This is a genomic window from Methanofollis sp. UBA420, from assembly GCF_002498315.1.
Taxonomy (GTDB): domain Archaea; phylum Halobacteriota; class Methanomicrobia; order Methanomicrobiales; family Methanofollaceae; genus Methanofollis.
On record NZ_DAGX01000002.1, the window covers coordinates 116,701 to 172,760 of the forward strand.

Consider the following 56,060-nt stretch of genomic DNA (forward strand, 5'->3'; position numbering starts at 1 on the left):
TAATCATGAGGTATGATGATATGATGTACAGAAGGGCGCGTTAAGCAGAGGCCTTTCTACCAAGGGCCAGAAGATGGAATCGAAAATATCTGACTGCCAAAAAAAACTTGCTGAATTCCTGGAATTCTCCGGGTATGATCCCGACAATCTGACTTTCTTGGGATATGGTTCAGAAGGTGCCGTGTTTTCAACTCATTCTTACATCTTTAAGTATTTTTTTAAGGGTGCCATGACATTTCCCGATGGCAGACTTGAATTCATATTGCAAAAGTTTCTTGGAAACAAAAAAATCTCGGGCGTAAGGCAATTGTCAGATATTATTTGCGATGGTAAAACGGTAGTATTTGTAACTCCTTATGAAGAATACGGTCCCTATACCGGGGGGGACGCAGAAAATATCTTGGATATCCTTGTGGATTCTAAAATAAACAATTATATCTTTACAAATTTCCATCCTAAAAATCTGATGTATGACAGTGACCATAATCTCAGGATCATAGATGTAGGACGATCTCTGGCACCCTATACCGACAAAGGCTATCAGAACATGGTGTATCGGGCATACCTTACAACCTATTTCTACCAGAGACCTGATCTGTCAGAACTCATGTCCTCCCTACATCGACCAGGATTCATAAAGGAACTGGACGAAATCGGCATATATATGACACCTTTAGATAATAGATTCAAATTGCATATTAGATGTTAATCTGGCGAATCTAAGGGGTTAATTTGGATGGGATCGAAAACTTTTGGAGTAATTGGTCTTGGTTCTGTAGGGTGGGCTGTCATTCACGGCCTCTCACCATGGTATCCCTATGCCGGTTATGACATCATGGGGACATATTCGTGGGGCAATATTCTGGCAACCGATATTGTCTTTATCTGTGTCTCCACCCCATCACATAAAAATGGGAGATTGGACTGCTCTGCTGTTTATGAGGTGTTGGTGCGTCTGAATAATGACCATTATACAGGCCGTATCGTTATCAAAAGCACGCTTTTAGTTGGTTTTATGGATCGCATGGTTGCCCGATTCCCTGCACTACATTTGCTTTATATGCCTGAATTTTTACGGGAGAGATCCTCATTTACATGGTTTACAAATCCGGACCGCCTTGTAGTGAGCGGCACCGATGACGATGTGAGAGAAGTCCTCTCATATTTTACATGGGTGGATCCACATGTCCCGATATTGCATATGAGTTATATCTCCGCAGAGATCGGAAAGCTCGCTCACAATGCCTATATTGCAACAAAGGTGAGTTTCACAAATGAAATGGAGGCGATTTGTTCCGAGTACGGAGCAGACGCCTATGATGTGATGAGTACGATCTGGGCGGACAGACGGGTACATTCTCAGGAGCACTTGACACCCTATCTCGGCCCCTATGGGGGGAAATGCGTACCAAAAGATACTCAGGAACTGTTACATTCAGGGAAAAAAAGAACCCTGCTTACCGCAGTGGAGGCTGTAAATGCCCAATCAACTGCAAAAAAAGCGGAACATAAGCAACCTGCTCTCATCACTATCATCCCAACACATAACCGGCCCAAATGCCTTGACCGTGCCCTTGCCTCAATACGGGAACAAAAAAAGGTTCCTGATAGAGTCTACATCGTAATTGACAAAGATGACCCCTCATACCATGCCGTAGAGACCATTGTTGCAAGATCTGATCGCTGTCTCCCCAGTACATTGCTAAAAAATATCAGATCGCATAATCTCTCTGGAGCTGTAAACACTGCACTTGAACAGGCATCTGATGATTTTCACGATGCCAATATGGTATTTGTCTCAATTCTGGATGATGACGACTGGTGGGACAGATCGTATCTGGCAAATGTCTATAAATTTGCACAGGAAACGAAAGCGGATTGGATTATCTCAGGGTTGATACGGCACAGTGATCCGCTTCGGCCAGGAATTATGCAGCCGATACCGGTGCAAATCACGCAGAATATGTTTTATGTCACCAATCCGAACATCCAGGGATCAAATTTATTTGTGCGATTATCGGATCTTATCAATATCGGTGGATTCGATGAAGAACTTATATCGACAACAGATCGGGATGTCTGCATTCGTCTGTTAGACGCAGGGACTGTTCCTGCAACACTCTATAACCACTTGGTTCATCATGATGCAGATAATACCCGTTCCCGTTTGTCATCTGCGGGTTCAGAAAAAAAGAGTGCAGGTCTACGCTATTTTTATAGAAAATATTCTTCGAGAATGAATCTATCAGAAAGGGATGCCTTTAAAATGCGTTCTCTGGACCTCTTCCATGTATCTATTTCGGAGGAGATATGACCGAATTCTGTCCTCATCTCTGGCATACGATAACCATCGATCATAAAGGGGATGTATACAGTTGCTGTCTCATTCAACCAACAAAAATGGGCAGCATTTACAAAGAGAATCTCTCTGACATTGTCAATGAACCCGGAATTACCCGTCTTCGCCGTGCATCACTTGAGGGGACCCTTCCCTGCTATGCGAGTTGCAATCTTATTGACAAGACTGGCACGGGCGGTGGGAAATATTCTTATCTCCACCCATATTGCGATTATGCCGATTTCAAGACTATATATATCGATTTTGGAATGAAGTGCAATATTTCCTGTATCATGTGCAGACAGAGGGCACGATACAAGACCGATCAGTCCACTTTGCGTGCGGAAATGCTCATCTGCCATATTGACATCAGGCCATTTTCCACTATTTTTCTTCAGGGAGGAGAACCCCTATGCATCGATGAATGCCTGAAATACATGACATACCTTGCAAAGAACCGAAAAAAATATTCTCTCCTGACAAATGGCACTCTTATCGATGAGAGCATGGCCGCAAGACTTGCTAGGGAAGCAAAATTAATTAGCATTTCTTTGAATGCATCAACGAAAGCGACACATGAGAAAATAAACCACGGCTCGTCATGGGAACAGGTTCTGGGAAATATTCAGTCTCTGAGGGATCAGCGGGAGCGTTTCAATACTGATCTGTCAATAAACGGGCGCATGACATTAACTGTTGATGCATTGCCTGAAATCCCCTCATTCTTGAGATCATATAAAATGTTTGGATTTGACACCGTCAACTTTGGTTATGACCGTGACACTGTTCCGCTCTATCTCCAGCAAAATCCCGAGTTTGCTTCGACTCTTTCCCACGACATCGCAAAGGTCATGTCTACCGCAGATCTTTCAACGATCGACTCGCTCCGGTTGTCGCAATTAGGTCTTTTCTAGTCAGCGAAATAATATCCGGCATAATACCAGAGATCCCAGAGTATCTGGTACATCAGAACTCTCACCCCTTTTTTCTTCAGCATATCAGGGTAATATACGAATTTTACACCTTTGAGAGATTTTCCAATGTCCCTTTTTGTTATCTGAGGGTACAGCACATGCAGGTTCTCCCTGCTTTCTCTGCATCCCACCCCAATGCGTCGTGCTGCATGAAGGTCATGATGAACATCCTCTGCAAGATGTTCAATCCAGACGTCCTGCAAATATAAAACTGGCAGTGCTTCTTTTTGTATTCTAAAGTTGAGGTTTGCATCAACTGCAAAAGGTATGCCATTGTCAAATAGAAATCCTTTGACCCGGGACGGAAGACGCTTTGTTACCCCGATTCCCGGCGTATAGACTACGGGCAGGGCATTTACATAATCTCTTGCCTCTGCAATTTCGCGTGAGAGGAACGCCTGGCCCTTTTGGAAACGCAACGGAGACCGGACAATGTCATAGGTGTCTAAGCCGACTATCATTTTTCGGATGCAATTTTTACTGAATAACGTGTCTGAATCTGTAATTATTACTTTGTCAGTTGTTGTGGATTCAAATCCAATATTGGAAACAATGGATAAATTTCCCGGTGGAGAGGTTCGACAGATAACATCCTGCCTTTCCAACCGCCGCTTGAGGTTAGGATTCTCATTTAACACAACGATTATTTCGACATCTGCATCGATACTGGAGATACAGTTGAAGACGCGTTCATCATTGTTGCATCTGATAACTACAGAAGCCTCTTTTTTCATGTCGTCTTCCTCTGGTGTTAATATTTTGTGAGCTTAGGTTTTTCGCTTTCAAATACAGCATATGCATGGACCCATGATGGAGACATCGGACTCCCTACGATTTTCTCTCTTTCTTCTTTCGGAATGAAATGGCGGCTGCAAAAATGCCCACAATGCCGACAGAGTTGATCCATTTGCGGAAAAATCTCATTCCGAGAACGTGGGAGATGTTTCAGTCCAATATCAAATCCCATTACCCGATCGATTGAACCGCCGGGTCCGCAAGGATAATATCCATATGTGTTTAAGCCCAGGCCGCAATCTGTGGTTGTACTACAACCGTTTCTGTACTCGGAGAGGCAAAATATCCGTTGATCAACAGGTGCCAGATTAAATGGTTCAAACTTTTCCTGATATGCCTGAATTTTATGGGTGTTGTTGACGATGACCCCTTCGGGAACAGCTGCAATTACATCCTGAACCTCTTTGCCATAGCCACTCGTCGTAATTTGAATGAATGTTTCTGGCGAGTAGGTCTCTTTGTAACTCAGCAAGGCCTCAAGGATCTCTAGAAGGTCGGGATGGAGCATCGGTTCGCCACCCAGCACTCCTATTTTCTCCCATTTTACGCTGTGTGAGATCGATTCGGTGACAAACTTTTCAATCTGTGAGACGGTCATTGCAGCGATGTCCGGTGCCTGAGAGCAGGAACGTGCACAATTGAGGCACCTGAGATGGCATTCATACGTGATGTCGATCTCAATACGATTCAGGTTCGGGAGAAATTCGTAGCCATGGAGTTTGCTTCCGATCTTTGATGCACGGTAGATGTGCCAGAGGTTATGAAGTGTCAAAGTGATTTCATCTCAGATGGTGTCAGGCCCCATTCAACCTCTGTGCCTACGAGATCAACATGTTCAAACTGGATCTCGGGGATATGATTTTGTTCTACTCTTTTCATGACCCAGAATAAGAATTCAGGGTCTTTTTTTACGGTGTTTGGAGGATGAATATAGAATGTTCTCCCATCACCCCCACGGAGTGATACCAATCCTTTTTCTTTTTGCAGTTGTTGCAGAGAACGATACCAGGTGAGCTTGAACTTCCCGTTAATAAGTTCGTTTGGGAATGGACGCAGTGAGAAGAAGCGTTCTTTTCTGAAGAGGCATATCCGTACTTCAGGTACATATTCTCCGGCCATGGGAGATGAATACGGACGGAAGTCATTGTTTTTATGGGCGATATTGAATCCTACCGAGACGACATTCTCTGCAGATTCGGCTGCATGTATCATGTCTCTCAGATAATCATGATTCCAGTCCCTGCGACAGATAATGACATCAGCGTCTGCCTGAAGGGTGTACGTCCCGTGAGTACTTTCGAAGGCGTACAGTTGCTGGTACATGGGTGCATCTGTAATTGAATGTGTTTCGGTTGTTTTGAAACCGAACCATCTCTCATATACTGCTTCGATACGGTGGGGATCATCGGTAGGTACGACGAACCATGTGTCTATGATCCCCTCATCGCGAAGCGATTCTGCAATATGGAACGCCGTATCTTTCGATGGTTCTGAGTATTGGCGTATAAAACAGGTCTCCGTTGCATCAAAGGCCAGGATGACTTCGCAGAACCGCTTTTTTTCCAGCATTCTTACAATGTGGCGGATCTGCCGGTCCAGTAATTCTCCTCCCTGAAAACTGGCTTTGATTACCAGTGAGACCGAATCTCCCATTCTTTTAAATCAGGCTGTATCCGGGAATTAATTTTGCCATTCCTTTTTTATTGGAGGAGTGTTCTTTCAAATTTCTGGAGAGGAATGCCATGATCACCACCCCGGGGGGTGATAGAGTCATGATGGCTCCCCTATAGGGCGCGTTGTTCATCTCCTCCGAGTCCCGTGGCACGCCCACTTCCTTTCACACCCCTCGCACCCGGCAAATGAGAACTTTCCCACCTCGATTGCCCACATAGTCTTTTCACGCACCTCCTTCCTGTCGTCCTTCACAGGCACGCAGAGGTCGAGGGGAGTTGAGTGACGTAGAGGAGGTCGCACGAGCATCACACCACTTCCTCCTCGACCGTCCCCACGAGATCGGCGAGCGTCGCCGCGTCGGTCGTCCTCATCCGCACCTTTGCCGAGGCGAGGACATATTCCGGCGACTTCCCCGTAAGGGAGTGGCGGGAGACGCCGACGTCGGGTTTGTGCAGAAGGAGCATCTCCGCCGCCCTGAGACCCTTCTGTTTCTCCATCCCGACGGTCGGGTTCGCGAGGATCTCCTTCCTCTGCAGCCGCCCCTCCTTCACGCCGACGTCGAGGAGGGCGAAGTAGGGCGCTTCCCCGAAGTGAGGGCTGATTGTGCCCTCGAGGTCGTCGAGAGGGACAGCATAGCGCACCCATGCCCGCTCCCCGGGTTCCGGGTGGATGACCACCCTCTCCACATTGGGGACGAGGTCCCGGATCCTGGCCTCGATGCGGTCGCTCACCAGCGTCGCCTCTGCAAGATCGGTCTGCTTCATCGCCACATTCGCCTCGACGAAGATGTACCTCCCCGAGTTCCGGCCTGTCAGGTCCCTGACGCCGACCACCATGGGGTCGGCGAGGATCGCGGACTTGATGGTGTCCCGCGTCTCGTGGTCGACCGAGGCGTCAAGGAGCGTGCGCATGCTGTCTTTCAGGATCCCCCATCCCGAATAGGCAATGAAGGCGGTGACGACGAGGGCCGCCAGGTTGTCGAGGGGAAGCCCGACGTTTTGGCCGAGGAGGGCAAAAAAGACTACAGAGGTCGCGAGCACGTCCACCCTGTGCTGTCTCCCGTCCGCGACGAGACTCGGCGAACGATAGGCGGGCCCACCCGCACCTCGTAGGTGCCGAGGAGATAGGGCACCGAGACCAGGGCCGCAAAGGCGACGAGGACCCATCCGCTGACAGGCAGGACAGTCGACTCGCCGGTGAGGGCCTCGGCCGCGATCTCGCCTGCCGTCAGGAAGACAAGGAGGGAGATAACGACGGCGACGATGTTCTCCACCTTGTAGAGGCCGTAGGGGAACTCCCTGCTCTTCCGGGATGAGAGCCAGATGCCAGCAAGGAGGGCGAGAGACGCGAGCATGTCCAGGGACGAGTGGACCGCGTCGGCCCCGAGGGCCAGGCTCCCGGAGACCTCCGCGAGGACGAGTTTCACCGCGACGAGACCGGCATTCACGGCCAGGGAGAGCCCGGCGACCCTCCGGATAAGAGTCACGGCGGCCTGCCTTTCTGCATGCATGTACCCGACCCCCCTCTCGGCACGCGGAGGGGAAAAAGGTGCATGCCGACGGTGAGTCCCACGGCGGTTTCGTCCTCCGCGGCAAAAATCGCCATGAGAATAGGGTGCCCGACCCGTTCAGGACGGGAATATTCATGCCCCGAAGCAGCACCTCCGGATGGACCTGCCGGGTCAGTTCTCGGGCGACTCGTCGGCGACCGCCGATCCCTCCAGCAGACCCGAGCAGATCCCGCAGAGGTGGACCGTGATCTGGCCTCCATTGCCCGGGTGCAGCACTCTGCTCCTGATCTTCAGGGCGTCGGCGATCGCCTGCTTTTCATGTTCGAGGGCCCGGATCCCGTCACAGGCCTCCTGGATCTCAGGGTGGTCCTGGCTGATGTCGTACGCCGGGTCCATGGAGATCTGCTGTATCGACTCTTTCAACCTCTCCATGACGGCCGAGACGGTTTCGGAGTCGGAGCGGCTTTTCTGAATGATCTCATTGACGTTCGGGATCTTTTTGCCGAACTGCGGGATGTCCGTTTTTATTGTCTCGATCTTAAATTCGAGATATTCGTTCCCGGCGAGTTGATCGACCATCGATTGATAATACTGGACGACCTCGTCCTTTTTCGATTCTATTTTATTGTGGAGGAGACGGATCTTCACGTCGACCCCTTCCGTCATCGTAGCCGTCAGTCCGGCGATGTCCTCCTCCGACCGCCTGCAGATATAACACTCAGGTTTCGAAGACTCAACAGAAACAGGTTCTGCTTTCTGGTTCCTGTTCTTCAGCATGTCGAGTAGAGCCATACTATATCAGATGAATTCTTGAATTATAGATGTTGCTATTTTAATTTCGCGTAATTTACTGTTTAACGCATTGAATGCCAGATTTAATCGGGATGATGGGCGCGACATCTGATAGGTGTGCCCGGGAAAAAGTCTCTCCTTCCCGTGTCCGGGGGTTGCAGGAAGGGGTTGCAGGGTCGAAGAAAAGGGGGATGGGAGGAGTTGTTGGCATTCTGGTCTTTCACATTATCTGCTGGCCCTATGAAAACCCCCCTGACTTATCTCCCGGCACCCGGCAGGAGGCCCCGGTAGTGCCAGAAGACGAGGGCCAGGACGACGTAGATCGCCGGGGAGGCCCAGCCGAACTCGCCGAGGATCATCTCCGTCCCGGCCGTCTGCACGGTGAGGGCCGGGTAGAACTGCTGGATGAAGTAGTTCCAGAAACCGTGGAAGAGGATGGCCGGGACGACGCTCCCCGACTTCAGGGTGAGCCAGGCAAGGACGAGGCCGGCACCCATGACCGAGGGGATGAAGACGGCGATCGAGAACCAGAGGGGGCCGGCGCCGTGGTAGGTGGAGAAGAGGATCATGGGGAAGTGCCATGCCGTCCAGATGCCGCCGGAGAGGAGGGCGAGTTCGGTGAAGCCCATGAACTTCGCCATCTCCGGGACAAGGAGGCCCCGCCACCCGATCTCCTCGCCGGCGGCGGCGAAGAGGTTGAGGAGGATGGCGACGAGGAAGGCGGGGACGAAGGCGAGGCTGAAGACCGTCGCGGCGCTCCCGGTGTCGAACGCACCGATGCCGGTCGCCCAGACGGCGCCGAACATCAGGAGGCCGATGGCGATGGGGAGGAATATCCCGACCAGCGACCAGCGGATGTCGCCGACGCGAAAGCCAAAACCCTTCAGGTCCCGCTGGACGTACAGGCGCGTGAGGACCGCGGCGATGCCGGGGCACCACATGGTGACGAGGGTGAAGAGGATGATGCTCTCCCGGGTCGTGCTTCCGGTCGTGAGGGCCCACCCGACGCTGCTCAGGGCGAAGGTGAGGAGGAGAAAGAGGAGCACCTCTCTCCGTGCTGTCGACGGGGAGGCTGGGTCGTACGGTGTCATCGATAGCGTTTCTCCGGCGATGTATTAAGGATTTTTTCCGGTTTGTGACGGCGTCCGGGCGCCGCGGGAGAGACCTTCGTGGAAGGTTTATGGGGGATGAAATCCCACTCGAAGTCCGTATGCGCTGCGAAACCCCCTCGTCTGTCCTCCGCGACTGGGCCCCTGAGGACGCCCCAGCCCTCGCCCGCCATGCCGACAACCCCGCGGTCGCCTGCCATATGCGGGACGCGTTCCCCCACCCCTACACCCGCAGGGACGCGGAGACCTTCATCGCCATGGCGGCGCACAATCCCTCGGCCCTCATGCTGGCTATCGAGGTGGACGGCGAGGCCGTGGGGGGCATCGGCATCCACCCGCTCCTCGATGTCTATCGCGGGACCGCCGAGATCGGGTACTGGCTTTCTGAGGAGTACTGGGGCAGGGGGATTGCGACCGATGCGGTGCGGGCGGTCGTCCCTCTGGCCTTCGACCTCTACCCAATCGTCCGCCTGCAGGCCGGGATCTTCGAGAACAACCCGGCGTCGATGCGGGTGCTGGAGAAGTGCGGTTTCGTGCGGGAGGCGGTCCACAGGTCGGCGGTCACGAAGGACGGCGTCGTCATGGACGAGTACCTCTATGCCCTCGTGACGTGAGAAGGGGAAAGGATCGGCACGGTGACATGAAAAAATCAGGGTGAGGGGCGGACAAATGTCCCGTTCCGCCCTGGCAGGTCGAACTGCGCGAACCAGACACTGGTGGCGGTCCCGTCGCTGCCGACGGTGAAGATCACGGGGGTATCTGTCTCCGTATCACGGAAGGTGTCGCCGTCATGCGGGACAAGGAAAAACGGACACGTGCTGTGGCCGGGGTACACCAGGAGCCCGGTCGCATTCGTATCGACACGGATGGTGCCGTAATAGTCCTGTGCATATGAACCGCTATATGCCGCATTCGGGCGGGCAGGTCTTGGGTCTGCCTGTTCGGGCGCGAGGTGGTCATAGGGGTTCAGCGCCGATGCCCCTGGCTTCATCGCCTCGTTAAGTTCTGTCTCCGTCTCCCCGTACCAGTCCTTCTGGACCGTTCCCGTAAAGTACAGGTCGTCCCACCCGTTTGTCACCGCCTTTTTGAGGACGTACCCTCCGGGGAAACCATTGGTGAGGACAACGATCCCCATCTTCTCTTCAGGATAGATCGTAATGTACGTCGAGACACCGGTGTCGAGGTCGCCGCCGTGTTCAAAACGGGTGTGCCCGTACCCGATAACGGATTCCCAGCCGAGAGCGTTTGCCATCACGCCGTTAGGGGAAGATCGTATGATGTTCTGGGGGGTGTGCGTCTCACGGAGGGCCGCGGCCGCAATCACCTGCTTACCGTCGATACTTCCCTCATTCACCTGGAGCCGGGCGTACCTGGCCATATCTTCGATGGTCGAACTCACCCCTCCGTCGGGGCTGTTGACGTCGTCGTTCAGGAGTTGTCCGGCCACTGCCGTCCCGTCTGTCACGAGATAGGTATCAGCATGGTCGTCTGCGAGGGCAAAGTCGGCGAAGCGGGCGCTCGTGTTTTTCATGCCGGCGGGGACAAAGACCCGCTCGGCGACGAGGTCCTCCCAGGGCTGTCCCGCCCGCTTTGCAGCCGCCTCTGCCGCCGACGTGATGCCGATGTTCGAGTATGCATAGGAGGAGCGGAACTCGCCCGTCAAGGTGAGGTACCTGAGTTTCTGTATGATCTCCGACCTGTTGCAGGCGAACCCGTACTGGAGGATGTCGCCGCCGTACTGCGGAAGCCCGGTCCGGTGCGAGAGGAGATCGCGGAAAGTGACGTGTTCTGTCACCCAGGGATCGGAGAGGCGGAAGTCGGGGTTCAGGGGTGCGACCCTGTCATCCCACGAGAGTTCCCCGTCTCCGACCATGGATGCGATCGATGCTGCGGTGAAGGATTTTGAGATGGACGCGAGCTGGAACCGGGTGTGGGGCGTGACCGGGTCCTGTGTCGTGATGTTCTTCACGCCGAAGCACCGGAGGTAGACGACCGTGTCGTTCTGCACCACGGCGACTGCCATCCCCGGAACGCCGCTTTTCTGGAAGGTCTGCTCGGCGTAGGCATCGAACCGGGGGATGATGGCGGCGACGTCCTCTGCCCCGCTGTTTTCCGTCGAGATGTTCACGTTCTGGAGCGGTATCGGCTGGCCTGAGGGCGATGCGATGCAGCCGCAGACGAGGGCAATGCAGACGAGGCCGGCGATGATGAGTGTCTCCGGGGTTTTTTGATGAATGGTATCAGATCCTTTTGTAAATATCACACTTTTTTATTTGTATTTCAATATTATGACTTGTATTTCAAATCTGTTTGTAAATCAGGATTCACATCGGTGTCTGTTGGCCCGGCGGCGATCGGAACAGCGGATCGATCCGCGTCGCACCAATCGGCATGGTCCGCCGCTTCCCCTGCTATTGGGGGACACGGATGTCTCGCACTCTTCGGGGACGGCGATCAGACGAAGACGTGCTTTCAAAAGAGGGAGAGATCCCGGACTCCCGTGATCCCCCTTATGTCCGTCCGCTCCACAGATCGTCCCAGTACCGGTTGACCGCCTGCCGGTAGATCTCGACATACTCAGGCGACGGGACGAGGGGTTCTTCGAGGCGCTGTCTCGTCCCCTCGGAGAGTCTGCCGGCCGTCACCACCTCTTCCCCGGCCGCCCGCACCTGGTCCCTGTACCGTGCGACCGCCTCCGCGGCGGCCGGTTCTGTCAGCCAGGCCCCCCCGCCGCGATAGATCTCGGCGACGAACTCGGTCTTGTAGTTGCGTGCCATCCGCTGTGTCAGGAGTCTGAGCACCTGAAAATGGCTCTGCTCCGGGAAACCGCAGTTTGCGATCATCACGAACTTCGGGCTCTCCCCGCCCCTATTCGGATGGACGGTCTCTCCCCCCGCGTCCACGACAAAATGGGGGTCGCCGAGCGGGAGGAGGCGGTCGATGAAGATCTTCAGGCGGCTGGAAATATTGTCGTTGTGAAGGGGCGTTGCGAAGACGACGACGTCGGCGGAGGAGAACAATCCGATCAACTCTTCCATATCGTCCTTCAGGACGCACTCCGCCGTCGGCGACAGCCAGCACTGAAAACACCCGAGGCAGTGATCGATCTTTTTCTCCGCGAGGAAGACGTTCTCCACATCGGCGCCCGCCCCTGCCGCCCCTTCGAGGAAGGCGTCGACCATGACGTGCGTGTTGCTCTCCTCCCCCTTCGGACTCCCGTTGAATGCGACGACTTTCATGTGGTTCACCGTCGTCTGATCGATGCGGGGTGGGTAATAAAGGTGTGGGCCGCGGGGTTATACCCGGGTGATGATCGCGGATTTTGACAGTTTATAACCGGTCAAAAAATTCGTGTCAGGTCTGCCAGTCTTACTCTATCCCCATCAAAATCCCGGCCAGCGCGAAGAGGAGGAGGCCGTTGACCACGACGACGCCCGCGATCACCATGCCGGAGACGAGGCCGGGCACGAGCATGCTGACGCCGAAGGCGATCGCAACGAGGTTCAGCACCGTCTGAGTGACCAGCAATTTTTTCAGGGCCGGGGGGATGGGCCCGGCCGGGAGGTCTCCGCCGCCCCGGAGCACCGGGAGAAACCGCCCGGCGAGGAGGACGCCGCCCCCGACGATGTTCAGGAGGCCGAGGAGGACCCTGAGCAGGTCGGTCAGGACGCCCGGCACGATGCAGGCGACGACGCCCAGGGCGGCGAAGACGGCCCCGATCAGGACCATGAGCCAGGAGCGGGTGTACTGGCCCACCGGCGTCTCCCCGAGGGCCATCATCTGGATGGCCATGATGACCATCAGCAGGCCGAGCTGACCGTCAGGGGAGAAGGGGATCGCCCCCAGGTTGACCGGGAAGAGGAGGAGGCCGAGGAGCACCAGGAGGGTGGCGACCACGAGGATGGTGGCGACCGGGAGGGAGACCGAGGCGTCCCGGAAAATGCGGAAACCGCTCTGTGTCTGAGAGTCGTCGGGCGTCATGTCTCCCCCTGGGGGTACGCCCTCGCCGTCTTCTGAATGCTCCACGCGAGATAGAAGAAAAAGACGCCGTAGAGGACGAGGAGCACCGCCGTCTGCGGGTCGGTCGTGATGCCGGGGAGGAGGGTGACAAGGCCGAGGGCGACCGAGAGGAGGTACACGCCCGTGCAGGCGACTGTCAGGTGCCGCAGGACGCCGGGCACCTTCAGCCACGTCCTCGCCCTCCCTTCGACAAGGAACAACTGGAGGAGAAGAGCGGTCCCGCCGCCGGCGAGGAGGACGCCGACCAGGATGCGGACAGGTGCGGTCAGGGTGCCGGGGATGAAGCAGGCGACCATGCCGACGACCGCCGTGCAGATGCCGAGCACGACGACCGCCCACGACCGGCGGAGGTCGCCGAAGGGCGTCTTCCCCATCGTGACGACCTGGAAGGAGACGATGACCAGGAAAAGACCGTAGGTGCTGTCCGGCGTGTAGGGCAGGTCCCCCCTATGGATGCCGACGAGGAGGAGGCCGAAGAGGAGCATGAAGACGCCGAAGACAAGGAGGATGACGACCTCGAAGGAGAGGTCAGACTCCTCTCTCAGCGTCGAAGAGGTTTTTTCGTTCTCGCGGTTCTCGACCACCAAATCCGTCTCTCCCCTGAAATGTCTCCGGCACCGGGTGCGCGAATACTCGTAATTGGGTAGATATTCGATATATCATTCGTATTATATGTATCCATTTGAGATCTGTGCCGCCTCGTCCCTCGCCTGTCCCTCTCTTCTCTCCGGTGCCATTCATCCGACCGTCAGAACCTATCTCGGCCGCATATCTGTCAGTTCCATTGACAGAGATCCTGTATCGGGCATTTTTGAATTCATGTGACTCTGCACGGATGATTCAAAAAATATATCTGTCCCGACAATAATCCGTGAGCAGGAATACCCATGTTCAGACCACGAAACGATTTCACATACCTGATGCCGGTCCACTTCGGCGGCGGAAAATTCGATGCCGGGACGCTCATCACGCAGAGATCGACGGCCCTGACCCTCACCTACGAAACCGAGAGAGACCTTCTGGAGAACTACATCCCCGAAGGTTTCGAACTCCTGGCCCCTGAGGTGCAGGTGAGTTTCAACAGGTTCACCGAGATCAACTGGATGCAGGGCGGACAGTACAACCTGATCAATGTGGCGGCGCCTGTCAGGTTCCACGGCACGAAGGACCGCCTGGACGGCGCGTACACGCTGGTCGTCTGGGAGAACAAGACCGCACCCATCCTCGGCGGGCGGGAGCAGACCGGGATCCCGAAGATCTATGCTGATATCGAGGACCTGCACATCGTCAGGCCGCACTATGCGACGACGGTCAGTTACGAGGGGAACACCTTCCTCACCCTGGACTTCGAGGCCGCAGGGCCGATAACGGGAGAGGACCTGGACGCCGTGAAGTCCCAGATGGCGTCCATGAACACCCTGGGGTGGCGGTATATCCCGAAGGTGGGGGCGCCGGGTGCGGAATTGAGCCAGTTCGTCCTCTACCCTCAGGGTATGGAGGTGGAGTCGGCACAGGCGGGAACGGGCACCCTCAGGTGGACAGAGCAGACGCCGATGCAGAACCCGGCCCAGTACTATATCATCAACAGCCTCGCCGCCCTCCCCATAAAGAGGGTGACGCAGGCGTTGCTGACCGAGGGGACGGCCGTCCTTCGTGCGATGGGCGCGAGGGTCATCGAATGAGAGGTGGAAACTATGGATGAGTATTACAACGGCAAGATCGCTATCGTCACCGGGGCGAACTCAGGGATCGGGTATGCGGTGAGCGAGGAACTCCTGAAGAGGGGGGCTATCGTCTACATGGCCGGACGGAGTCGGGAGAAGATCGCGAAAGCTGCGGCGCAGCTCTCCGCGTACGGGGACCGCGTCCGCACCCTCGTCATGGACGTGACGAAGGAGGAGCAGGTGCAGAAGGGCATCGAGGGGACGGCGGCCGAGGCCGGGAGGCTGGACCTGCTGTTCAACAATGCGGGGGTGGGCGGCACCCTCCCGTTCGAGCAGGCGACCTTGGAGGACTGGAAGACGATCATCGACACCAATCTCTGGAGCGTCATCTACGGCGTCCATTTCGCGGTGCCGATCATGCTCAGGCAGGGGTCGGGCCATATCGTGAACACCAGTTCGATTGCAGGCATCATCCCGCCTCCGTTCCAGGCGCTCTACTCTCTCACGAAATACGGGGTGACCGGCATGACCGAGTGCCTGAAATACGAGTTTGCAGAGAAGGGTCTCCACTTCTCGACCATCTGTCCGGCCAATATCGCGACCGCGATCTTCAACAAGAGCATCGACGGCAAAACCCACGGCGACCTGCGGGTCCCGGACGACGCCTATCCTGTCGAGAAGGCGGCGTCTTTCATCCTGGACAGGGTGGCGGAGCAGAAGGGGATCATCGTCGTGCCCGAGGACCCGAACACCGATGTCTGGAAGGGGTATGTCCTCGGCGACCGGGAGGTGGAAGAGCGGTTGTACCAGATGGCGCACGACCGCAGGGAGGCCTTCGAGAAGGGCGGGACATATTTCTGAGATCAGGCTCCACTCTTTTTTCGCGAGGCATGAAGACAGTAGCGCCCGTGATCATCTCGGCGAGCCGGGCGACAGACATCCCGGCATTTTACAGCGAATGGTTCATGAACAGGCTGCGGGCCGGGTATGCGGTCTGGACGAACCCCTTCAACAGGAAATTCTCCCAGAAGGTCTCCTTTGAAAAGACGAGGGTGTTTGTCTTCTGGACGAAGAACCCCGCCCCCCTGGTGCCGCACCTCGACGAGATCGAGAGGATGGGGTATCATTACTATTTCCAGTACACTCTCAACGATTACGAGAGGGAGGGGCTCGAGCCTGGCCTGCCCCCTCTCGACGAGCGTGTCGAGACCTTCCGGGCGCTTGCTGAGCGTGTGGGAAAGGAGCGGGTGATCTGGCGCTTCGACCCCCTCCTCCTCTCCAACGACCTCACCGTCGAGAAACTCCTCGCACGGGTGAAGGGGGTGGGGGACCGCATCCACGCCTCGACGGAACGCCTGGTCTTCAGCTTTGCCGACATCGACGCCTACCGCGCGGTGCGGCGGCGGCTCGGTTGGAGGTACCGCGAGTTCGGGCTCGAGGAGATGCGGGCCTTTGCCGAGGGCCTCGCCGCACTGAACAGTGACTGGGATCTTGCCCTCGCCACCTGTGCGGAGGAGGTCGACCTCTCCGCCTGCAGGATAAAGAAGAACAGGTGCATCGACGACCGCCTCCTCAGACGCCTCTTCCCCGACGACCCCGCGTTGACGGCATTCCTGGGCCCGCCGTCGCAACGCGACCTTTTCGGGAGGACCACTCCCGCGAAGGGCCTGAAGGACAAAGGCCAGCGGGAGAGCTGCGGCTGCATCCGGAGCAAGGACATCGGCGCCTACTCGACATGCCCCCACCTCTGCCTCTACTGCTATGCGAACTCGGCCGAAGGGGCGGTGCGGCGGAATTCTGAGAGGCACCGGGTTGAGGAGGAGGGGTTGGTGCAGACGGGGGAAGGGGCGTGATCGTGTCCCGACCATCCTGGGTGCAGTCAGCCACCCGGACGGGAACTCCCTCGGCGTAGAGTCTCAAACCCTCTCTCTTCTGCCGGAGATCGCTGACAATCCGGAGGCGGAGGCCCTCCTTGAGTTCATAGAGTATAACACAGACCCTTCTCCTCTCCTGACGGGCCCTCCTTTTCCGCCGAGAGATGCCGGGTCCGATTTGCAATCGGTACTGCACCGGATTGCCGTTACTTCCCTTTTATCTTCCAGATATCTCGGGCAGATTTTCCGATTTCTTTCCAGCGCTTCTTTTCAAGCCTCACCAGCCCGATCTCCGCTTTATCCCGTTCGAATTCGAGTTCTCGCATGAGCCGGTGAAAATTCTCCAGCCGTGCTGCAGAGAGGACTCCGTCCCTCACGGCCGCCTGCACCGCACAGCCCGGCTCCTGTTCGTGCCGGCAGTCCGAGAACCGGCAGCCCTCCGCCAGTTCGAGAATATCGGGGAATGTATCAGCAATACCGGCAGCTGCCGTACCGATGCCGACCTCCCTCAAACCGGGGTTGTCTATCATGAGCGCCCCGCCTTCCAGGACGAAGAGCTGGCGGACGGTCGTGGTGTGCCGCCCTTTCTCGTCGTAGTCCCGGGTATGCGAGGTCTCCTGCACCGGACAGCCCATGAGCCGGTTTATCAGGGTGGACTTGCCGACGCCCGACGAACCGATGAGGGCGACCGTTGTTCCCGGCGGGAGGTACGGGTCAAGCCGGTCGACACCCTCTCCGCTCGCGGCGCTGATTGGAATGACCGGTATACCGGGAGAGCCCGAAGCGATCCCATCGGCGAGCGATGCGGGGTCGTCCGCCAGATCGGATTTATTGATGACGATAACGGGGCGGGCACCCGAAGCGTGGGCGATAGCGAGAAAGCGCTCTATCCGGCGGGCGTTGAGGTCATGACCGGCGGCCGTGACGATAAAGACCGTATCGATATTCGCCGCAATGACCTGGTCGGTGCTTTCACGTCCCGATGCCCCCCGTGCAAAGAGGGTCTTGCGCGGGAGGATATCAACGATCGTCGAGGTGCCGGCCTCCGGCTGATCGAGCAATACGACGAAATCTCCAACCGCTGGAAAGCGGCCGAGTTTCCGCAGAGCTCCGGAGATCCCCGCCGTGATGGACCCGCCGTCGACGAGAACGTCCCACACGGTCTTCTGCCGGCAGGCCACGCGGCCCGGCACATACGGCCCGGCGTACTTTGAGAATGCCGCATTGTGCTCCTCCGTCCAGCCGAGGTCTTCAAGCGTATGGGAGTGCTGCTCTCCGCACCGGGATGTGGACTGTTTCATTAGACGACCTTTCCTCTGTAAAATGGGTGGCATACAATGCGCCAAGTGCTTTGTGGTCGTTTTCATCGACTGCGGTCTCTTCTGTGTGGCGAACGCATGCGAGCAACGGTGTGCCTACAAGGTCAAAGAAGAGGGTGCCGCCGTTGAAAATAGTGATATTGATAACAGCAGCGAGACGATGATGCTGATCCTCACGCCTTTCTGGTTCATGGCTCTGAAATGCGGTCTGTCCTTTTCCGGTGAGTTTGAGAGTGATCTCCTTCTCATTTCGCAGGCCGCGAACTTTTTTACCAGTCCGCGCTTTGTCAGCCGGGTTATCGTCCGGGATGCGGCCGAGGGCGTTACCCCGAGAATGTGATCCCGGATACCGCATTGAGGAAAGCGCCTCTCGTATTCATACGGGGTGTCGGGTTCGATCACGGTGCTGGTTGTTTCGGGAGGATCCCGACATCATCGAGAGTATCGACAGCGAAAATATTAATGCCGCCCGGACCACTGAAGGCGTTCGAGGCGAAAAGTGCGAAGGAGTGAATATCCGCCAGATTAACAGAGCGAAGACAAATCGTTGGTATGGAAATGTGTGCGGTGATATCCGTTTCATGATACGGTCCAGAGAGTACGATTATGATGACAAAAAAACTGTGACGCCTCCTGCTGGAGGAGATGGCTTCGACTTTCGCACATTCCGGCACATCCTGCGGATCGAGGGGCTCATTCCTTTTACCGGGTGTGCAATTCTCATCGGGTTTGCCGCGGCGCTATGGGAAGTCGGTTTTTCAGGCGCTGACTGGCGCTTATTTGGTATCGCGGTTGTCGCAGTTCTCTTCGTCCACATCGATGCCCACATCTGGAATGATATCATGGATCTCGAGGTAGACCGGCGTGAAAAGAGCAGGGAAACGAAACGTGACCGGCCCCTCGTCTATGGGTGGGCTACTGTCGGCGATTACAGGAAGATGTCCGCGATTATCACGGTCCTGGTGGTGGTCCTCACCGCATACCTGACGATGCAGCGGATTTTGATCCCACTCCTGTTTATCATGGGATTTTTTTTCGATTATGGCTATAATCATCCCCGCATCGCGCTGGGGCACCAGCCCTATACCGAATGGTACATTTTTCCCTGGCTGGTCGTCGGCGTGACGGTGACGATCGTCTATGCCGCGACCGGCATATTCTCTCTCCTGGCCTTCATCCTGTCGCTCCTGCACGGCCTGACGGTGACCTGTTTCGCGGTATCGATGATGCGTCGGGACGTACATTCCGACCGGTTGGGGGGGAAAAAGACATCTTCCGTCGTGTCTCCGGAGATCCCGCACGCCACGGTGTACGGCATCGTTACCTTGCTTGTGTCCGTCCTGATGTTCTACCCTCTTGTTTCCATTCTCGGCAGTACGGAGTTCGCATATCTTCTTATCCTCACAACGGCCGTTATCGCAGCGATGAACACGGTTTGCGGGGCAAGAATTGATCAACTGTGCACCCGCGCGTTGTACTCCGTTTATCCTGATTTCGAGTCGAAAGCCAACACGTTAATGTTGCAGCAGGTGGGAGCATCGATGGTCCATGCCGTGGCGATCACCGTGATCGTACTGACGTCCGGGGGGATTGTATGAACGTTGCGATTGCAGGTGCCGGGATCGCCGGCGGGTATCTGGCCGGGCTTCTCGAACAGAGAGGGATCTCGCCGGATGTCTATGACGGCCGGGGACATGCCACTCGCTGTACATGCCGTTCGTGCGGGTGGGGTGCGCCGACGGGTATCGGACCGTACCTCGCCGATGTCGGCCTCGACCTGGACGACTACCTCATCGAACCCATGTCCCCCATGGATTTTGATGGCCTTGTGGCCACGACGCCCCTTTGCACCGTACATAAACCCTGGCTTCTCCAGGATCTCACGAGATCTGTCCGATTGAAGCGGCAGGATCTGGTGCCGGAGAAGGCAGAGGACTATGATATTGTGGTGGATGCGACCGGGATCAACCGGGCTCTCCTTCCTCCCTGCAGGTCCGACCTGACGCTCCCGACGCTGCAGCACCGGGTAATCGTGGAATCCAGAGGGAGCGAGCGCCTCGGAGCGGGGGTGTACGGGAACCGGATACCGGGACTCGGGTACCTGTGGATCTTTCCTCTCGGACACGATCACTATCATATCGGCATTGGCGGTATCGGCCGTATCCAGCACGATAGCCTTCTGGAACGGTTTTATCGGGATGCGTCCGGGCAGTTTTCATTCACCCGGCAATGCGGCTGTCATGGTCTCGTCCGGGTCGCTTCTCCGTATTACTCGACGCCCTTCTCTGTCAGAAAGACGCGGAGCGACGGTTCGCCCCAGGTGATCATTGGTGTCGGCGAATCGATAGGGACCGTGTCGCCGTTCACGGGAGAAGGAATTGTTTATTCTCTGGAATGTGCAAGACTTCTGGCAGATTCCTGGCCGGACCCTGAGGACTATACCAGATCGGTGCTGGGCCGGTTCGCCTGGATGAAAAAAGAGCGGGAAACGCTCGATTATCTTCTCTCGCCCGAAGGAAAGAGCGGGCCGAGGCTGCGGGATCGATGGAGGTTTTTCCGCAATGCTCGTCGTTCCGGGATCGGACTTCCCATGCTGGAGGCTTTCAAGCGGATGGGCAGCCTTTCGCAATGGTTGGAGGGCCCGGATGTATGATCAATAATGATTCAGGTACGATCTCCCCACTGATATCTGGCGTGTCTCGTGCGGCAGGCCTGTTCTTTCCCGTCACTTTTTGCCGGCGGGATCGAAAGCAGAAGGATGCTCAACGGGTCGAGGAGTCACGAATATAGCGTTTCACGCCCGATCTGTACTCATGTACTCATACATGGCGCTCACCCTCGAAATCGTGCTTGTCGGCATAGCGTTGCTCTTCCTGATCAGCATCATCGCAAACAAGTTCTCTGAGCGTCTCGGCGTCCCCGCCCTCCTTATCTTCCTCATTGTCGGGATGCTGGCGGGTTCGGAGGGCCCGGGCGGGATCCCGTTCGACGACCCCGTGATTGCGCAGGCCATCGGGATTATTGCGCTTGCCTACATCCTCTTCTCGGGCGGCCTCAACACGAAGTGGGAACAGATCCAGCCTGTGCTCTGGCCGGGGATCGCCCTCTCTACCCTCGGCGTCGTCCTGACTGCAGTCCTGCTCGGCGCATTTGCCGTCCTGGTCCTCGGGTTCTCCCCGCTTACGGGCCTTCTCCTCGGTGCGGTCGTCTCGTCCACCGATGCGGCTGCAGTCTTTTCAGTCCTGCGGATGGCACGAGCGCGCCTGAAAGGAAACCTGCGGCCGTTCCTCGAACTGGAGTCGGGGAGCAACGACCCGATGGCGGTCCTTCTCACCACCGGCATTATCGGCCTCATCCTCACCCCGGGATCGTCGATCTTCTCCCTCGTCCCGATGTTCGTGCAGCAGATGGCGGTCGGCAGCATGCTCGGCTACGTGATGGGCATGGTCCTTGTGTCTCTCGTCAACCGTATCAGACTTGAGTCCGAAGGGCTGTACCCCGTGCTCACCCTGACCATAGTGCTGTTGACCTACGGGCTGACCTCCACACTCGGAGGAAACGGGTTTATCGCGGTCTATGTCGCTGGCCTTGTCATGGGCAACAGCACCTTCGTTTACAGGAAAAGTCTGGTCCAGTTCCACGACGGGATCGCATGGCTGATGCAGATCGTGATGTTCCTTGCACTGGGTTTGCTCGTCTTCCCCTCGCAGCTCGCTCTGGCGGTCGTTCCGGGCCTGCTCGCCGCTCTCTTCCTGATCCTGGTCGCACGGCCGGTTGCTGTCCTGGTCACGCTGCTCCCCTGGAAGATGCCGATGAACGAGAAGATCCTGGTCTCGTGGGTGGGACTGCGGGGGGCCGTCCCGATCATCCTCGCGACTTATCCCCTCGTGGCAGGAGTGCCCGGTGCGGACCTGATTTTTAATATGGTCTTTTTCATCGTCATCGTCTCGGCGCTGGTCCACGGGACATCGATCCCCGCCGTCGCCCGTCGGCTCGGTCTCGCCGCCCCGGTCGAAGAACCGCTCAAACTCTCGCGGGAGTTCGAGGCGGAATCCGATACTCCGAGCAAAATGCTCGACCTGGTCATCCCCCCGGACTCCCCGGCTGTGGGAAAGCAGGTCGTCGACCTGGGGTTGCCGAAAGGTGCCCTTATCATTCTCATGCAGAAAGGGAAGAACCGCTTTGTCCCGGGCGGCAGCACCGTCATCGGGGCCGGCGATACGCTCCTCTTCCTGACGACGGAGGACCTGGTGGATGAGGTTCGTGCCAGATTGGTCGGGACGGAGGGGGAGGTGTCGATGCAGACAGGGGAGTGAGAGTCCTGCCGCCCCGCACTCCGTCGAGAAGAGTGTCGATTACAGCAACCTCTCCTGGAGCGACGCCTTCGGGGAGGCGATCAACGCCACGTTCCAGAAACAGCGTTTTCCGAACCGGGCGCCTGTCGGCACGGAGGCGGCCGTCGGGTTCGTCCCCCGCACCGTCACCCTCACCGCGGCGGACAACGGTTACGAAACCCTGGCCAGGACGAGCATCTTCCTCGGCTGCCAGGTGAACGATGGGAGGGCCGGGTCGTCAGGCGCCCTCAAGGCGGTGATCGCAAACGAGACTGTGACCGTCCGCACTCTTTCCGGAGGCTTCTATGAAGAGTCCTACGACGCCTACCAGCCATTCATGGCGGCGGTGAAGGGGGCGCTCTCTCACGCATTTTTCTCTCCCTTCACCGGAGTGGCAGGTACCAGAAGTTTGATATCCCCGTCGTGCATGGTCTCTTCTCTATGCTGCACACCCGCGAGATCATCAGGAAGATCTGGGACGCACAGGGCTACGGAAACCTTGCCGTCTGGGAGGACGGCACGACCGCCGTCATCGCCCCGGGCGAGACGCCGGAGAAGAACGGAAAGCCGCCCCTTGCGATCTTCAAGCCCATTCCCCTTGTGGGAGGGTTTTCGATGCTGGACTTTGCCACCCACGACGCCGCACTGCTGGAGCACGTCGAGACGACGATCAGGGAGGCCGGGGTGGAGATCGAGCGGGATTGAGGGGGCGTGTTCCCCCTCGATGTGGTACCGGAAGCGTTCATGAACGGTCTTCTCTGATCGGAACGTCCTTTCGCCGTGAGGCGGCATCTGCAGAGAGAGGGCATAACCCTCAATCGGAGTTTTTATAGTGTGCCGTTTCCCGCTATCATCTTTAGAAATTGCGAAATGCGGTATCAAATGATCGGGTTTTATCAGCACGAAAAATCCATCCCCCACTATGAATAGATCGTCGTTTTTCCTCCTTGTTGCGGTTGTTCTCGGCCTGTTTCTCCTAACCGCCGGGTGCCTGCAGGCGCAGTCCGGACCCATCACGCCTGTCACCGGTGCGGCAACCCCCTCGCCGGAGGTCACATCGCCCTCCACCCCTGACATCGTCGGGGTCTGGACAGGCACGTCGAGCGGGCACATCAAGACCGTGGGGTTCCGTGAGAGTGCTGCCCACCGGTACACCATCACGGCACAGAATGGATCAGCCTTTACCGGCTATAAGGAGTATACAAAGGCGGACGGCGTCAGGTATTCGGAGAACTTCTCCGGCGTCATCACCTCTGACGGGGAGATCTCCATCATCGATCACGACGACGGCTCCGCACTCGGCGAGTTCATCGGACAAGATGAGATCGAACTCCGGTACATCGAGAACGAGGACACTGCGGTGGCCCTCCTCTTCCATCTGAAGAGGGAGAAGAACTGATTTTTCCCCTTCTCTTTTTTCGATCAGTATTTCCGATACACTGTACGCCGATGTCCCACCTCGATCACGTGGATGACCATCACGTCGTCGACGATGGTGAGGATGGCGCGGTATTCGCCGACCCTGAGAGAGTAAAATGGCGGGTTCTGTCCTCCCTGTATCTTCTTCACATGCCTCTTCGGGTCCGTCTCCCCGGCGAGCGACATCAGTTCTTCACCGATCGCGAGGGCGTAGTCCTTCGGGATACGCTTGATGTCACGGCGGGCCGTCGCGGAGAAGAAGACGCGGTAACTCATTCGTCTTTCAGCTCCGCCATGACCTGTTCAAGGGTATAGACCCGACCCTTTTTGATATCTTCGAGAGACTCCTCGATGGCCTTGATGGTGGCGTCGCTGAGGGGTTCGTCATCGACTGCCATCTCCACAAGCCGCTCGATCACGTCGGTGTAGGATTCCCTGGGGTGGACCTTGAGAGAGTCCAGGCGGTGCTTGAGGGGGACCCTGATCTTGATGGTGGTGGTGTCGGTGGCAGTGGGCATACCTGAGTATGCGGAGGTATCCATGATGAAGGTTATGATCGTCTGTATCGATCTCTTCTGAAAGGGGAGAAGAACTGTTCCTTCTCTTTTTTCACGGTACGGAGAGGCATGAAGCCTCTCGATCACCGCTCTCTGTCCTCCTCTCCCCGCAGGTTGCACATTTCGTTGAAGATGAAATACTAATTTTGCATATTTTAGTAGTTCGTTAGTATTTCTGGGTGGGGGAGGAAAGGGCGGAGGTCAGGGAGATACACCTGTCCGTGTCGAACCGCCCTCGTTCGCGGGAAATACTCGCGTGATCGCCCTCCTTACCCCGATATAGGCCAGCACCGGATCGGCGAGGAAGGAGATCGTATAGAACATCATCACGCTCGTAAAGGTGGCCGGAATAAAGCCCAATTTTACCAGGGCCACATAGGGCAGGATCATGCCGATGTTCACGAAGCAGGCGATATAGAAGATGTAGCGTGTCTGGCCCGTCCCGTAAAACACGCTTCTCAGGACCGTGCCGATTCCAAAGCCGATATAGGGGATGATCAGCCACCAGAATGTTTCGGTGGAGTATTTCACCATCTCGGGGTTCGGATTGAAGAAGGCAGAGATGTTTTCCCAGTACAGAACCCCGATCAGTGCGATCGCGACCATGATCGCGATCACGAGGATCATCGACGTGATCACGACGTTCTTGGCCTCACGGTACTTTTTCTCGCCGAAGTAGTTCCCGACGACGACGCTCGTCCCCTCCCCGAGTGCGAGGACCGGGATGAGGAGCGTCCACATTACCCACATGGCGAGCCCGTAGCCGCCGAACTCGTTGGTGCCGATGACGTTCAGCACGAGGAGCAGGCCCATGTACCCCACGTTGCGCACGAGGGAGTCGAGACCGGTCCACCCTCCGATTTTGAACAGCGGGACGACATTTTCCTTCCACGTTGTCGAGGCGATGGTCACCCAGTCCAGATGAAGCAGGTGAAGGGTATAGAGGAGCGATATCACCATCAGGGCGATCTTCGATATCACGTACCCGATTGCCACGCCCTGTATGCCGAGGTGGAGCGAGAGGGAGGTGTTCGAGATGAGGAAGAGGTCGAGGATCATGTTGAGGATGACCGAGACGAGGACAAGGTAGAGCGCCTCCCTGCCCTTCTGCATGGACTTGATGGCGATGAGGAAGAGGTAGGCCACGGCCTCGAATGGGAGGGCGACCGACTTCAACACAAGATATTGTGTGGTCATCCGGACGATCTCGATGGGTGTCCCGATCGTCGACACGAACTCCGATGTGAAGAGGAGGACGATCGAGGTGACGATCAGGGCAAAGGTCACATGCAGGATCAGCCCTGCTTTTAAGATGGAGATGACTCTTTCGCGGTTGTGATAGTTCTGTGCAATCAAAGCCAGTATCCCGAATGGTATCGCTTCGTTGACAATTTCGATCGTCACGGCGATGAACTCGTATTGCTCCGTGATTGCCAGGGCGTCAAAACTGATCTGGCCGATCCAGTAGACATTGGTGAGTTCGTAGAGCCTGGGAATGAGCATGGCGAGGATCAAAAAGCCGATGAAGTGCCATGGATAGGCGCGTGTGATGGTCTCCCACTGATTTTTCATTGATTGGTAAATTGACACGATAAATCACCAGAATGTGTAATGGGCATACATTGTGGAATTATTTGACGAAAAATGGTTTTATTTTATTCTGATTTGTTATCGGATATTTAATCGGGGAGAGAATCATCTTTTATACGAGATCTATCGAAGAAAAAGAGATCTTCAAGAACATCGCCCGGAGAGGGAGAGGATCAGATGTCCCTGAGGGATGATCGTGTGATCGGATCCGGCATGGATTTCGTCTCCGATATTTTGAGAATTGATCCCTGGGGGTACGGGAGGGGCGATTTCGTTCCCGGTAATCGGGATACTTATAGTCCTGTTCGTTGGGATAGGTGTGAATGGTGATGAAGACGGCATCGAAGGTGCTGTTCAGCGATTGGAACCGTGCGGTATAGGATCGTGTTTGTTCACCTTTGTCCCGAAGACCTAAAGATTGAAGGCTCTGATCCTGAGAGCATCGTTGATTGCGTTTCAGGGAAACGCGTTGACTAGGGGGGTTATGGTGTCCAGTGCAGGTGGGCTAGAGGTGCTGCCGAAAAGTTCTCCTGGTTGATGTCGAGTCGAAAACGGAGATGCTGCACCCTGCAGTTACTCTGAAAGGTGCTGGGGTTTATCGGGTGGTTTGTAGAATAATTCATCTATTCTTGGGATTATCCTTTTTGAGCGAATTTTCTCGCGCTCTGACCACAATGTTTAGGATTTCTGGTTTTTCGGTTTCTCCGAAGCGTGCTACGATCGTGTTGTAGACTGCTATCGCTTCCTCTGCTCGGCCAAGGGCATTGAGGGCGAGACCCTTAATCTCAAGGGCCCCTGCCACATTTACCTCCGATTCTTCGGCTTCTCTGAAGCGTTCTACAATCGTGTCGCAGAGTGCTATCGCTTCCTCTAACCGGTTGAATTTGCTAAGTATGATGGCCTTATTCACGAGGGCCTGTGCTACCTGTACCTTCATCTCCGGTTCTTCGGCTTCTCCGAAGCGTTCTACAATCGTGTCGCAGAGTGCTATCGCTTCCTCTAACCGGTTGAATTTGCTAAGTATGAAAGTCTTATTCACGAGGGCCTGTGCTACCTGTACCTTCATCTCCGGTTCTTCAGCTTCTCCGAAGCGTTCTACAATCGTGTCGCAGATTGCTATCGCTTCCTCTAACCGGTTGAGTTTGATAAGTGTAAAGGCCTTAACTAAGAGAGCCCGTGCCACCACTCCCAGGATCTCTGACTCTTTTGCCTCTCCGAAGCGTTCTACGATCGTGTCGTAGACTACTATCGCTTCCTCTGACCGGTTGTGTTCGTCAAGTGTAAAGCCCTTATTATAGAGAACCTGTGCCACTCGTACCTTCATCTCCGGTTCTTCGACTTCTCCGAAGCGTTCTACGATCGTGTCGTAGACTACTATCGCTTCCTCTAACCGGTTGAGTTTGTCAAGTGTGAAGCCCTTACAATGGAGGGCCCGTGCTACTTTTACCTTCATCTCCGGTTCTTCGACTTCTCCGAAGTGTTCTACGATCATGTCGCAGACTGCTATCGCTTCCTCTAACCGGTTGAGTTTGTCAAGTGTGGAGCCCTTATTAAAGAGAGTCCTTACCACCACTTTCTGGATATTCGGCTCTTTTGCATCTCCGAAACGTTCTAAGACCTTATCATAGGTCGCTATTGCCTCTTCTGGCTGGTTAAGATAGAAAAAAGCGACGCCCTTTAAACACAGTGTGTCGGCGATCTTTCTGTCAATGTTAACCATGCCGGATCTGTTGCTGTTGCATCGTTCTAAAATTGTGTCATAGATTCTAATGGCGTTTTCATACTGTTTTTGTAACACAAAATAAGATCCTAATGAATCGTACGTTTCTATTATCTTGCCATCATAAAGCAAATCAGATGGATTTATTTCAGATAAGTGTTTGTATAGATCCAATTCTAAGTTCAATGCCTGGATTTTTTCAGGCTCATGTTGATTTATTTCTTTCTCTGCTGTAGTAATGATTTTCAGTAATTCTTTTTGTTGTTTTGCCTCTAAATTGGTTTTATTAAGTTCTAATGCCTTTTTAATTGCTTCTTTATAATTTGAGGCCCTTACAAAATTACGAATATCCTCTAATGTATTTTCAGTTTCTTCAATTGTGTTGTTCAGCCACCTTTTTGCTATTTCTATTCTATCTATTATGGTTTGCAATGAATAGATGTCATCATCAAGTTCTCCCTCTTTTGTTGGAAGAGAGATTCCAAGTTGGTTGACATAAAAACCAAGTGGATCTGTGGTCAAAATCGGGTTTTTAATCTCAAAAATCCTGATGATCGTGTCTAATACTTCTTTTGCTGGAAGTTTGCTCTCTTTTTCACATTGCTTTTTTCTTTCGGGAGATTCTTGGTAGTCTACTAATCCTGACTCAGATTTATTTATATGCTGATAATATGACGCTAATTCTAACCGAGATCGTAATGTCATCCGGTTTATTTTATTCGGTATGTTAAGTCTATCTTTTGACACAAGATCTTCGAACGTCAAAACCTTGTTTTCAAGAGGCAGAACCTTACTTTCAGGAGTTAGGACAAAAAATACGTTTTGGTGTTTTTTTAACCAATCTGGTAAAGTCTCCAAATCAGATCGCTTATGGCAGAACCAGTATATATTATGTTTCAATGTTGATTTACAGCGATGCTCTATGGATTTCATTATTACATCATTTTCCCAACCACTATATCCTATCACTATAGGAGATCGTCGAGATAGTAATTCCTCCAGCAATAATCTCATTGATGAATATTGATCTGGCTTCGAAGTACCTCTTTCATAGATCTCACAGGCGAGATTACAACAATCATAGAAATAATGACTCCCATGGACCTGAACAACTTGAATTAATCTATCATTCTCCGGGTCTATTCTTTCAGCTGTACCTGGATGGTCACATATTACATGAGGACATCCGAAAAGTGTTAATGCTCGGGATAAGAGATTATCAAAATTAGGGGTAATTACAACATTTGCTATATTGATTTCCTTGTATTGTGATAATATGTGGGCCAATCGAAGATTGGCATGAGTAATCACCGCATTATCAATTATGTTTGATAAATATTGTTGACGAGCGTAATTATCGGGATAAGCACATTCAAATAAGTGAGAATATCTCTCCATCGGATCTTTTGGAATTGGTGTTTTCAATAAATGATCTTCTTCTGCTTTCTCCTTGCAATGCTCTTCTATTTCTAGTGATGTAGGAATTGCTGGGGATGAGATGCCAGCACCAACCAAGAAGAAAAAAGGATAATTTTTGTTATTTACTTTACCATAATCACATACTGATTTTATTTTGCCTATTGCCTCATCTAAACTAAGAATCTTTGGCTTATTTGTTTGTTCCATGACTGCTAGTCTACTAATATGTGTATAAAATAATATAGATGTCGATTTTATCTTAATCCTAAGGTTTAACGTGTATGATGAAAATTTTGTGGTTTTTTATGTATTAGTTCTGGTGTAATCTCTTGCGTGCTTGATTCACCTAAAACAAGCAATTGATGACATCGTCCTCTAATGGCTGAGGTCCTGAAGATAGATCGCATATCCTCTTAAGAGCCCGAGAACTCTGAGATCAGAGTGGCATCCGGGCCGTAGGGGAGGAAGACCGACGATTCATCTAGCATATCCCTATATTCCAGTGGGGAGGAACGCCGCGGCGATAGTGACTGGGGATCTTGCCAGAGAATTGTTGTTCACCGTGAAAATATGAGTCGGTTGCACGAGGAGCACCCGTAAGAGTGACAGGATACTCTTGCACGATAAAAAGATCCAGAATTGACTTCAAAAGAGTGCTGCGAGGGGGATCCGAACCCCCGACCTCCAGATATCTCAGATCTGGGCGCTCCGTGATGCTCAAAACCCTATGAGTCTGGCGCCCTAACCAACTAGGCCACCGCAGCACGAGTGTTTGCACCTAAGTGCATTATAACAAGGACGGATGGATTAATAAAGGTTATTGTGGGGAGGGGGGTTCAGCGCCTCATCTGGTTGATGTAGACGTTGACCGCGGCGGAGATCGCCGCCGTCTCCTTCCCCTGGCGGAGGGAGTCGGCGAGGGTCTGCATGCGTGTCTCCTCCTCGCGCAGGTACCGCCGGAGACTCTGGGCGATGTGCTCCTCCTGGAGGAAGTGGGTGTGCGTGTTGCCGAGCGCGAACTCCCGATTGTGCATGATCGCGTGGTGGAGGGGCAGCGTCGTCTTCACGCCCAGGATGACGTACTCGTAGATCGCCCGGCGCATCCTCTCGATTGCCTCCATCCTCGTCTGGCCGTGGGCGCAGAGCTTCGAGATCATGGAGTCGTAGTTCGGCGGGATCGTGTAGCCCATGTGGATCCCTGAGTCCACCCTGATGCCCGGGCCGCCCGGCGAGCGGTACCGGACGATCTTGCCAGGGTCGGCCTGGAAGTTGTTCAGCGGGTCCTCGGCATTGATCCGGCACTCGATCGCGTGCCCCCGGATCGAGACGTCCTCCTGATCGAAGGAGAGGTCCTGCCCCGCGGCGACCGCGATCTGCTGCTTCACGATGTCGATGCCCGTGATCATCTCGGTGATCGTGTGCTCCACCTGGAGACGGGTGTTCATCTCCATGAAGTAGTAGTCCCCGTCAGAGTACAGGAACTCGACCGTGCCCGCGTTCTTGTAGCCCGAGGTCTTTGCGACGGTCACCGCCGAGGCCGACATCCTCTCCCGCAGCTCGTCCGTCATGATCGGGCAGGGCGCCTCCTCCACCAGTTTCTGGTGACGGCGCTGGATCGAGCACTCGCGGTCGTACAGGTGGAGGGTCTTCCCGTACCTGTCCGCGAGCACCTGGAACTCGATATGGCGGGGCTTCGTGAGATACTTCTCGATGAAGACCGTCGGGTCGCCGAAGGCCGACGCCGCGATCCGCATGCTCCCCTCGATCGCCTCCTCCAGCTCTGCCGGGGAGTTGACGACATGCATCCCGATGCCGCCGCCGCCCGCGCTCGCCTTCACGATCACCGGGTAGCCGATCTCCTCCGCGACCTTCGCCGCCTCGTCGATGCTCTTGATCCCGCCAGGCGTGCCGGGCAGGACGGGCACGCCCGCCGCCTGCATCGTCTGCTTGCTCTCGATCTTCGAGCCCATCATCTCGATGGTCTTCCAGGACGGGCCGATGTAGGTGAGGCCCTCGTCCTCGACGAGTTTTGCAAACTTCGCGTTTTCCGCCAGGAACCCGTAGCCAGGGTGGACCGCCTCGGCGCCCGACATCTTCGCGATCTCGGCGATCCTCTCCATGTTCAGGTAACTCTTCTGCGGCGGGGCCTCGCCGACAAAGAAGGCCTCGTCCGCATACTTCACATGGAGGGCGTTCTTGTCGGGGGCCGAGTAGATCGCGACCGTCTCGATCCCGAGTTCGCGGCAGGCCCGCATCACCCTGATGGCGATCTCGCCCCTGTTTGCGATGAGCACCTTCTCAAAATATCTCATAGGACCACACAGAGGGGAGTTTATTCGACCACCATCAGGACGTCCCCGTTCTGGACGACGTCTCCCGCATCCACAAAGATCTCACTGACCTTGCCGTCGGCAGGGGCATAGATCGGGTTCTCCATCTTCATCGCTTCGAGGACCAGGAGGACGTCGCCCTTCTGCACCTCGGCGCCGGCCGAGACCCGGACCTCAAGGACCATGCCCTGCATGTTGGACTTGATGCCGCCGGCGATCTCGCCCCGCGGGATCTCCTTGCCGGCAGAGGGTGCGGCCGACTCGACCGTACTCCCCTCGACAGAGAGGATCCGGACGGAGAAGATCTCGCCGTCGACCTCGACCTCCATGAAGCTCGGGATATCGGCGGTGCTCGCCGCCGCCTGCGCCTTCTGCGGGATCGCCTCGGGCTTTCTCTCGCCCTTCAGGAAGGACGGGGCGATCGCCGGGTACATGATGTAGGTGAGGACGTCCTCCTCTTTGCGGACGAGGCCCTCCTTCACCGCCTGCTCCCGCATCTTCTCGTAGGCGGGTTCGAGAAGGTCGGCGGGCCGCACCGTGATCACCTCTTCGTCGCCGATGATCAGCGCCCTGATCTCGGGGGAGATCGGCGCCGGCGACCGGCCGTACAGGCCGCGGACATAGTCCTTGACCTCCTTCGTGACGTTGGAGTACCTTTCCTTGCCCATCAGGACGTTCAGGACCGCCTGCGTCCCCACGATCTGGGAGGTCGGGGTGACGAGGGGAGGATAGCCGAGGTCGGCCCGCACCTTCGGGAGTTCGGTCAGCACCTCCTCCATGCGGTTGAGGGCGTCCTGCTCCTTCAACTGGGAGACCAGGTTCGAGATCATCCCGCCGGGGAGCTGGTAGATCAGGACGTCGCTGTCGACCCTCTCGGAGATCGGGTCGAGGAGGCCGCCGTACTTCTCCCTGAGGCCGACGCAGAGGTCCCGCACCGCACGGAGGGCGTGCAGGTCGATGCCGGTGTCGCGGGCCGTGCCCTTGAGGGAGGCGACCACGCTCTCCGTCGGGGGCTGCGAGGTGCCAAGGGCGAAGGGCGACATCGCCGTGTCCAGGATGTCGACGCCCGCCTCGATCGCCGCCTGGTAACTCATCGGGGCGATCCCGCTCGTCGAGTGGGAGTGCAGGCAGACCGGGATATCGACCCTCTCCTTGATCCCCGCGATGAGTTCGCGGGCGGCCTCGGGCATGATCAGACCGGCCATGTCCTTGATGCAGATGGAGTCGCAGTCACGCGCCGCCATCTCCTCGGCCATATCGATGAAGGTGGCCGTGGTGTGCACCGGGCTTGTCGTGTAGGAAATTGTCCCCTGCAGGTGGGCGCCTGCCGCCTTCACGCTGGTGAAGGCCTTGTCCATGTTTCTTATATCGTTTAAGGCGTCGAAGACGCGGAAGATGTCGACGCCGTTCTTATAGGCGGCATCGACAAAACGCTCCACGACATCGTCGGGATAGTGGCGGTAGCCCACCAGGTTCTGCCCCCGCAGCAGCATCTGGATCGGCGTCTTTGTCAGTTCGGCCTTCAGGTCTCTCAGGCGGTCCCAGGGATCGTCGTTGAGAAAGCGGATGCAGCTGTCGAAGGTCGCACCCCCCCATGCTTCCAGGGAGAAAAAGCCCACATCATCCATCTTCCGAGCCAGAGGGATCATGTCCTCCGTTCTCATGCGGGTGGCGATGAGCGACTGATGGGCATCCCTGAGCGTCGTATCGGTGATATATACCCTTTTAGAACTGGCAGCACTCATCTGAATACCTCGGGGCTCTTAAATATCCTCAAGCCTCTCAATTTTTCAATCTGATCATATAAATACATCTCCAAGAGGTACATACGAGAGAATTACGATAATTCCGGCAAGAGCAGCGGCGCATTTGTCTGCTCTCGTCCGGGTGAATACCGGGCAGACCGAGCCCCCGCCGGTGTAGCCGCGCACGGCAAGGAGGGAGGCGCGGTCTGTCGACCTCTGCATCTGTGCATGAAGGAGGCCGAGGCCGAGGGGGACGACGGCACCGGTGCCGCGGCCCTTCCCTTTCAGTTGCAGGGCCATTCTCATCCGTGTGATGTCACCCTCCAGGGAGGCGAGCGCCTCCATCCCCATCTCGCCGGCAAGGCCGATGTCGAAGCCCCACTTTTTCCCGAAGAGGGAGGCGCCGGCGCCGAGGAGTTCGCCGGGGACGCGTTCGCGGTACGCCCAGAACGCGATGAAAAAGACCGCAGCCAGGCGGAAGAAGTAAGCGAGGCCGCCACCTGCCGTGACCTCGGTCGCGACCGCGGTGATGCCGAGGGTGAGGAGGACGACGGCCCCGGCGGTCCGCGGCGGGAGGGAGGCACGCCTCCTGCTGAATGCCGCCCACCAGAGAAAGACGAGGGCCGCGCCGTGCACCGAGTGGAAGGCCGCGATGGAAAGGGCGAGGATGCAGAAGAGTCTCAGTCGTGCGTCCTGCATAGCGCCTCCACCGCGTCCCTGAACCTGATGTTCTCCGGCACGACGCCGGCGTCGAGGGCGTGCCTGAGGTACGGCGGGGCGTGCCGCCATGCCGGGATGGCGTCAGGCACCCTGCCGAGACAGACGGCATGCCCCTCCTCGACCTCCCAGAGATAGTCGGCCCGCGGGAGCACCTGCCTCTCGTGGGTGAAGATGACGGTGACGCCCCCTTTTCTCTCGTTCAACTCCCTGCACAGGCGGCCCTTCTGGACGCAGTCGAGAGAACTGAAGGGTTCGTCCAGGACCAGGAGGTCGTGCTTCCCGGAGAGGATGCAGGCGAGGTGGAGGCGTTTGAGTTCGCCGCGGGAGAGGGCGAAGGGGTCGTCCCCGAGGCGGTCTTCGAGGCCGCAGAGGGCCGTGACCTCTGCCGGGTCCGCGCCGTAGGAGAGGACCTCGGCCTCGACCGTCGCCTCGGTGACGTGGTATTCGGGGTTCTGGAAGGAGAGGGTGAGGGACTCGATGCCCTCTCTGGTGACCGTCCCTGCCGACGGCCGTATCAGGCCCGCGAGGAGGAGGGCGAGGGTCGTCTTCCCGCTCCCCACCCTGCCGCTGACAAGGTGGACGCCCTCCCCGAAGACGCCGGAGCAGGAGAGGGTGAAGGCGCCGCGCCTGAAGAGGACAGAGTCAAGCCTGACGTCCATGCATGATCCTCCAGAGGGGGGGATAGAAGCAGGTCTCTTCGCGGGCGGCGAAGACGGCGGCGGGCGTGCCGGTCTCGCCGACCCGCCCCTTCTCCAGGTACAGCACCGTGTCGGCCCGTGCGGCGGCGGCCATGTCCTGGGTGCAGCGGACGGAGTACCGGCACCGGCACTTTGCCAGCGCCTCCTCGACGACCCCGGCCGTCTCGCCGTCGAGGTGGGAGTCGAACTCGTCGAGGACGAGCACCTCGGGGTCTGTCGAGAGAGCGGTCGCGAGGGCCACCAGGGCCCGTTCGCCCCCGGAGAGTTCCCTGACCGTGCGGGGGAGGAGGGCCTCGATCCCGACCAGGCGGGCGGCCGCGTCCACCCGTCTCTCCACCTCGCCACAGGGGAAACCGGCGAAACGGGAGGGACTCGCGATCTCGTCGTCGACGCGGGTGAAGAGGATACTCTGGTCGGGGAACTCGGGGACCCACCCGACGTCGACCAGACGCGGCGGTCGGCCGTCGATGGCGATCCTGCCCTGGAGAGGAAGAACGATGCCGGAAAGGAGAGAGAGAAAAGTTGATTTGCCGCTCCCGTTCGGGCCGATGAGGGCGGTGTGCCCCTCGTCGATCCTGAGGGAGGGGATGGCGAGGATGCCGTGGACGAGGCCGTCGATCTCGATCATGCCAGACGTCGTCCGACGATATACGCGGCCGCCGCCTTGACGGCGTCGCCCGGGAGGAAGGGCACCATCCCGACGAGAGTTGCGGCCACAAGTCCCATGCTGGTCGAATATGCAAGCCACGAGACCCCGAAGAGGTAGATCGCGATCGAGGCGGCGGCAAGGCCGGCGATCCTGACCATCTCGGCCTCTTTCTCGTACGCCAGGCCCGCGATAAGGGCCGCGGCGATGAACCCGACGATGAAACCCCCTGTCGGCCCCATCAGGACGCCGATGCCCGCCGTGCCGTTGTGGAAGACGGGCAGGCCGAGGAGACCGAGGAGGAGGTACAGGGCCGCGGGCACCACCGCCCACCTCTTCATGACCACCCCCGCGAGGAGGACGAAGAAGGTCTGGAGGGTGAGGGGCACGGGGACGAAGGGAATCGAGACCCAGGAGCCCGCCGCGATCAGGGCGACAAAGCCGGCGGACTCTGCGATAATGCGGGAACGCTCTTCACTGCCGTACATGGTCCGCCCTCAGAGGTGCATGCAGTCGCCTGCAACGACCTTCTCGATCCGCCCGTTGTCCCGCCTGATGATCAGGGCGCCGTGCTGGTCGATGTCGATGGCGACGCCCTCGAAGGTCTTTCGCATCGTCCTGATCGAGACGCGGTTGTCCAGGGTGCGGGAAAGGCTCTTCCATTCCCTGATGATCGGGTCGTACTCGCCGCTCTCCAGGATCTGGTACCTGCTCTCGAACTCCTTCAGGACGGTCGTGAGCAGGGACGCCCGGTCCACCTCGTGCCCGAGTTCGGCCATGACAGACGTGACCGTCTTCTGGAGGTCGGGCGGGAGGTCGCTGATGTCCACGTTGGCGTCGATGCCGAGGCCGAGGAGACAGTAGTTGACGTTCTCCCCCTCGGTCGAGAGTTCGACGAGGAGCCCGGCAACCTTTTTGTCGCCGATATATACGTCGTTCGGCCACTTGATCAGGGCCCCGAGGTCGTACTTCCGCCTGATCGCCCGGGCGATCGCAAGGGACGCGGCCATCGTGATTAGGAAGAGGGAGTGGACCGGCATCGTCGGCTTCAGGATGAGGCTCGCCCAGATGCCGCCCTTCGGCGAGACCCAGGCGCGGCCCATCCGCCCGAAGCCGCCGGTCTGCTCTTCGGCGACGACCAAGGTGCCGTGGAGGGCGGCAGGGTCCCCTTCAGTGCAGAGCTTCCGGGCCGCCCAGTTCGTCGAGCCGACACTCTCATAATACCTGATCTCCCGGCCCATCACCGCGGTTTTGAGCGTCTTTTCGATCTCCTCGGAGGTGATCGCCCCCCCTCCCCTGACAAGGAGATAGCCTGACCCCCGGGAGAACTCGATGTCGTGTCCTGCCTCGCGCAGGCTCTTGATATGGCGTGCGACCGACGAACCGGGTATATCGAGGGACTCGCTGATCTGTTCAGCGGTGATGGGGTCTTCGGCCGATTCGAGTATCTTTAGAACCTTCTCAGTAACATCGTTCATGGCTATTACCTTTTTGCGGGGATCGCTTCTGTGGGGAGAGGACAGGGGTCTTTTCCGCAGACCTGCTGCAGGATCGCGGACTGGTGCTCCATCAGGGTCGCGAGGTCGAAGATCCCGGTGATGTCGACGACGCCGATCGCACCGATCGCCTCGCCTGCGCTGTCGCGCACCGGTGCGACGACGACAGGCACCCCTCTATAGGGGCCTGACGGCGGCACATCTTTTTTCAGTCTGTTCTCTGCAATGGCGGCCTCGAGGAGCGGACCGGTATAGTGATCGTCGATCACCTCCCCCTCCTCGACACGCAGCCCCGGCGCATTCCGTGACCGCGCCGTTATCGGCAGCCTGTTGAGAAGGAGATGGACCGCCATCACCACCGGCGTCAGGTCGTCTGTCGTGGATGAAGCGGAAATGATATACTGGTCCATTATTCCACCTGTACTCTCCATTACACTCTTCTAAAATAAGGTTTCTCTTTCGGCGGTACAGAAGGTACCGACAAACCGGGCAGAGGGGTACTCGTGGATGCTGGTGACGACGACCACTCCCTTTCCGATCTGCTTTGCAAGGACGACCGCCTCTCCTTCGGGTGTTGCGGCGATCGCGTCCGCGTCCGCGTCGGAGAAGACGCCGTCTGTCTCGACGGCCTCGGGGTCGTAGTCCTCGACGATCGCGGCATACTCGCTCTCGGAGGGGAAGACGAGTTTCCTCTGCTTGAACTCGTGCCTGTACTCCACCCTGAAGGGGAGCCAGTCATAGGCCCCGGGCCTCTCGTCCATCGCCCCGAAAACCAGGAGGTGCCCGCCGTTCTCGACGAAGGCCCTGATGCGCGGGGAAGCGGCGCGGAGTGCCGGGAGAAGACGGGAGTACCGGGGGTTCGCAAAACCGGTCGGCACGATGAGGGCGACGTACCGCCCGCGGTAGAAGGGAGACGCCACGAGCAGCTGGTTGATGGGGTCGCAGCTGACCCCGCAACACTCGTTGACGAACCTGTTGAAGGTACCTGGTTCGTCCCAGAGGATTGCCGCCTTTGCGGTCACCCCTTGATCACCCCGATCGGGTGGAGCCTGACCACAGGCAGGGAGAGCCCTGCCCGGCGGACGACGTCGACGACCTTGTCGCTCTCCTTGTACGCGTCAGGGGCTTCCTCTGCGATCGAGGCGTCGCTCGTCGCCCTGACGATGATCCCCTGCTTCAGGAGTTGTTCCCTGACCTGCCTGCCAGGCGTGGCGTGCTTGGCCTTTGTGCGGCTCATGACCCGGCCGGCACCGTGGCAGGTGCTCCCGAAGGTCCTCTCCATCGCCGTCGCCGTGCCATGGAGGACATAAGAGGAACTGCCCATGCTGCCCGGGATGATCACCGGCTGACCGACCGCACGGTAGACCTGCGGCACGTCGTGGAGACCGGGGCCGAAGGCGCGGGTGGCGCCCTTCCTGTGGACGCAGAGCGTCCGCCTCTTCCCGTAGGCGGCGTGCTCCTCCATCTTGGCGACATTGTGGGCGACGTCGTAGACCAGGGGCATCTCCTCGTAGGCGATCCCGAAGAGGCGGGCGAAGACCGTGCGCACCTGGTGGGTGATCACCTGCCTGTTCACCCAGGCATAGTTCGCCGCCGCGGCCATCGCCCCGAAGTACGCCTCCCCTTCGGGGGAGTGGACTGGGGCGCAGGCGAGTTGCCGATCCGGGATCTCGATCCCGTACTTCCGGGTCGCCGATTCGAGGACACGCAGGTGGTCTGTGCAGACCTGGTGGCCGAGGCCCCGCGACCCGCAGTGGATCATGCAGCAGATCTGGCCGGCCTTGAGCCCGAAGGCCTTTGCCGCCTCAGGGTCGAAGACCGCGTCCACCGCCTGCACTTCCAGGAAGTGGTTGCCCGAGCCGAGAGTGCCGGCCTGCGGCCTACCCCTCTGACGGGCCTTCTTGCTCACCGCGGCCGGGTTCGCCTGCTTCATCCTCCCCTGCTCCTCGCAGTGCTCGACATCCGCGGTCATGCCGAAACCGTGGCTGATCGCCCACTCCACCCCATCGGCCATCAGGTCGTCGAGGTCGGCCTCGGAGAGGCGCATCGTGCTCTCGGCACCGACGCCGGTCGGCACCGTCCTGAAGAGTTCCTCGATCAGGGCCCGCGGGTTTGTGATGTCGGCGACGGTGAGAGGCGTCGTGATCAGGCGGACGCCGCAGTTGATATCGTAGCCGACCCCGCCCGGCGAGACGACGCCCGTATCCTCTTCAAAGGCGGCGACACCCCCGATGGGAAAGCCGTAACCCGAGTGGATGTCGGGCATGGCAAGGGAATATCTGACGACACCCGGGAGCGTGGCGACATTGGCGAGCTGCTGGACCGCCCCCGCTTCCAGCGTCTCCGAGAGATCTTCGGAGAGGAAAAACCGGCCGGGTACCCGCATACCCGGGACATAACCGACCGGCACCTCCCATTCGACCTCGCTGATCTTCTCGATCCCTTCAAGCATTTCCGACTACCTCACACATCAAAGAGTATCTCGCTACAAAACTCTTCCCCGTCCCTGAAGATCTTCAGCCCCGAATAGGATACCCCCTTGATCTCCATACCGCCCAGGTGTTTCTCACGGGAGAAGGGTTCTCCCCTGGCCGTTGCCGTAAGGTTCGTGCCGGTTATGGAGACGTCGAAGGAGGAGAAGACGACCCTGTCCACTTCAGAGACGAAGAGGAGTTCAGAGAGAAAGTCGATCATCAGGGACGGGACGTCGTCGGACGTGACCGAGATGCTCCGCTCGACCTCTCCCTTGTCGCAGGTGACGTACATGATGGAGAACATTGCCCGTGCGGCCTCGGCAAAGAGGGCGTTGCAGTCCTCTGCCCGCACCCGCACCCGCACATCTGCCTGGTGGGGAAGTTCCTCAAACGACATCCTCACTCCAGGTCGTAGGCTGGCACAAGGCCGATATCGATGGTGTCAAGGTACGGCGCCTGGTACATGGAGATATAGATCCAGTGGCGCCCTGCTTTCACCGCCACGTCCGTGGCTTTCTGGGGCTTGACCGAGATCGGAAGCAAAATCGGGCCTCCGCAGGACGTACACACCCTGAAATCGCAGCCCCGCTTTTGAACATATGACAGAACCTCTTCCGAGACTTTTATCCTCAGGATAGAGGGTTCTTTCCCGGTCCTTATCATCCCTTATACGTCAATGCAGGAAAGGGTAAAACTGTTGTGATCCCCCGCCTATCCGCTGTCGAGAAGGCGGGTGACCATGCCGACATAATCGTCCTTGATCTCGTAGATGGCGTTCGTGCTCTCCGGGTCACGCCGCACACGCAGGACCCCGATGCGCGAGGCGATGATCCCCACCATCGAGGCGATGGAGTGGTAACTAACCGTAAAGGTCCGGGAGAGCAGCGCATAGAGATCGGGGATTGTCGTCGACCTGATCCTGACGAAAAAGGCAAGAACTTCATGCCTGATGCCTGTATTGTCTCGTGAAAGGTATGTCTTCAGGCGGGCCTCGATCTCCTTCTTGATGTCGGCCGGCGACCGCATAGTGGTGTGTGGTATTGGCCCCCATATTAATCTTGCTATTTTATTCTGGACTCTTTGGGCCGTGGTATCAGGAAAAAAAGCCTCCCGCGAATGAACAGATCGGGAAGTTATTCCACTCCAAAAAGACGCAATACAGGGGGGGATATCCAAATATTAATCCCTTCTACGGCAGAGTATATACTTATGGGGTTTGTCACCTACGATGTCAACAAATACCCGCCGAAGCAGATGGTAGTGATACCACTCGTTCTGCTTCTCCTGGCGCTCGGCCTCCTTACTTTTAACTGGCTGAGCACAGGGATGCCGTTAACTCCCGGCATCGACTTTGCAGGCGGCACTGCCGTCACCGTCATCACCGACGACAGTATTGATGAGATTAAGGAATATTTCGCAGGATTCCCCCTGACTGATGTCGGTGAGGGGCTCGATGGCGGCAAGTACGTCAGGTTCGGCCCCATGGACGACGACCAGGCACAGGCGCTCAACGAAAAGGTTCTGGAACGCTATCCTGACGCAAAGATCGACCAGATCGGCGAGGCCTTCGGGAGCACCCTCCAGCAGCAGGCCTTCATCGCCCTGATCTTCTCCTTCATCGGGATGGCGTTCGTGGTCTTCGTCGCGTTCAGGAACTTCGTCCCGTCCATGGCCGTTGTCATCTCGGCATTCTCGGACATCGCGATCACGGCGGCGATCATGAGCCTCATCGGCATTCCTCTCACCCTCCCGACGACAGCGGCCCTGCTGATGCTCATCGGTTACTCGGTGGACAGCGACATCCTTCTTACGACCCGCGTCCTCAAGAGGCAGGGGAAGACGGAGGACAAGTTTGCCGGGGCCTACAGAACCGGCATCATCATGACCACGACGACGATGGCCGCGGTCGCGGCGATGTTCGCGGTCACGGCCTTCGGCGGCGTTGAGGTCATCGCCCAGATCTCGGCCGTCCTTCTCGTCGGCCTCTTTGTGGATCTTATGAACACCTGGGTGCTCAATGTTGGCATCCTCAGGGCATACGTAACACGGAACGGGAGGCACGCATGAACAGCGATACGCTCAGAAAACTCTATACCGACTGGAGGATCGTCCTCCTGGTGGCCATGGTCATCCTCTCGATCATCGCCATCGGCCCACACTTCGAGGACGGAAAATTCACGACCAACCTCCAGTACGGCCTCGACCTCCAGGAGGGTTCCTGGCTCCAGATGGAGTTCCAGGCCGAAGTGGTCACCGTCGAACCGGGCATCGATATCAACAAGCTTGCCGACACCCTGAGCACGGAACTGGACACCGAGGTAATCCCGATCTCGGCGGACCAGGTCGAGGTCAGGAAGGCGTTCACGCGTGAGCAGCTTGAGCCCGTCTTCACGAAGGCCGGGGCAACCATCGTTACCGTGAACCCTGGCGTCTCCAAGGACACCGCCGAACTCGTGAAGCGGACCCTTGACGAGAAGGTGAACAGTCTCGGCACCAAAGACGCACGGGTGAACATCCTCACAGGCCTCAACGGCATCACCCGTTATGTGCGTGTTGAACTCGCCGGCGTCGACATGAAGACGGCGAACGAGATCGTCGGTCAGCAGGGCAAGTTCGAGATCCGCGTCCAGACGACCGGAAACCAGACCGAGCACGTGATCTTCGGCGACGTGATCACGAGCGTCAACGTGCCGACAAAGGACCAGCAGGGTATGTGGGGCGTCGGCTTCACGCTCAGCCCCGAGGGTGCGGACGCCTTCAGACAGGGCGCCATCTCCTCGAATGCGGTGAACGACCCGCAGAACCATGAACTGGTCATGCTCCTGGACAACAATACGGTGTACTCGGCGCCCCTGTCCGCTGAACTCGCCTCGCAGCTGAAGGCCGGGCCGATCCGCAGCCTCAGCGCCTCCACCGGCGTCGGCGACGAGGGCCTGCAGGACGCAGAGAACCTTGAGATCCACCTGCGGGCCGGTGCCCTGCCTGTGGACGTGACTGTCGCAGGGTCGGGATCCGTCTCGGCGACACTCGGCGACTACTACAAGATGCTCTGCGTCCTGGCCGCGATCGCCGCCCTGATCGTCGTCGGTGTCGTGGTCTACTACCGGTACCGCGAACCGAGCATCGTGCTCCCCATGGTCGCAACAAACCTCGCCGAGATCATCATCCTGCTCGGCATCGCACGGTTTGTCCAGCAGCTTGACCTGGCATCGATCGCGGGTATCATCGCCGTGATGGGTACGGGCATCGACCAGCTCGTCGTGATCACCGACGAGGTGCTCCACGAGGGCAGGGTGCCGTCGTCGAGCGTCTACCTGAAGAGGCTCTCGCGGGCCCTCGGGATCATCGTCGTGGCTGCCGGGACTGTCGTCTTCGCGATGCTGCCCCTCGCCCTGATGGACCTCTCGACTCTCCGCGGCTTTGCCATCATCACCATCCTTGGCGTGCTCATCGGCGTCCTGATCACCAGGCCCGCCTACGGCAAGATCATCATGCGTCCTTGAGAAGGGCAAGGGCGCGTTCGACATTCTCCCACCGCGTCTGCTGGGTGAGCACGGCACCGATGACCACCTCGTCCGCGGGTGCGTCCCACCAGACGATCTCGCCATAGCGTGCGGCAAGAAAACCGAACAGGGCCCGGACTCGTTCGTCCTGATCCATGAAAAGAAAAATGGTGAAGGTATCCCTTACTCTTCGATCAGGGGCTTGAGGATATCCTCAAGGACATCGGCGCGGGTGACACCCTCGATTTTCTGGAGGACAATGCCGTCCTTCTCGATGATAAGGGTCGGTACAACACGGATCTGGTACTTCATCGCCTCTTCCATGTTCTGGTCGACATCGATCGTCCTGATCTCGACCAGATCGCCCATCTTAACCTTGAGATCTTCAAGGATCGGCGTCTGCATCTTGCACGGCCCGCACCATGTCGCAAAAAAGTCAGTCAATACCGGTTTGCTCATACTATCCCTCTTTCTGCATGATCATCGATCAGAGATAATAAAATGCTTTCGAGCGTCTCCGCGTCGGTGACCTTCTCAAACCTCCCGACCACTTTTCCCCCCGCCTCGATGACAATCGTCGGAACGGTCGTCAGCCTGTAGGCAGATATCAGGTCGCGCCTCTCCGCGACATCGATCATCCTCACCTCCACCCGGTCACCGAGCCTTTCGGCCAGGCCCTGCACGATGGCAGTCTGCTCCCGGCAGGGTTCGCACCACGCGGAGAAGAAATCGATCAGCACCGGTTTACCCATGCCGACGTATGGGGAAAAAAGAGGGGAAAGAGTTTCCGGTTATTTCGAGAGGATCGCCATGGGTCTGTACAGTCGAGGGGGTCGACCGGGCCGATCAGGCGGTGGTCGAGGCGGCGGTCCGCTGCACCGGTTTTTACCGGGTGAAGACGGCGCGGCTGAAGAGGTTGTGCCGCCGGATTTGTGAGATGGGGGGTGTCGAGGGCCTGTCCCGTCTTCCGACACCTGCCTTGCGCGAGGCGCTCCTTGTCGTCAATGGTGTCGGCGAGGAGACGGCGGACAGCATCCTCTGCTACGGGTTTTCCAGGCCGTCCTTCGTGGTCGATGCCTACACGAAGCGTATCTGCGGGTGCATCGGTGTCACGAGATCGTATGCCGAGCTCAAGGCCGCCTTCGAGAGGGTGCTGCCCGAGGACGCGGCACTGTACGGGCGTGTCCATGGCTGGGTCGTCGAATATGCGAAAGAGTTCTGTGTTGCAGGACGGTGTGACGAGTGCAGGATGAAGATTGTGTGCGTATAGGAAAGAGGCTCTTTACCGAGGGCCTTGTCGGCGGAAATTTCGGGAACATGAGCAGGAGAGAGGGGGACGGTTTCCTCGTCACGAGGACGGGATCGTACCTCGACGATCCCGGCGACCTGGTAATGGTGCCCTGCGAGGGTGAGGCCCCGCCGGGAGCGTCGAGCGAGTACAGGGTACACCAGGCGGTCTACAACCTGACACCCCACCTGGCGATCGTCCACGCCCACCCGGCGCATGCGGTGGCGGCGTCACTGGCCTGCGAGAGGATCGTCCCGAAGGACAGCGAGGGCGAGATGCTCTGCCCGGAGATCGCGGTCGTCGGCGGTGCGCCCGGGACGCAGGAACTCGCCGACAATGTGGCGGCGGCCCTGAAAGACGCCCACCTCGTCATCGCCCGCGGCCACGGCACCTTCGCGGCGGGAAAGAGTCTTGATGAGGCGTATCTCTACACCTCGCTCGCGGAGTACTCGTGTCGGGTTTTGTTGTACGCGGGGTTGTGGGGGAAGGGAATTCTCTGATACGATTTTTTTGTGGGGTTGGAGTATCCGCCTGATCCTGCGAGAAAGCGTGGATTCACCGCCTTCCCCCTACCGCTCACCGGGGGCAAGCCCCCGGACCCCCCACTCAGGATAGGGTCGGGGAAGACAGAACAGGAGATTCAGGTCTTCGCGGAGCAAAGCGGCAGTGGTCCTGAGAAATACAATCGCAGTGAGACCGACCGCGGGAGATCACTCTCCCGAGATCGGGGCTGCAATCCGCCGGGCTGAAAAAACGGGGATACCCCCGACGAGAGGAGGAATCACTCCCGCCTCTTCGGCGGCTGAGGCGGTTGCAGCCGCTGGACCTCCCGGATTACCTCGCGGTGGAAGGCAAGGATCAGGTCGCTGATCACGCCGAACATGAAGATCTCGATGCCGACGACGATGAAGAGCACCGTGAGGATGGTCATGGGGAGGTGCTCGATATTTTTGAGCCATTCGAGGAAGACATAGACCCCGATGCCCCCGCCGATAAAGGTGAGCAGGAGCCCTATCATCCCGAAATAGAAGAGGGGATTATTGAGGCGGGCGAAACGGAAGATTGCCGAGAGGATCCTGAACCCGTCCTGGACGGGATTGAGTTTGGTCGGTGTCCCCGGCCGCATCAGGTAGTGGACAGGGACCACGGCAACCTGCTGGTCGAATTTTACCGCCTGGACTGCCATCTCGGTCTCGATCTCGAACCCCGCCTCCTGGAGGTTCATCTGCTGCAGGGAGGAGAGGGTGAAGGCCCGGTAGCCGGAGAGGATGTCATGGAGGTCGCGACCATGGGCGACCTTGAAGAAATAGTTGATGATATAGTTCCCAACGAGGTTGAGACGGGTCAAGGCACCTTTCTCCGGGTAGGCGAGGCGGTCGCCGATCACGTGGTCGAAACCGGAGAAGAGGGGCGAAAGCATCTTCTCGGCGTCGTCAGGGAGGTACGTGCCGTCCCCGTCGAGCATGAGGACATAGGGGAGATCGATGATCGCTGCTGCTTCGATGATCGCGTTTCCTTTTCCTTTTTCGGTCTGGAAAACGACCTCTGCCCCGGCTTCCCGTGCAATCTCCGGCGTGCCGTCGGTACTGTGCCCGTCCGCCACCAGAATCCGGTGATATCCCCTTTCTTGAAACTCCCTGACCAGGCCTTCTATGGTCGGCGCCTCGTTCAGGGTGGGAATGAAGATGCACACCTGGTCCTTCTCGATCTCCATCGCCATAGTATTTAAAAAGCCATCGTCATAAGTGCTTCCATGCACATGGCGAAGAAGGGGCTGCGTGCCCTCGGTATCGCCGAGAGTTTCCGGGGGCGGGAGAGGTCCACGCTTGCCGGCGTCGTGATGCGCAGGGACGGCGTGATCGACGGTTTCGGGTTTGGCGAGGTGACGGTCGGCGGCATGGACGGAACCGTTGCTGCGACATCGCTTTTTCAGGGACTGGAACGGGAGGATATCAACTGTGTCCTCCTCTCCGGTTGCGTCATCGCATGGTACAACATCATCGACCCTGACGCCGTCAGTCTGGCGACCGGCCTCCCCGTCGTCGTGGTCACGTACGAGGACTCGGCAGGTCTGGAGGAGGACATCGCCGCCCACTTCCCGGGCGATGCAGAGAGGATGGAGGCGTACCGCCGCCTCGGCCCTCGCGTCCCCCTCCTCCTCGGCACCGGGTATACCGTCTATCTGCGGGCCTCGGGGATCGATACGGCGGACGCAGGGAGGGTCGTCGACGCCTTTACCCGCGACGGGAAGGTGCCCGAACCCCTGCGGGTCGCACGCCTCGCGGCCCGTGCCGCTATGCAGTATACGTATCGGCAGAGATGAGCGCATCTGTCCGGGTGTCGCGGATCTCGACCCGTACCACGTCGCCGGGACGGAAGGTACCGTTGGCGAAGTCGACGATGATCCTGCCGTTCGGGCACCACATGCTCCCCTCGCCGGTCATATACTGGGTGCCGGTGTGATGGGTCTGTATGAACTCGTGCGCCTCCATTGTCAGGATGCAGGCCTCGACCTTCTGGCCGTTCTTGAAGAATGTGGGATATAGATCGTTTTTGACATAGTAGCATGTCCTGTCGGGCTCGGTCATATGGACGCCAAGACGTTTCCAGAACTCTTTCATGGCCGCGTCGCCGGCATCTTCGGGAGGGGGACGGGGGTTGTACCAGAGAGCGACGCGGCTGTCATAATTCATACTATACGGAGAGTCGTCATCGACATGGGCGATGTCGATGATCTCGAAAATGCACGGTTCCTCTGAGATCGAGAAGGAGAAGGAAAACTCCGGGCAATAGATGATGAGGAGGACAGCGGCGGTCATGACGATCGCACAGAGGATCAGCTCGCCTATCAGATGAGATGTTGCCTCAACTGTTCCAGAGCTCATTGTTCAGGCCTGGCGATACCCCCACATAAGACCTCCGGTCGGCGGACATCTCTGCCGCTCCCGTCAGCGCAAAATTCATATATGAGGGGCGTGATCTCTCTCAAACTCTCTTCTTCCTCTGCTGTCGGGAAGGGGGAAACAGGTGGGGGACGTGCATGCCGAAGTGGACACTATTTGCTCTTCTCTTCGTTCTGGCACTGCAGATCGTTGCGGTCGCGAGTGCCGAAGAGATCGAGGCGACCAGGGTATGGGAGCATTCCTTCGGGAGCGAGATCCTGACCCTTGCACTGGCGCCTGACGGTTCCTCCTTTGCGGTCGGGACAAACAGGCCAGGGGCCCTGTATTATTATGACCGGAACGGCACCCTCCTCTGGAGCCATGAAACCGGGTGCCCTGTCTATGGTTCTGCAGTCTCGAAGGACGGGGCCTATGTCGTCGAAGGGTCGGATCTGGTGCGGGTCTTTACCCGCGAGGGGGATCTGGACTGGAGGTGGGAGTCGGGATATTTCGCCTTTGGCGTGGCAATATCTCCCGATGGCAAATACATCACCGTAGGAAGCGACGACAGCACCGTACGCCTTCTCAGACGCGGCGCCGGCGAGTTATGGAAGTATGATACGACAGGCGATGTCGATGCCGTCGCGATCTCGGCCGACGGCGGCCTGATCGCCGCGGGTGCCGACGGTCAGGTCTATCTGCTGGGCAAGAACGGCAAAAAGATCTGGAAAAAGGATGCAGGACAGGGGATCAGGTCGGTCGCCATATCTCCTGACGGAGCCCTGATCGCAGTCGGATCCCTGGATTACCGGGTTCACCTCTATAGCAGCAATGGGACGCTGCTCTGGCAATACAGAACGGACAACCGCGTCCATCATGTGGGGATCACATCTGATGGCCGGGTCGTCGGGGCATCGCAGGACCAGGCCGTCTATCTGCTCTCAAAAGATGGCGAACTCCTCTGGAAGGAGACACAGCCCGCGTCGGTCACCGCGGCCGTCATCTCGGATGACGGATCTCTTGTCCTCTCGGGGACGGGCACGGGTGACCAGAGGGTATCCATGTACGCCCTCGAAACGATTGCCGCAGTGATAACGACGCAGCCGACGCAGCCCCCGACACTCCCCCCTGTCAGGACGATCGAAACACTGCCCCCTGTTGCGGAGGCACCGGGATCCATACCTCCGGAAAAGTCCCTGTTCGGGTTCTCGACCATTTTTAACCGGCCCCTGCCGCAGGTCCTCCTGCTCGCCGGCGGGGTGGTGCTTGCAGGGTGGATGGTGGTGGCCCTGTACCGCCGGCGGCGGTGATGATCAGGTCTCCATTTTTCTGCTCTGTTGAAAGTGGGAGATACCTCTGATCCTCCGGTGAAAGCGTGGATCCACTACCTTCTCCATACATGCTCACCGCGGGTTTCATCCCCGGTACAGGCATTTAGATCCTGTGACACCCGTACAAACGCCATCCCTTTATCAGACACCGGGGGACTACGCCCCCGGACCCCCACAAAATGAGGATAGGATTAGGGATGGGAGAGCCGGATCAATCGCCTTTTCCATACGGAGTCACCGCAGGTTTCATCCCGAACCCCTGCAATGGGGATAGAACCGGGGAAGAGGATTGCTAAGGGGGAGATTGCCGTCCCACCCCCAATCCTAATGTGGGGTTCGAAGACACTTTGTCCCCCAGTTCCGATTATGGGGACGGCAGCGGGCCGCATTCGTGCCTTGGTGAGAGCATGAGCGATTCTCCAGAGCCGAAAAAAGGGAGTTCGTCCCGGGCAAGGACTGTTTACTCGTTAACTTCGCTGATCGCCAGTTCGTACATCCAGTCAAGAAGGACCGAACACTGCTCCACATTGCAGTCCAGGTCACAACCGACACAGGGGATCAACTCTTCTCCTGCCATCAGGAGAGAGGGATCGACCGCCTGCTGCCGTGCCTTCAGCAGGTATGTCTTGAGCCCCTCCTCTCTGTACTCGAGGCGATCGATGAGGCCGGCATCGCTCAGTTTCTTGACGACCCGCGAGCATTTCCGGCTGTCGATGTTGAGGAGTTTCCAGAGTTCGCTCTGGAGCACTCCTTCCTGCCTCGACTGGATGATCCTCAGGGCCTCATCTTCAACAGCTGGCATGTCCATCAGATAAGGGGCGCGATCGTAAGAATATTGTTCCCCCTGATGACGACGGTGCCGAGGTTGCGTCCCCGCTGGTCGCCCGTGAACTCGATCGTCTCGTCCATATGCAGGTTCAGGTGCTCGTCCACGGCAACGAGTCTTCCCTGCAACTTCCGGCCTTCGTCCTTGATCTCTACGCTAATTTTTGAATCAACGAGCGAAAAAACTTTTTTCACTGGCAGAACAATACTGTTGACCATCTGAGGTTATGTGGTGGTGGAAAGTATTTAATCTTTCCATCGGCCGGAAAAACCTCATTGCACCGTTTTTTCCGGAGGCCTCACCGCGGGGTGAAGGCGGGGTCGTCGAAGAGGTCTGCCGGGCCGATGAGCATGCCGTCATGGATACCGAATCCCAGGCAGACGGCCTTTGTGCAGACCGGGACGGCGTCGCAGAGGCTGACAGGCATGAAGTCTGAGTCCGCGACGGCGGCGAGGACGCCGGCGACAGGCGGGCATCCCCTGCCTGTGCCGAGGAGGAGGGCCGGGTCGGCGCCTGTGCAGGCGGCGGCGACGGTCGTCTCAGGCCCCTCGACCTTCACGACAGACGCACCGTCGTGGATATGCGCCAGAAGGTCGTAGATGCCGGACGGAGTGGGATAGAACCCGCCGTCAGTGCAGGTGAAGGTAAAACCCCGGCGGAGGAGGGGGTCGTCCACAAGGGCAGGCGTCGTGTAGGGATCGGCGAAGATGCGGGCGAGCGCCTCGCTCCAGGCCCCTTCAGCCGCCCCGCTGGAGAGGAAGACGAGGACGCCGTCTCCGGTCTCGACAGGGAGGTCCGCCCTCCCCGCCTCTCCCGATCCGGTGAGGCCGAGACTGCCTGCAAGGGTGCGGCACTCCCCCATCACGCGGGCGAGGAGGTCGGCGATCCGCGGGTCGTCCCGGTGGGTGACGACGCAGGCAAGCCTTCCGCCAACTCTGGTCACGAAGGAATCGATGATGAGGCCGCCGTGCTCTTTTTTGAGCAGTTGTGCGGCCCTCTCGATGACGAGAGGGTGCGCCTTCAGGCCTGCCGGGAACCCGCCGAGGTCTGCGGTCACCACCGTGACGGTGGTCATGCGTGCGTCCTGCCGAAGATCTCCTTCACCTTCCTGATCATGCCGGCAGACCCGACATAGATCGGGGTGCGCTGGTGCGGGTCGTCGGGTTCCACGTCAAGGAGGTTCCGGGTGCCGTCGGTGATCGCGCCCCCGGCCTGCTCGGCGATGAAGCCGACCGGGACGGCCTCGTACATCAGGCGGAGTTTACCCTTTGGCTTGTCATTCAGGGCGGGGTAGCAGTAGATCCCGCCGTACTTGAGGATCTGGTGGAAGTCGGCCACATAGGATCCGGTGTAGCGGACCTTTGCCCCCTCTTTCTCGATCGTCTCGATGAACGCCGTGTGCGGCGCCGTCCACTCCGGCCTCTTCCCGCCGGTGCCGTACAGGGTGCCCTCGGGCATCCTGACGTCGGCTTCGAGGAGACGGTAGACGCCCTCGTGGTCCATCGCAAAGATCTGCACGCCCTTCCCGATTGTCAGGGTGAGGGTCGTCATCGGGCCGTACAGCATGTAGAGTGCGGCCTTCAGGTTCCGCCCCTTCTGCCGCACCGACCCGTTGCCGAAGATCCCGATGATCGTGCCGACCGCGAGATTTGTCTGGATCAGGGACGACCCGTCCATCGGGTCCATCACGATGGCATAGTCCTGCTTCGCATCGGCGAAGGTGAGCACCTCCTCCTGCTCCTCTGAGGAGAGTTCGCGCACGAGGCCTGAGTCGCGGGCCGCCCCGATGATCTGTTCGTCGGCCCAGGTGTCCATCGCCGCCTGCTGTTCGCCGTAGATGTTCTCGCTCCCGGCATAGGACTGGTGGGTGATGAAGGCCTCCCTGATCGGGCCCGCCTGCCGTGCGATAAGTTCGATGAGTTCCTGCAGCCCGGCTTCGCAGCCTGCCGCCTTGAGATATTCTTGCAGTGTCGTCATCTTCAGTCTCCGAAATTCTCTATATCAGATCCCCTATAAGAACACCGCCCCGATACAGGGGGGCGAAAAGAAAAAAAGGGTCAGTTGCCCTTCAGGAGCGCGACGGCGTCCTCAAGGGGTGCATTGTCGATGGTGATGGCCGAGATGGCGTTGCACATCCTGACCGCCTCGTCGAGAGACTTCTGGTGGATGTTCCGGCCCGTTGCATTGCCTGACGCACCGCCGGTGTGGATCTGGTCGTACAGTTCCTTGAGGAACTTCGTCTCGTCGATGCTCGACCCGCCGGCACAGACGACCTGCGTCCTGCCTGCGGCGCGGGTCACCTCGCGGAGGAGTTCGGCCGAGACCGCGCCCTCCTTCTTCGGGGAGTTCACCTTGACGAAGTCGGAGCCGAGGCAGGCGGCGACGCCGGTGGCGCCGGCAATGAGGTGCGGGTCCTTCTCGTCCTTCACCGCCGCGCCGCGGGGGTAGATCCAGAGGACGGTGATCAGGCCGTGCTGGTGGGCCTCGAAGATGATCTGGGCCGCTTCCCTCATCATCTCGGCCTCGTACTCCGAGCCGAGATAGACCGTGTAGCCGACGCCGAGGACTTTCAGGCCGGTCTGGTTGCGGAAGGCGACGACCTGCCCGACTGTCGAGATCATCGGGCTGTACGGGTCTTTCTGGGCGGTCTTCACGAGGTGGGTCTTGGAGTTGAGCTTGACCAGGTACGGGACGTCGGGATAGTCCCTGCCGTACCGGGCGATCAGGCCGAGCTGGGTTGCGAAGACGCCGATGCGCCCCTTCTGCGCGATCCTGAAGAGGTGCTCCGGGTCGGCGTCGTCCTCGTGGATGCCCTCGCCGAAGAAGTCGTCGTTGAGGTGCTCGATCTTCTGGTCGCCGGCAAAGAGCATGAGGCGGCCGGATCCGTGGGTGATTGTCCTGTAGTTCTCGATATAGGTCTCCCGTGCCGTGCCGGGAACGTCGGCGGGGACGGACAGGGTAACATTTGCAGACATACCAGACTCAATCATGCCGCCCTGTACTTATTTTTTATGGGAATCCGGGTTCAGGGGAATCGGGCATGAGTCGGCAGCACGCCTCAGGCATACTGCATGAAATGTTTTTCATGGTAAATCCTGTTGTCATGTGTCCATGCCGGGGGGCTGCCGCTCGAAAATCAAAGATTTTCTCGATTCACTCCGTTCATCCTCCCGGCCCCTCAAAAACCTACGATTTTCGAGGTAGTCCCGGGTCCAGATTGCAGGAATGTATCGAGCCGAGCGAGCATGAGAGTTTTTAAACAGCCGAACATTCGTCTCCTCAGAACAGGGACAGGAAAGGCTTTCGATGATAAAAAAGATGGGGGAGAGATCTCATCCAAGGTTTTTGACAATGTCCTCGCAGGTCTGGACGGTGAGTTCAGACCGCGCGACGAGGCGGGTGGCGAGGAGGGGCGCTGTCTTCGGGTCGAGGGCTATTGCGTGGTTGAAGCACTCCATCGCATCCATATAGGCGTTCGGGTTGGGATTGAACGACGACCCGCCCGCCATGCCCGTGATGTCCCGGAAGGCGTCCTTCATCTGCTGTTCCTCCTGCAACGAGATGTAGAGGAGGGCGTCCCCTTTCTGGACCCATGCAGCCGCGTCGTCCGGCCGTATCTGGACAAGGTGATCATAGTACCCGACGGCCTCGTCGTACCGTCCGAGGAGGAGACTTGAGGCCCCGGCCGTCTGGAGGGCCGGGAGATCGGCCGGGGCGAGGGCGAGGGCATTCGTCGATGCCGCGATGGCGCCTTCGAAGTCGCCAGCCTTCATGAGTGCCTTTCCTTTCTCCGAGAGTGTTGCTGCATCCCCCTCTCCGGTGGTGAGGGCCATGTCATAGCAGACGACCGCTTCGTCGTACCGCCCCTGTGCTGACAGGGCCTTTCCTTTCACCCGCAGGAGGTCGGGATTGTCGGGGACGACCGTGCTCGCGAGGTCTGCACAGGCGGCCGCCGCCTCGTACTGCTCGAAGGAGATGAGGGTGGAGGCGGCCATGGTGCCGGCATCGGCGGCCCCCGACGAGAGATACTCCGGGTCATCGGCGATACGGTCGGAGAGGTAGAACCCGGCGACGACCAGGATGCCGGCAGTGAGGAGGAGCCACTTGATCTTCACAATTCACTTTAACGGCATATTGCAAATATAGGTTTCTATTTTTTTGTCGAAGTGAATGTACGATATGTCGATTTGTGTTTCAAATTTATTCTCAAATTGTCATTCCAAAAAAGAAGTGGGTTCAGCTCCCCTGCAGGTGTCCCGGGGCATATGCAGGCTTCTGCTGTACCCCGAGGGCGGCCTCCAGTTTTTCGGAGAGGGCCGTGATCGCGGCAAAGTCCTTCTTCTGCGCATAGTTCGCCGCCCTCAGTTCCTCTGCAAGCGTCCTGACCATCTCGTCGCCCCTGCCGGCGACAAGCCCCGCGCGCTTGACGAGAGTCGCCGCCTTTTCGAGAATGCCCTTCTGCTCGCCGGAGTACAGGATCTCCCAGGAGAGGCGCTCGAACTCCTCGCGCCTCTCAGCCGGGAGAGACCCTTTCACCTTCCCGAAGGCAAGGTCGAAGTGCCTGGCGGTGACCCGCACATTCCCGATCGCGTCGGCCCGCTCTTCCGCCGACTTGTCCTTCATCGCCGCGATGAACTCGCGCATCGCCGCCAGTTTCGCCTCCCTGACCACGGCCTCGATGTCGGCGCCGACATAGCCGTCCGTCCGGGCGACAAGGTCGTCGACCTTCACGTCGGCCGCAAGCAGTTCCTCGGTGCCCTTCAGGTACACCTCGAAGATCTTCTTCCTGCTCCCTGCATCGGGCGGCGGCACATAGATGATCCGGTCGAGCCTGCCCGGCCGGAGGAGCGCCTCGTCGAGCATGTCCGGCCTGTTCGTCGCGCCGAGCACCATCACGTTCTTCAGCTCCTCAAGGCCGTCCAGTTCGGTGAGGAGCTGGGAGACGACGCTCTCCGTCACATGGGAGGAACCGGCGTACGAGCCGCGTTTCGGCACGAGGGAGTCGATCTCGTCGAAGAAAACGATCGACGGGGCCGCCTGCCGCGCCTTTCTGAAGATCTGCCGCACTCCCTTCTCAGACTCGCCGACCCACTTGGAGAGGAGTTCAGGGCCCTTCACCGAGATGAAGTTGCACTCGCTCTCATTGGCGGTCGCCTTGGCAAGCATGGTCTTGCCGGTGCCGGGCGGGCCGAAGAGGAGGATGCCCTTCGGGGGCCTGGTGTGCATGCGGGTGAAGACTTCGGGGTACTTCAGCGGCCACTCCACTGCCTCGGAGAGTTCGCTCTTCACGTCGTCGAGGCCGCCGACGCTCTCCCATTTCACGTCAGGCACCTCGACGAGCACTTCGCGCATCGCCGAGGGTTCGACGTGCTTTCTGGCCTCGTCGAAGTCCTCGCCCGTGACCTTGAGGCTGTCGATCAGCTCTGCCGGGATCTCCTCCTCGATCTTGATCTTCGGGATCACCTGGCGGATGGCGTGCATCGCCGCTTCCTTCACGAGGAGGGCGAGGTCGGCGCCGACAAAGCCGTGGGTGGTGTCGGCGAGGTGCTGGAGGTCGACGTTCTCGGCAAGGGGGACGCCCCGCGTGTGAACCTGGAAGATCTCAAGCCTCCCCTTCTTATCGGGGATGCCGATCTCGATCTCCCGGTCGAACCTGCCGCCGCGGCGCAGGGCCGGGTCGATGGCGTCCGGGATGTTCGTGGCGGCGATGACGACGACCTGGCCGCGGGCCTTGAGGCCGTCCATCAGGGCGAGGAGTTGCGCGACGACCCGCCTCTCCACCTCGCCCTTCGTCTCCTCGCGTTTCGGGGCGATGGAGTCGATCTCGTCGATGAAGATGATCGTCGGGGCGTTCTCCTGCGCCTCCTCGAAGACCTCGCGCAGGCGCTCCTCGGACTCGCCGTAGTACTTGCTCATGATCTCCGGGCCGGAGAGTGAGATGAAGTGGGCGTCCACCTCGTTGGCGACGGCCTTGGCGATGAGGGTCTTCCCGGTGCCGGGCGGGCCGTACAGGAGGACGCCCTTTGGGGGATCGATGCCGAGGCGTTTGAAGAGTTCGGGGTGGCGCATCGGGAGTTCGATCATCTCCCTGACCATGTCGAGTTCGCGGCCGAGGCCGCCGATGTCCTCGTAGTGGACGCCCGTGGCCTCCTTGCGCACGCCCTCGCCTGGCTTGTACGGCGTCTCCTTCAGGTCGACCTCGGTCATCTCCGAGATGATCGCGATCCCCTTCGGAGCCACCTTGGTGATGACGAAGGTCAGGGGGTTGCCGAGCACATTGACCCGGATGGACTGACCCTCGAAGACCGGCCGCCCGACCAGGATCCTCTTGAGGAACTGTTCGCCGCCGACGAGCCTGATCGGCTGGGTCGGCTGGATGACGACCTTCTGGCCGTAGCCCACCTCGACTTTCCCGACCCTGACCGTATCGTCGATGCCGACGCGGGCGTCGCCCCTGATGGTCCCGTCGATCCTGATGATGCCTTTTCCCGTGTCCTCGGGATAACTCGGCTTCACGATGGCGGCAGCCTTCTGTTTGCCCTGGATCTCGATCACGTCACCGGAGACGAGACCGAGGTCCTTCATCACGTCGATGCCGAGACGCGCGATGCCGCGCCCGGCGTCCTCGTAATACGCCTCTTTGACAGTAAGGTCCCGATAATCTTTCTGCATATGGCACTCCCTCACAGAGTGATTTACTCAAAGTTAGTGCGTATGTTATTTTAACTTTGCGCACACTCCCGGTACAGGGCAGGAAAGGGTTTCGTATTCTGTAATGATCGCGTCCATCTGCCGATCAAAGGGTTCGTGAGGGACGGCCCCGACTTCCTGGCAGGCGAAGGCGATGCCGATCGTGCGGATATCCGGGCACTCTGCAAGAAAGCGGTCGTAATATCCTGCACCGTACCCGAGGCGGTTTCCCGACCTGTCGAAACCGACCATGGGGACGATGACGGCGTTGAGGGCGGCGGGCGATGCCGGTATCTCGTGGCCGATGGGTTCGGGCACATGGA

The 56,060-nt window shown here is 58.1% G+C and carries 62 protein-coding genes and 1 tRNA gene (1 of these 63 running past the window's edge); 19 read left to right on the plus strand and 44 right to left on the minus strand.

The features are described 5' to 3' along the window. Positions 1-73 precede the first annotated feature (73 nt). The 3 genes from BP869_RS00555 to BP869_RS00565 are packed head-to-tail and all read left to right on the plus strand — an operon-like array spanning position 74 to position 3,252. Positions 74-709, plus strand: a complete 636-nt coding sequence (locus tag BP869_RS00555) for a hypothetical protein (RefSeq protein WP_342675922.1) — start codon at positions 74-76, stop codon at positions 707-709. Between the two features lie 27 nt (positions 710-736). Further along, entirely contained in the window at positions 737-2,314 is a 1,578-nt protein-coding gene (locus tag BP869_RS00560; RefSeq protein WP_342675924.1) for a glycosyltransferase, read from the plus strand. After that, positions 2,311-3,252 (plus strand): radical SAM protein, encoded by a 942-nt coding sequence (locus BP869_RS00565; protein ID WP_342675926.1) that lies wholly within the window; start codon positions 2,311-2,313, stop codon positions 3,250-3,252. The genes BP869_RS00560 and BP869_RS00565 overlap by 4 nt, the downstream gene beginning before the upstream one ends. On the opposite strand, the gene BP869_RS00570 is transcribed toward BP869_RS00565, so the two are convergent. The 7 genes from BP869_RS00570 to BP869_RS00600 form a co-directional block, all read right to left on the minus strand. Further along, a complete protein-coding gene (locus BP869_RS00570; protein ID WP_342675928.1) occupies positions 3,249-4,046 on the minus strand; it encodes a glycosyltransferase family A protein in 798 nt (265 codons plus the stop codon). The two genes, BP869_RS00565 and BP869_RS00570, sit on opposite strands and share 4 nt — an antisense overlap. Before the next feature lie 17 nt (positions 4,047-4,063). Then, positions 4,064-4,879 (minus strand): radical SAM protein, encoded by an 816-nt coding sequence (locus BP869_RS00575; RefSeq protein WP_342675930.1) that lies wholly within the window; start codon positions 4,877-4,879, stop codon positions 4,064-4,066. Beyond that, entirely contained in the window at positions 4,876-5,760 is an 885-nt protein-coding gene (locus BP869_RS00580; RefSeq protein ID WP_342675932.1) for a hypothetical protein, read from the minus strand. The genes BP869_RS00575 and BP869_RS00580 overlap by 4 nt, the downstream gene beginning before the upstream one ends. Positions 5,761-6,086: 326 nt before the next feature. After that, positions 6,087-6,827: a cation transporter dimerization domain-containing protein gene (locus BP869_RS00585; protein WP_342675934.1), complete on the minus strand. Its 741-nt coding sequence runs from the start codon at positions 6,825-6,827 to the stop codon at positions 6,087-6,089. Continuing rightward, positions 6,803-7,291: a cation diffusion facilitator family transporter gene (locus BP869_RS00590; protein ID WP_342675936.1), complete on the minus strand. Its 489-nt coding sequence runs from the start codon at positions 7,289-7,291 to the stop codon at positions 6,803-6,805. The genes BP869_RS00585 and BP869_RS00590 overlap by 25 nt, the downstream gene beginning before the upstream one ends. A gap of 171 nt (positions 7,292-7,462) precedes the next feature. Further along, positions 7,463-8,083 (minus strand): hypothetical protein, encoded by a 621-nt coding sequence (locus BP869_RS00595; protein WP_342675938.1) that lies wholly within the window; start codon positions 8,081-8,083, stop codon positions 7,463-7,465. 257 nt (positions 8,084-8,340) lie between these two features. After that, on the minus strand, positions 8,341-9,174 hold the full coding sequence (locus BP869_RS00600) for a CPBP family intramembrane glutamic endopeptidase (protein WP_342675940.1): 834 nt from the start codon (positions 9,172-9,174) through the stop codon (positions 8,341-8,343). Positions 9,175-9,293: 119 nt separating this feature from the next. Between BP869_RS00600 and BP869_RS00605 the strand changes: the two genes are divergently transcribed. Then, positions 9,294-9,806, plus strand: coding sequence for a GNAT family protein (locus BP869_RS00605; protein ID WP_342675942.1), 513 nt, complete (start codon positions 9,294-9,296; stop codon positions 9,804-9,806). A gap of 35 nt (positions 9,807-9,841) precedes the next feature. On the opposite strand, the gene BP869_RS00610 is transcribed toward BP869_RS00605, so the two are convergent. The 4 genes from BP869_RS00610 to BP869_RS00625 form a co-directional block, all read right to left on the minus strand. Continuing rightward, positions 9,842-11,455 carry a serine hydrolase gene (locus BP869_RS00610; protein WP_342675944.1) on the minus strand — a complete coding sequence of 538 codons (1,614 nt, stop codon included), beginning with the start codon at positions 11,453-11,455 and terminating at the stop codon, positions 9,842-9,844. Positions 11,456-11,702: 247 nt separating this feature from the next. After that, positions 11,703-12,431, minus strand: a complete 729-nt coding sequence (locus tag BP869_RS00615) for a flavodoxin family protein (RefSeq protein ID WP_342675946.1) — start codon at positions 12,429-12,431, stop codon at positions 11,703-11,705. 130 nt (positions 12,432-12,561) lie between these two features. Beyond that, positions 12,562-13,173 (minus strand): hypothetical protein, encoded by a 612-nt coding sequence (locus tag BP869_RS00620; RefSeq protein ID WP_342675948.1) that lies wholly within the window; start codon positions 13,171-13,173, stop codon positions 12,562-12,564. Beyond that, a complete protein-coding gene (locus BP869_RS00625; protein ID WP_342677363.1) occupies positions 13,170-13,796 on the minus strand; it encodes a hypothetical protein in 627 nt (208 codons plus the stop codon). Before BP869_RS00625 ends, BP869_RS00620 begins: the two co-directional genes overlap by 4 nt. Before the next feature lie 303 nt (positions 13,797-14,099). On the opposite strand from BP869_RS00625, the gene BP869_RS00630 reads away from it, so the two are divergent. From BP869_RS00630 to BP869_RS00640, 3 genes are read left to right on the plus strand one after another with little or no spacing between them, the layout of a single operon-like run. Further along, positions 14,100-14,894: an acetoacetate decarboxylase family protein gene (locus BP869_RS00630; RefSeq protein WP_342675950.1), complete on the plus strand. Its 795-nt coding sequence runs from the start codon at positions 14,100-14,102 to the stop codon at positions 14,892-14,894. A 12-nt stretch (positions 14,895-14,906) separates the two neighbouring features. Continuing rightward, positions 14,907-15,737: an SDR family oxidoreductase gene (locus tag BP869_RS00635; protein WP_342675952.1), complete on the plus strand. Its 831-nt coding sequence runs from the start codon at positions 14,907-14,909 to the stop codon at positions 15,735-15,737. A 29-nt stretch (positions 15,738-15,766) separates the two neighbouring features. Next, entirely contained in the window at positions 15,767-16,729 is a 963-nt protein-coding gene (locus tag BP869_RS00640) for a DUF1848 domain-containing protein (RefSeq protein ID WP_300165540.1), read from the plus strand. Between the two features lie 227 nt (positions 16,730-16,956). Here BP869_RS00640 and rsgA read toward each other — a convergent pair whose 3' ends face one another. Beyond that, complete coding sequence (rsgA, locus tag BP869_RS00645; protein ID WP_342675956.1) at positions 16,957-18,051, minus strand: ribosome small subunit-dependent GTPase A; 1,095 nt, start codon at positions 18,049-18,051, stop codon at positions 16,957-16,959. A 52-nt stretch (positions 18,052-18,103) separates the two neighbouring features. Here rsgA and BP869_RS00650 point away from each other — a divergent pair, with 52 nt between their 5' ends. From BP869_RS00650 to BP869_RS00665, 4 genes are all read left to right on the plus strand, one after another. Next, positions 18,104-18,409: a hypothetical protein gene (locus BP869_RS00650; protein WP_342675958.1), complete on the plus strand. Its 306-nt coding sequence runs from the start codon at positions 18,104-18,106 to the stop codon at positions 18,407-18,409. A 70-nt stretch (positions 18,410-18,479) separates the two neighbouring features. Continuing rightward, entirely contained in the window at positions 18,480-19,667 is a 1,188-nt protein-coding gene (locus tag BP869_RS00655; protein WP_342675959.1) for a prenyltransferase, read from the plus strand. Further along, entirely contained in the window at positions 19,664-20,722 is a 1,059-nt protein-coding gene (locus BP869_RS00660) for a hypothetical protein (protein ID WP_342675961.1), read from the plus strand. The genes BP869_RS00655 and BP869_RS00660 overlap by 4 nt, the downstream gene beginning before the upstream one ends. 160 nt (positions 20,723-20,882) lie before the next feature. Then, a complete protein-coding gene (locus BP869_RS00665) occupies positions 20,883-22,385 on the plus strand; it encodes a potassium/proton antiporter (RefSeq protein ID WP_300165550.1) in 1,503 nt (500 codons plus the stop codon). Positions 22,386-22,424: 39 nt separating this feature from the next. On the opposite strand, the gene BP869_RS00670 is transcribed toward BP869_RS00665, so the two are convergent. Then, positions 22,425-22,571: a hypothetical protein gene (locus BP869_RS00670; protein ID WP_300165552.1), complete on the minus strand. Its 147-nt coding sequence runs from the start codon at positions 22,569-22,571 to the stop codon at positions 22,425-22,427. A 273-nt stretch (positions 22,572-22,844) separates the two neighbouring features. On the opposite strand from BP869_RS00670, the gene BP869_RS00675 reads away from it, so the two are divergent. Both BP869_RS00675 and BP869_RS00680 read left to right on the plus strand, forming a co-directional pair. After that, positions 22,845-23,108, plus strand: coding sequence for a hypothetical protein (locus BP869_RS00675; RefSeq protein WP_300165554.1), 264 nt, complete (start codon positions 22,845-22,847; stop codon positions 23,106-23,108). A 217-nt stretch (positions 23,109-23,325) separates the two neighbouring features. After that, the gene (locus BP869_RS00680) at positions 23,326-23,802 is read left to right on the plus strand and encodes a hypothetical protein (protein WP_342675965.1); all 477 of its coding nucleotides are present in this window, start codon (positions 23,326-23,328) and stop codon (positions 23,800-23,802) included. Between the two features lie 23 nt (positions 23,803-23,825). Here the strand turns inward: BP869_RS00680 and BP869_RS00685 are convergent, their stop codons facing one another. The 18 genes from BP869_RS00685 to BP869_RS00770 form a co-directional block, all read right to left on the minus strand. Further along, on the minus strand, positions 23,826-24,098 hold the full coding sequence (locus BP869_RS00685) for a type II toxin-antitoxin system RelE family toxin (RefSeq protein ID WP_300165558.1): 273 nt from the start codon (positions 24,096-24,098) through the stop codon (positions 23,826-23,828). Further along, positions 24,095-24,364 (minus strand): DUF7557 family protein, encoded by a 270-nt coding sequence (locus BP869_RS00690; protein WP_342675967.1) that lies wholly within the window; start codon positions 24,362-24,364, stop codon positions 24,095-24,097. The genes BP869_RS00685 and BP869_RS00690 overlap by 4 nt, the downstream gene beginning before the upstream one ends. 216 nt (positions 24,365-24,580) lie before the next feature. Next, the gene (locus BP869_RS00695) at positions 24,581-25,969 is read right to left on the minus strand and encodes an MATE family efflux transporter (protein WP_342675969.1); all 1,389 of its coding nucleotides are present in this window, start codon (positions 25,967-25,969) and stop codon (positions 24,581-24,583) included. A gap of 619 nt (positions 25,970-26,588) precedes the next feature. Beyond that, positions 26,589-29,315 (minus strand): tetratricopeptide repeat protein, encoded by a 2,727-nt coding sequence (locus BP869_RS00700; RefSeq protein WP_342675971.1) that lies wholly within the window; start codon positions 29,313-29,315, stop codon positions 26,589-26,591. Positions 29,316-29,762: 447 nt separating this feature from the next. After that, positions 29,763-29,872 (minus strand) — tRNA-Met (locus BP869_RS00705). 72 nt (positions 29,873-29,944) lie between these two features. Continuing rightward, entirely contained in the window at positions 29,945-31,420 is a 1,476-nt protein-coding gene (locus BP869_RS00710) for an acetyl-CoA carboxylase biotin carboxylase subunit (RefSeq protein ID WP_342675972.1), read from the minus strand. Positions 31,421-31,440: 20 nt separating this feature from the next. Beyond that, a complete protein-coding gene (gene oadA, locus BP869_RS00715) occupies positions 31,441-33,183 on the minus strand; it encodes a sodium-extruding oxaloacetate decarboxylase subunit alpha (protein WP_342675974.1) in 1,743 nt (580 codons plus the stop codon). A gap of 54 nt (positions 33,184-33,237) precedes the next feature. Then, positions 33,238-33,882: a hypothetical protein gene (locus BP869_RS00720; RefSeq protein ID WP_342675976.1), complete on the minus strand. Its 645-nt coding sequence runs from the start codon at positions 33,880-33,882 to the stop codon at positions 33,238-33,240. Further along, entirely contained in the window at positions 33,864-34,562 is a 699-nt protein-coding gene (locus tag BP869_RS00725; protein ID WP_342675978.1) for an energy-coupling factor ABC transporter ATP-binding protein, read from the minus strand. The genes BP869_RS00720 and BP869_RS00725 overlap by 19 nt, the downstream gene beginning before the upstream one ends. After that, the gene (locus BP869_RS00730; RefSeq protein WP_342675980.1) at positions 34,546-35,229 is read right to left on the minus strand and encodes an energy-coupling factor ABC transporter ATP-binding protein; all 684 of its coding nucleotides are present in this window, start codon (positions 35,227-35,229) and stop codon (positions 34,546-34,548) included. Before BP869_RS00730 ends, BP869_RS00725 begins: the two co-directional genes overlap by 17 nt. Beyond that, the gene (locus BP869_RS00735) at positions 35,226-35,735 is read right to left on the minus strand and encodes a biotin transporter BioY (RefSeq protein ID WP_342675982.1); all 510 of its coding nucleotides are present in this window, start codon (positions 35,733-35,735) and stop codon (positions 35,226-35,228) included. The genes BP869_RS00730 and BP869_RS00735 overlap by 4 nt, the downstream gene beginning before the upstream one ends. A gap of 9 nt (positions 35,736-35,744) precedes the next feature. Continuing rightward, positions 35,745-36,725 carry a biotin--[acetyl-CoA-carboxylase] ligase gene (locus tag BP869_RS00740; RefSeq protein WP_342675984.1) on the minus strand — a complete coding sequence of 327 codons (981 nt, stop codon included), beginning with the start codon at positions 36,723-36,725 and terminating at the stop codon, positions 35,745-35,747. Between the two features lie 5 nt (positions 36,726-36,730). After that, positions 36,731-37,153 (minus strand): DUF2111 domain-containing protein, encoded by a 423-nt coding sequence (locus BP869_RS00745; RefSeq protein WP_342675986.1) that lies wholly within the window; start codon positions 37,151-37,153, stop codon positions 36,731-36,733. A 30-nt stretch (positions 37,154-37,183) separates the two neighbouring features. Continuing rightward, positions 37,184-37,765, minus strand: coding sequence for a hypothetical protein (locus BP869_RS00750; protein WP_342675988.1), 582 nt, complete (start codon positions 37,763-37,765; stop codon positions 37,184-37,186). Continuing rightward, positions 37,762-39,195 (minus strand): RtcB family protein, encoded by a 1,434-nt coding sequence (locus BP869_RS00755; RefSeq protein ID WP_342675990.1) that lies wholly within the window; start codon positions 39,193-39,195, stop codon positions 37,762-37,764. The genes BP869_RS00750 and BP869_RS00755 overlap by 4 nt, the downstream gene beginning before the upstream one ends. Before the next feature lie 11 nt (positions 39,196-39,206). Further along, positions 39,207-39,614, minus strand: coding sequence for an archease (locus BP869_RS00760; protein ID WP_342675992.1), 408 nt, complete (start codon positions 39,612-39,614; stop codon positions 39,207-39,209). Between the two features lie 2 nt (positions 39,615-39,616). After that, positions 39,617-39,760 (minus strand): hypothetical protein, encoded by a 144-nt coding sequence (locus BP869_RS00765; RefSeq protein ID WP_342675994.1) that lies wholly within the window; start codon positions 39,758-39,760, stop codon positions 39,617-39,619. Positions 39,761-39,928: 168 nt separating this feature from the next. Further along, a complete protein-coding gene (locus BP869_RS00770; protein WP_300166309.1) occupies positions 39,929-40,243 on the minus strand; it encodes a DUF2551 domain-containing protein in 315 nt (104 codons plus the stop codon). Between the two features lie 183 nt (positions 40,244-40,426). On the opposite strand from BP869_RS00770, the gene BP869_RS00775 reads away from it, so the two are divergent. Further along, positions 40,427-41,284, plus strand: a complete 858-nt coding sequence (locus BP869_RS00775) for a protein translocase subunit SecF (protein ID WP_342675997.1) — start codon at positions 40,427-40,429, stop codon at positions 41,282-41,284. Then, positions 41,281-42,720, plus strand: coding sequence for a preprotein translocase subunit SecD (locus BP869_RS00780; RefSeq protein WP_342676000.1), 1,440 nt, complete (start codon positions 41,281-41,283; stop codon positions 42,718-42,720). Before BP869_RS00775 ends, BP869_RS00780 begins: the two co-directional genes overlap by 4 nt. Here the strand turns inward: BP869_RS00780 and BP869_RS00785 are convergent. The 3 genes from BP869_RS00785 to BP869_RS00795 are packed head-to-tail and all read right to left on the minus strand — an operon-like array spanning position 42,707 to position 43,472. Beyond that, the gene (locus tag BP869_RS00785) at positions 42,707-42,877 is read right to left on the minus strand and encodes a hypothetical protein (RefSeq protein WP_342676002.1); all 171 of its coding nucleotides are present in this window, start codon (positions 42,875-42,877) and stop codon (positions 42,707-42,709) included. The genes BP869_RS00780 and BP869_RS00785 overlap by 14 nt on opposite strands. 26 nt (positions 42,878-42,903) lie before the next feature. Next, on the minus strand, positions 42,904-43,179 hold the full coding sequence (locus tag BP869_RS00790; protein WP_342676004.1) for a thioredoxin family protein: 276 nt from the start codon (positions 43,177-43,179) through the stop codon (positions 42,904-42,906). Further along, the gene (locus BP869_RS00795) at positions 43,176-43,472 is read right to left on the minus strand and encodes a thioredoxin family protein (protein ID WP_342676006.1); all 297 of its coding nucleotides are present in this window, start codon (positions 43,470-43,472) and stop codon (positions 43,176-43,178) included. Before BP869_RS00795 ends, BP869_RS00790 begins: the two co-directional genes overlap by 4 nt. Before the next feature lie 8 nt (positions 43,473-43,480). Between BP869_RS00795 and BP869_RS00800 the strand changes: the two genes are divergently transcribed. After that, entirely contained in the window at positions 43,481-43,990 is a 510-nt protein-coding gene (locus tag BP869_RS00800) for a Fe-S cluster assembly protein HesB (RefSeq protein ID WP_342676008.1), read from the plus strand. Continuing rightward, positions 43,963-44,508 (plus strand): aldolase, encoded by a 546-nt coding sequence (locus BP869_RS00805; protein ID WP_342676010.1) that lies wholly within the window; start codon positions 43,963-43,965, stop codon positions 44,506-44,508. The genes BP869_RS00800 and BP869_RS00805 overlap by 28 nt, the downstream gene beginning before the upstream one ends. Positions 44,509-44,789: 281 nt before the next feature. Here the strand turns inward: BP869_RS00805 and aglJ are convergent, their stop codons facing one another. Further along, the gene (aglJ, locus tag BP869_RS00810; protein WP_342677365.1) at positions 44,790-45,722 is read right to left on the minus strand and encodes an S-layer glycoprotein N-glycosyltransferase AglJ; all 933 of its coding nucleotides are present in this window, start codon (positions 45,720-45,722) and stop codon (positions 44,790-44,792) included. A 39-nt stretch (positions 45,723-45,761) separates the two neighbouring features. Between aglJ and BP869_RS00815 the strand changes: the two genes are divergently transcribed. Continuing rightward, entirely contained in the window at positions 45,762-46,331 is a 570-nt protein-coding gene (locus BP869_RS00815; protein ID WP_342676012.1) for a DUF99 family protein, read from the plus strand. Here the strand turns inward: BP869_RS00815 and BP869_RS00820 are convergent. Next, the gene (locus BP869_RS00820; RefSeq protein WP_342676013.1) at positions 46,303-46,893 is read right to left on the minus strand and encodes a hypothetical protein; all 591 of its coding nucleotides are present in this window, start codon (positions 46,891-46,893) and stop codon (positions 46,303-46,305) included. The two genes, BP869_RS00815 and BP869_RS00820, sit on opposite strands and share 29 nt — an antisense overlap. Before the next feature lie 155 nt (positions 46,894-47,048). On the opposite strand from BP869_RS00820, the gene BP869_RS00825 reads away from it, so the two are divergent. Next, positions 47,049-48,200 (plus strand): WD40 repeat domain-containing protein, encoded by a 1,152-nt coding sequence (locus BP869_RS00825; protein WP_342676014.1) that lies wholly within the window; start codon positions 47,049-47,051, stop codon positions 48,198-48,200. 481 nt (positions 48,201-48,681) lie between these two features. On the opposite strand, the gene BP869_RS00830 is transcribed toward BP869_RS00825, so the two are convergent. The 8 genes from BP869_RS00830 to BP869_RS00865 all read right to left on the minus strand — a co-directional run. After that, on the minus strand, positions 48,682-49,023 hold the full coding sequence (locus tag BP869_RS00830) for a winged helix DNA-binding protein (protein ID WP_342677367.1): 342 nt from the start codon (positions 49,021-49,023) through the stop codon (positions 48,682-48,684). 5 nt (positions 49,024-49,028) lie between these two features. Next, complete coding sequence (locus tag BP869_RS00835) at positions 49,029-49,265, minus strand: LSM domain-containing protein (protein WP_067050941.1); 237 nt, start codon at positions 49,263-49,265, stop codon at positions 49,029-49,031. A gap of 80 nt (positions 49,266-49,345) precedes the next feature. After that, entirely contained in the window at positions 49,346-50,122 is a 777-nt protein-coding gene (locus tag BP869_RS00840) for a fructose 1,6-bisphosphatase (RefSeq protein WP_342676016.1), read from the minus strand. Continuing rightward, positions 50,119-51,024, minus strand: coding sequence for a class 1 fructose-bisphosphatase (locus tag BP869_RS00845; RefSeq protein WP_342676018.1), 906 nt, complete (start codon positions 51,022-51,024; stop codon positions 50,119-50,121). Before BP869_RS00845 ends, BP869_RS00840 begins: the two co-directional genes overlap by 4 nt. Positions 51,025-51,104: 80 nt before the next feature. Beyond that, on the minus strand, positions 51,105-52,022 hold the full coding sequence (locus tag BP869_RS00850; RefSeq protein ID WP_342676020.1) for an aldolase: 918 nt from the start codon (positions 52,020-52,022) through the stop codon (positions 51,105-51,107). Between the two features lie 357 nt (positions 52,023-52,379). Next, the gene (locus BP869_RS00855) at positions 52,380-53,162 is read right to left on the minus strand and encodes a tetratricopeptide repeat protein (protein ID WP_342676022.1); all 783 of its coding nucleotides are present in this window, start codon (positions 53,160-53,162) and stop codon (positions 52,380-52,382) included. A gap of 121 nt (positions 53,163-53,283) precedes the next feature. Further along, positions 53,284-55,719 (minus strand): CDC48 family AAA ATPase, encoded by a 2,436-nt coding sequence (locus BP869_RS00860; RefSeq protein ID WP_342676024.1) that lies wholly within the window; start codon positions 55,717-55,719, stop codon positions 53,284-53,286. 45 nt (positions 55,720-55,764) lie between these two features. Beyond that, positions 55,765-56,060 carry the 3' portion of a 5-formyltetrahydrofolate cyclo-ligase gene (locus BP869_RS00865; protein WP_342676026.1) on the minus strand. Its footprint extends 316 nt past the window's final position, so 296 of the gene's 612 nt are visible here — the last part of the coding sequence; its start codon lies off the right edge, out of view — the gene reads right to left on this strand; its stop codon occupies positions 55,765-55,767.

Coding starts and splice junctions, on each gene's coding strand:
- BP869_RS00555 (WP_342675922.1), top strand. CDS start 74: ATGGAATCGAAAATATCTGACTGCCAAAAAAAACTTGCTGAATTCCTG.
- BP869_RS00560 (WP_342675924.1), top strand. CDS start 737: ATGGGATCGAAAACTTTTGGAGTAATTGGTCTTGGTTCTGTAGGGTGG.
- BP869_RS00565 (WP_342675926.1), top strand. CDS start 2,311: ATGACCGAATTCTGTCCTCATCTCTGGCATACGATAACCATCGATCAT.
- BP869_RS00570 (WP_342675928.1), bottom strand. CDS start 4,046: ATGAAAAAAGAGGCTTCTGTAGTTATCAGATGCAACAATGATGAACGC.
- BP869_RS00580 (WP_342675932.1), bottom strand. CDS start 5,760: ATGGGAGATTCGGTCTCACTGGTAATCAAAGCCAGTTTTCAGGGAGGA.
- BP869_RS00590 (WP_342675936.1), bottom strand. CDS start 7,291: ATGCATGCAGAAAGGCAGGCCGCCGTGACTCTTATCCGGAGGGTCGCC.
- BP869_RS00595 (WP_342675938.1), bottom strand. CDS start 8,083: ATGGCTCTACTCGACATGCTGAAGAACAGGAACCAGAAAGCAGAACCT.
- BP869_RS00600 (WP_342675940.1), bottom strand. CDS start 9,174: ATGACACCGTACGACCCAGCCTCCCCGTCGACAGCACGGAGAGAGGTG.
- BP869_RS00605 (WP_342675942.1), top strand. CDS start 9,294: ATGCGCTGCGAAACCCCCTCGTCTGTCCTCCGCGACTGGGCCCCTGAG.
- BP869_RS00615 (WP_342675946.1), bottom strand. CDS start 12,431: ATGAAAGTCGTCGCATTCAACGGGAGTCCGAAGGGGGAGGAGAGCAAC.
- BP869_RS00620 (WP_342675948.1), bottom strand. CDS start 13,173: ATGACGCCCGACGACTCTCAGACACAGAGCGGTTTCCGCATTTTCCGG.
- BP869_RS00630 (WP_342675950.1), top strand. CDS start 14,100: ATGTTCAGACCACGAAACGATTTCACATACCTGATGCCGGTCCACTTC.
- BP869_RS00635 (WP_342675952.1), top strand. CDS start 14,907: ATGGATGAGTATTACAACGGCAAGATCGCTATCGTCACCGGGGCGAAC.
- BP869_RS00640 (WP_300165540.1), top strand. CDS start 15,767: ATGAAGACAGTAGCGCCCGTGATCATCTCGGCGAGCCGGGCGACAGAC.
- rsgA (WP_342675956.1), bottom strand. CDS start 18,051: ATGAAACAGTCCACATCCCGGTGCGGAGAGCAGCACTCCCATACGCTT.
- BP869_RS00660 (WP_342675961.1), top strand. CDS start 19,664: ATGAACGTTGCGATTGCAGGTGCCGGGATCGCCGGCGGGTATCTGGCC.
- BP869_RS00665 (WP_300165550.1), top strand. CDS start 20,883: ATGTACTCATACATGGCGCTCACCCTCGAAATCGTGCTTGTCGGCATA.
- BP869_RS00675 (WP_300165554.1), top strand. CDS start 22,845: ATGCTGCACACCCGCGAGATCATCAGGAAGATCTGGGACGCACAGGGC.
- BP869_RS00680 (WP_342675965.1), top strand. CDS start 23,326: ATGAATAGATCGTCGTTTTTCCTCCTTGTTGCGGTTGTTCTCGGCCTG.
- BP869_RS00685 (WP_300165558.1), bottom strand. CDS start 24,098: ATGAGTTACCGCGTCTTCTTCTCCGCGACGGCCCGCCGTGACATCAAG.
- BP869_RS00690 (WP_342675967.1), bottom strand. CDS start 24,364: ATGGATACCTCCGCATACTCAGGTATGCCCACTGCCACCGACACCACC.
- BP869_RS00700 (WP_342675971.1), bottom strand. CDS start 29,315: ATGGAACAAACAAATAAGCCAAAGATTCTTAGTTTAGATGAGGCAATA.
- BP869_RS00710 (WP_342675972.1), bottom strand. CDS start 31,420: ATGAGATATTTTGAGAAGGTGCTCATCGCAAACAGGGGCGAGATCGCC.
- oadA (WP_342675974.1), bottom strand. CDS start 33,183: ATGAGTGCTGCCAGTTCTAAAAGGGTATATATCACCGATACGACGCTC.
- BP869_RS00720 (WP_342675976.1), bottom strand. CDS start 33,882: ATGCAGGACGCACGACTGAGACTCTTCTGCATCCTCGCCCTTTCCATC.
- BP869_RS00725 (WP_342675978.1), bottom strand. CDS start 34,562: ATGGACGTCAGGCTTGACTCTGTCCTCTTCAGGCGCGGCGCCTTCACC.
- BP869_RS00730 (WP_342675980.1), bottom strand. CDS start 35,229: ATGATCGAGATCGACGGCCTCGTCCACGGCATCCTCGCCATCCCCTCC.
- BP869_RS00735 (WP_342675982.1), bottom strand. CDS start 35,735: ATGTACGGCAGTGAAGAGCGTTCCCGCATTATCGCAGAGTCCGCCGGC.
- BP869_RS00740 (WP_342675984.1), bottom strand. CDS start 36,725: ATGAACGATGTTACTGAGAAGGTTCTAAAGATACTCGAATCGGCCGAA.
- BP869_RS00745 (WP_342675986.1), bottom strand. CDS start 37,153: ATGGACCAGTATATCATTTCCGCTTCATCCACGACAGACGACCTGACG.
- BP869_RS00755 (WP_342675990.1), bottom strand. CDS start 39,195: ATGCTTGAAGGGATCGAGAAGATCAGCGAGGTCGAATGGGAGGTGCCG.
- BP869_RS00760 (WP_342675992.1), bottom strand. CDS start 39,614: ATGTCGTTTGAGGAACTTCCCCACCAGGCAGATGTGCGGGTGCGGGTG.
- BP869_RS00770 (WP_300166309.1), bottom strand. CDS start 40,243: ATGCGGTCGCCGGCCGACATCAAGAAGGAGATCGAGGCCCGCCTGAAG.
- BP869_RS00775 (WP_342675997.1), top strand. CDS start 40,427: ATGGGGTTTGTCACCTACGATGTCAACAAATACCCGCCGAAGCAGATG.
- BP869_RS00780 (WP_342676000.1), top strand. CDS start 41,281: ATGAACAGCGATACGCTCAGAAAACTCTATACCGACTGGAGGATCGTC.
- BP869_RS00785 (WP_342676002.1), bottom strand. CDS start 42,877: ATGGATCAGGACGAACGAGTCCGGGCCCTGTTCGGTTTTCTTGCCGCA.
- BP869_RS00790 (WP_342676004.1), bottom strand. CDS start 43,179: ATGAGCAAACCGGTATTGACTGACTTTTTTGCGACATGGTGCGGGCCG.
- BP869_RS00795 (WP_342676006.1), bottom strand. CDS start 43,472: ATGGGTAAACCGGTGCTGATCGATTTCTTCTCCGCGTGGTGCGAACCC.
- BP869_RS00800 (WP_342676008.1), top strand. CDS start 43,481: ATGGGGAAAAAAGAGGGGAAAGAGTTTCCGGTTATTTCGAGAGGATCG.
- aglJ (WP_342677365.1), bottom strand. CDS start 45,722: ATGGAGATCGAGAAGGACCAGGTGTGCATCTTCATTCCCACCCTGAAC.
- BP869_RS00815 (WP_342676012.1), top strand. CDS start 45,762: ATGCACATGGCGAAGAAGGGGCTGCGTGCCCTCGGTATCGCCGAGAGT.
- BP869_RS00820 (WP_342676013.1), bottom strand. CDS start 46,893: ATGAGCTCTGGAACAGTTGAGGCAACATCTCATCTGATAGGCGAGCTG.
- BP869_RS00825 (WP_342676014.1), top strand. CDS start 47,049: ATGCCGAAGTGGACACTATTTGCTCTTCTCTTCGTTCTGGCACTGCAG.
- BP869_RS00830 (WP_342677367.1), bottom strand. CDS start 49,023: ATGCCAGCTGTTGAAGATGAGGCCCTGAGGATCATCCAGTCGAGGCAG.
- BP869_RS00835 (WP_067050941.1), bottom strand. CDS start 49,265: ATGGTCAACAGTATTGTTCTGCCAGTGAAAAAAGTTTTTTCGCTCGTT.
- BP869_RS00840 (WP_342676016.1), bottom strand. CDS start 50,122: ATGACCACCGTCACGGTGGTGACCGCAGACCTCGGCGGGTTCCCGGCA.
- BP869_RS00845 (WP_342676018.1), bottom strand. CDS start 51,024: ATGACGACACTGCAAGAATATCTCAAGGCGGCAGGCTGCGAAGCCGGG.
- BP869_RS00850 (WP_342676020.1), bottom strand. CDS start 52,022: ATGTCTGCAAATGTTACCCTGTCCGTCCCCGCCGACGTTCCCGGCACG.
- BP869_RS00860 (WP_342676024.1), bottom strand. CDS start 55,719: ATGCAGAAAGATTATCGGGACCTTACTGTCAAAGAGGCGTATTACGAG.